Genomic DNA, 56,043 nt, shown 5'->3' with positions numbered 1-56,043 from the left:
AGAGGTCCTTGATGCGTGCTCCGACCTTCGGCACCACCGCCGTCGGGACGATGAACGCCTCGCCGTACGCGTGGTTGAAGCGGCGGGCGAGCGCACGGGCCAGTTCGACGTGCTGGAGCTGGTCCTCGCCGACCGGGACCTCCGCGGTGCCCTGCAACAGGATGTCCGCGGCCATCAGCACCGGGTAGGTGAGCAGGCTGAGGCGGACGGAGTCGCGGCCGAGCGACTTCTCCTTGAACTGGATCATCCGCGCGGCCTCGCCGTAGGTGCAGGTGCACTCCAGAACCCAGTTGAGCGCCCCCAGTTCGCGGATCAGGTCGCTCTGCACGCAGGTGCTCTCCGGGGCGATGCCGGACGCGATGAGCACCGCGAACTGCTCCCTGGTCAGGGATCGCAGACGTTGCGGATTGTGCGACGACGTCATCGCGTGCAGATCGCTGATGAAGTACACGTCCTCGTCGGTGCCCTCACGAGCCCACGTGCGCAACGCCCCGAGGTAGTTGCCCAGGTGGACTTGGCCCGACGGGGTGATGGCGGACAAGCGGATCATGATCGTTGGTCCTTTCGTGAAGGACCGCCCGGACGAAACGCACAAAAAAGCCGCCCGTCTCGGGCGGCCTGTGTTCGCGTCAGCGCACAGCTACTCCGGCCGCCTGAAAGCGGCCCACCAGTAGGCGTTCATCGTGCGCATGTTCGGCAGTATAGGACTACCGTTGAAGGATGTTCATCGTGCTGCTGAAGTACGTCGCGCCACTGGAACAGATCGACTACGCCCTGCCCGACCACCGCGCGTGGGTCGAGCAGCAGTACGAGCGAGGTTTGTTCCTCGCCTCAGGGCGTCAGGTGCCGAGGGTCGGCGGCGTGATCATCACGCGGCCCATGCCCCGCGGGAAGCTCGAAGCGCTGCTCGCCACGGATCCGTGGGCCGAGCAGAAGCTGGTGAAGTACGAGATCTGCGAGTTCGAGGCGACGCGGACGGCGCCGGAGCTCATGAAGCTGAACGAGGCCGTGCTGCAGGGCTAGTGCCTGAATTTCGCAGGCGAAGTCCTGGCTCGTTGACGGCACGCGGGGCCCTCCCGTGCGGTCAGAGCGCACGAAAGCTCCCCGCGTGCACTCCGGTGACGGCGTGTCGGCGCACGACGCGCCGTGGCAGCAGCAGTGACTTCTTCCAGCGCGGGAGACAGGTCTGTTCGGACGACTATTCGATCGCCGTGCGTGTGCGGTGTCACGGTGAGTTTGGGCACGCGCCTTGGCCAGTCGGCCCCCGAGCGCCTTGCTGAGTGCTGTCGGAGCAGGTCAAGCGCGGTGTCCAGGCAGACGCGAGGCGGGTTCTCCGCAGTCTGGGGCCATCAGCGGCAGGAGCAGGAGCGCTCGGCGGATCAAGCGGCCTTCTTCAGCGCCTTCTTGGCAGCCTTGGCAGCCTTCTTAGCTGCCTTCTTGCGGGCCTTGTCGCGCTCCTTGAGCAGGAACGGAACCGGGCAGCGCTTGCACTGGGGCTTCGACCTGCAGCACTTCTTCTTGAGCTTTTTACCCACTGGTTGCACTCCACTCCGACACGTGTCGCTAGAGTAGGTGAGGCTCACTTCACTAGGCACTCTTGTGTGGTAATGCCGACGCAGCCGGTACTATCAAAAACGGCCCTGCGCATCGAAGTGTCCGGCGCGAGCCCCTCCAACGCCTTCGAAGCTCTAGGAGTTCTGCGTGCCCACGGCCACCGCGTCTGCGCTACAGACGCGCACCGACCTGCGAAACGTCGCGATCGTCGCGCACGTCGACCACGGCAAGACCACCCTCGTCGACGCCATGCTGCGCCAGTCCGGAGCCTTCTCCGCGCGTGCCGAGCTGGTCGACCGGGTCATGGACTCCGGCGAGCTCGAGCGCGAGAAGGGCATCACCATTCTCGCGAAGAACACCGCCGTGCGTCGTCACACGCCCGACGGTGACGTGATCATCAACGTCGTCGACACCCCCGGCCACGCCGACTTCGGTGGTGAGGTCGAGCGCGCTCTGTCGATGGTGGACGGTGTCGTGCTGCTCGTCGACGCCTCCGAGGGCCCGCTGCCCCAGACCCGGTTCGTGCTGCGCAAGACGCTGGCCGCCGGTCTGCCGGTGATCCTGCTGGTCAACAAGGTCGACCGCCCCGACGCCCGGATCTCCGAGGTCGTCGAGGAGGCCCACGACCTGCTGCTCGACCTGGCCACCGAGGTCGGCGCCGACGAGTCCGTGCTGGACCTGCCGGTCGTCTACGCCTCCGCGCGCGCCGGTCGTGCGTCCCTCACGCAGCCCGAGGACGGCGGCCTGCCGGACGAGGAGAACCTGGACACGCTGTTCCAGGTGCTGCTCGACCACATCCCGGCCCCTCACGTCGACGTCGACGGCCCGCTGCAGGCGCTCGTCACCAACCTCGACGCCTCGACCTTCCTCGGTCGCATCGCGCTGTGCCGCATCCACCAGGGCACGATGCGCAAGGGCGAGACCGTGGCGTGGTGCCGTGAGGACGGCGAGCCCGTCAAGGTCCGCATCACCGAGCTCCTCATCACCGAGGCGCTGGACCGCGTCCCCGCCGAGTTCGCCCGAGCGGGTGACCTGGTCGCCATCGCCGGCATCGCGGACATCACCATCGGTGACACGCTGGCCGACGCCGAGACCCCCGAGGCACTGCCCCGGATCACGGTCGACCAGCCGGCCATCTCGATGACCGTCGGTGTGAACACCTCGCCCCTGGCCGGTCGCAACGGCGGCACCAAGCTCACCGCCCGCGTCCTCAAGGCGCGCCTCGACGCCGAGCTCGTCGGCAACGTCTCCGTCCGCGTGCTCCCGACCGAGCGCCCGGACACCTGGGAGGTGCAGGGCCGCGGCGAGCTGGCGCTGGCCATCCTGGTCGAGCAGATGCGCCGTGAAGGCTTCGAGCTGACCGTGGGCAAGCCCCAGGTCGTCACGCACACGGTCGACGGCAAGATCCACGAGCCGTTCGAGCGCCTGTCCGTCGACTGCCCGGAAGAGCACCTCGGCGCCGTCACGCAGCTCCTCGCCAACCGCAAGGGCCGCATGGAGAACATGTCGGGCCACGGCACCGGCCGCATCAAGCTCGACTACGTGGTCCCGTCGCGAGGCCTCATCGGCTTCCGCACCGAGTTCCTCACCGAGACCCGCGGCACCGGCATCGCGAACGCCGTCTCCGAGGGCTACGCCCCCTGGGCAGGCGAGATCCGCACCCGCCACAACGGCTCCCTGGTGGCCGACCGCACCGGCTCCATCACCGCCTACGCCATGATCCAGCTGGCCGACCGCGGCACGTTCTTCGTGGAGCCCGGCGCCGACGCCTACGAGGGCATGGTCGTGGGCGAGAACCCGCGCGCCGAGGACCTCGACGTCAACATCACCCGCGAGAAGAAGCTCACGAACATGCGCTCCTCCACGGCCGACGTGATGGAGACCCTGGCCCGCCCGCGGAAGCTCTCGCTGGAGGAGGCCCTGGAATTCTGCGCCTCCGACGAGTGCGTGGAGGTGGCCCCGGAGGTCATCCGCGTCCGCAAGGTGACCCTCGACGCCAACCTGCGCGGCCGCGAGCGCTCGCGCCTCAAGCAGCGCGGCTGATCCACACCGCTCTGACGCTGACGTAACGCCTGACAGGGGCGGCCGGGCCAATGGCCTGGCCGCCCCTCGTCGTGTCCGGCCACGCCAGGCCCCGCGCGGCGGGGCGCGGCCGATGGCACGTCGGTGGTTTGGCGTCCTCGCAACCAGCCACCCCCACCGACCATCCCCATTGCGCCGATCAGCCCGTTTCAACCCGCCCAAACCAGCCGACCCAAGCCCCGAACCACCCGACCAGGTGAGCCGTACTACTCACCGTGCGGGCAACCCACCGCCACCCCGGTACGTCTCACTAGTGGCGCGGGTGACAAAACCTGGGTTGCTCGAACGCCACCATCACCCTTCTGGCAATGTGAGGACCATGAGGCGACTCGGGGGAGTGCTGGCTGCCGCCATCCTGTGCGGCACCGCCGCGGCGTGCACGAACGCGCCGCCTCCGCCGCTGGTCCCCAAGTCCGAGGCGCCGGTCATCACCACGACGGGTCCCAAGGTCACCGAGATCGTGGTCGGTGTGGACGACGTGGCTGGTGGTTACAACCCGCACTCGTTGGCGGCGCAGAGTCCCATCACGACCGCGTTGAGTTCGCTGCTGCTGCCGAGCGCTTTCCGTTCGGGGCCGGACGGCGCGCCGCAGCTCGACCGGAACCTCATGGTGAGCGCGAAGGTCACCAAGGCCGAGCCGTTCACCGTCACGTACACGATTCGCAAGGACGCCAGCTGGTCGGACAGCGCGCCGATCGCCGCCGAGGACTTCTACTACCTCTGGCAGCGTATGCGCAGCGAACCCGGAGTTGTGGATCCGGCGGGTTACCGGCTCATCAACAACATCAGCGCGCGCGAGGGCGGCAAGGTCGTCGAGGTCTCGTTCGGCAAGCCGTTCCCCGGCTGGCGGAGTCTGTTCGCGAACCTGTTGCCGGCGCATCTGCTCAAGGACGCGCCCGGTACCTGGTCGAACGTGCTCAGCACCAACTTCCCGGCCACCGCTGGGCCGTTCGCCGTGCGCAGCCTGGACGAGCCGCGCGGTGAGGTGATCCTCGAGCGCAGCGATCGGTACTGGGAGGTGCCGACGACGCTGGACCGCGTGGTGATCCGCCGGGCCACGCACTCCGCCATGGCCGAGTCACTGTCCAAAGGGGACAACCAGGCGGCGCTGCTGCGGGCGGACGCCGCGGATGTCAACGTGCTCAAGGCGATTGCGAACCTGACCACGAAACCCGTGCCGCGCAACGAGGTCGCGCAGGTTCTGCTGCGGCCGACCAGTGATCAGCTCAAGGACGTCAAGGCGCGGAAGGCGATCGTGGCCGCCCTCGACCGGGACGCGCTGATCGCGTCCGGCACGCAGAACGGGCCGAGTGCGCAGTTCCGGGCCGACTCGTACGTCGTGCCGCCGAGCCGTGCCGGGTACCAGGCGACGATCACGGGCAACACGCTCAACGCGGCGGCCAGCGACCAGCTCCTCACCGAGGTCGGGTACGCCAAGAACGCGCAGGGGGCCTGGGAGAAGAGCGGCAAGGCGCTCAAGCTCAGGATCGCCGCGCCGGAGAAGGTCGAGCCGTACGTCACCATCGCGAACCGGATGAAGGCGCAGCTGGCCGAGCGGGGCATCCAGTCCGAGGTCGTCACGCCGAACGCCGAGGACCTCTTCAGCAAGCAGCTCCCCGAGAAGGACATCGACATCGCGGTCGTGCCGCGGGTCGACGCCGGTGACTCGGCGGCGGGGCTCGCGAGTGTCTACGGGTGTGTCGGTGACGCTCCGGACGGGGCGACGCCCAGCCCGCAGAACCCGGCCGGGTTCTGCGATCAGGCGATCCAGGCGGACATCGACGCCGCGCTGAACGGCAAGGTTCTGCTGAGCGACGCGCTGGCCCGCATCGAGCCGCAGATCCAGGCTCAGGCGGTGGCGTTGCCGTTGTTCCAGGTAGTGGATCTTCTTGGTGTGCTGCCCACCAAGGTCTCCGGGATTGACACCGGCGCGCCGCTGGCCGGCGTGCTCAGCGGTGCTCCCGAGTGGCGTCGTCTCGACAAGTAGTCGCAAGTAATTTGCGATAACCGCAGGTCAAAAACCCGTTGCCAACGCGGTTTCGGCGTTGGTACGTTCGGCCGCCCTCGTTGACAGAATTCCAAGCGCCCGGTTAACGAACGCTTTCGCCCGGTAATCGGGCCATTGCGGCGCGCTACAAGGTGTCTCCATTGGGTCACGATCGCCCTCTCGGGTAGTGACCGCTCCCTCACCAGCTTCTTACGGTGCTGCCCACGATGTGCCGGTTCGGGGCGCGTATGGCACATCTCGGTTATGGGCGTGCAGGCCGACCAGGCCGTGGCCGCCCAGTGCTAGGAGGGCACGTGTCGATGAGGAGAACCAAAGCACTTCCGGCGATCGCGCTGGTCGCCAGCGCGTCTCTCGTGCTGGGTGCCTGCGGTGGCGGCGGTGGCGGCAACAGCACCGATGGTGGAGACGCCGGCAACGCCGAGATGGCGGTTGCACGTGGCGAGACCGCGGACGGCTACACCGCGCCGGAGACGAAGCAGAGCGGCCAGGTCGTCGTGACGACCGACAAGCCGTTCACCTCGTACAACAACGCGACCGAGGACGCGAACCAGTCCTACAACACGTTCGCGCTGGTTCTCGTGCAGCCGGGTGCGCACATCACGGACGGCAACAACAAGGTCGTCCTGAACAAGGACGTCATGGAGAGCATCGAGGTCACCTCGAAGTCTCCGCAGGTCGTGACCTGGAAGATCAAGAAGGGCGTCACCTGGTCCGACGGCGAGGCCTGGGACTGCGACGACTTCTACATGGCGTGGTTCACGCAGTCGAACGCCGCGAAGAAGGCCGACGGCAGCAAGTACTTCAAGCCGGCCGGCACCACGGGCTACGACCTCGCGACCGGGGAGTGCAAGGACGACCAGACCTTCGTCGGTACGTTCTCCGCGCCGTACCCCGACTACGAGGACATGTTCAACAACGACATCCTCCCCGCTCACATCCTCGAGAAGAACGCGGGCGTCGCGGACGTCACCAAGCTCACCAAGGACAGTGCTCCCGCTGACCTGCAGAAGACCGCCGACTTCTGGAACGAGAAGTGGAACGGCTTCACCAAGGACCTCATGCCGGGTGCGGGCCCCTACGTCCTGACCGGCTTCGAGCCGAACCAGTCGGTGACGCTGGAGCGCAACCCCAAGTGGATCGGCAAGCCCGGTGGCCCGGAGAAGATCGTCCTGAAGGCGGTCGCGGACCCGGTCGCGCAGGCGCAGGCGCTGGAGAACGGTGAGGTCGCCGTCAACTCCTTCGCGCAGCCCGACGCGAACGCGGCCACGAAGCTGAAGGGCCTGAACGCCCAGGGCGTCACGTTCGGCTCGGGCCCCGGCCTGTCGTTCGAGCACCTGGACATCCAGATGAAGAACCCGGTGCTGTCGAAGGAAGAGGTCCGCAAGGCCTTCTTCATGTGCGTCAAGCGCCAGGACATCATCGACAAGCTCCTCAGCGAGGTCCAGCCCGACGCCAAGCCCATGGGCAGCCTCATCTTCTTCCCGAAGGACGAGGGTTACAAGGACGTCTACGCGGAGAAGGCCAAGGGCGACCCGGCCGCGGCCAAGAAGATCCTCGGCGACGCCGGCTGGACGCAGGGTGCCGACGGCGTGTTCGCGAAGGACGGCGTGCGTGCCTCCTTCCGGATCAGCCACACCGACATCCCGCGGCGCAAGCAGACCGTCGAGCTGATCCAGGGCCAGTGCAAGGAAGCCGGTATCGAGGTCAAGGACGACACGGACCCGAACTTCCTCGACGAGCGCGTGTCCGCCGGTGACTACGACGTGGCGCTGTTCGCCTGGTCGAGCTCGGCGTTCAAGAGCGGCAAGAAGTCGATCTACGAGACCGGCGGTGGCCAGAACTGGCAGAACCTGTCGGTGCCGAAGGCCGACGAGGCCCTGAAGCAGGCCGTCTCGCAGACGTCGATCGCGGACTCCCTGAAGTACTTCCAGGAGGCAGACGACGCGATCGCCGGTGCGTACGCGTCCTTCCCGCTGTTCCAGATGCCGAACATGTGGGCCTTCAAGGGGCTCGACCGCGTGTACTTCCAGAGCTACTACGGCGCGCTGTGGAACGCCAACGAGTGGCAGACCAAGTAATTCGCCATAGCTGAAGTGCGCAACGCCTGACCGGGCGGGGCCGGACCACGAGTCCGGCCCCGCCCGAGCCGGGTTGCCCCCTAGGAGCCCGCCCGTGATCCGCTACATCATCCGGCGCCTGCTGATCTCCATACCCATCCTGCTGATCGGCAGCTTCGCCTGTTACGTCCTCGTCGCGACCGCCGGAAACCCCTTGGCGGAGATGCGATTCCGGCCCGGCGTCACCGAAGCCGACATCAAGGCCGCCGAGATCTCGCTCGGTCTGGACAAGCCCGTCATCGTTCGCTACTGGAACTGGCTCACCGACTTCCTGTCCGGTGACTGGGGCCAGAGCATCGCGCTCGGCCAGGCCAAGACCGCTGTTTTCCCCGCCGTCACCGACGCGCTGTGGACCACCGGACGGCTCGTCATCGGTGCCGAACTTCTCGCTCTCACACTGGGTGTCTCGGTCGGCGTGCTCGCCGCCGTGCGCCAGTACTCGATCTTCGACTACCTCGCCACCAGCACCGCGTTCCTCATGTTCTCGATGCCGATCTTCTGCGTCGCGGTCATCGTGAAGAACTACGGCATCCAGTTCAACAACGTCCTGGAGTCGATGGGGCTGGACCGCTGGCTCACCACCGCGGGTCCGCGGCCGGGTGGCTTCAGCGGCAGTATCGGCGAGGTCATCTTCAAGTACACCGGCACGTTCCTGTTGCCCACCATCGCGTTGATGCTCATCAGCTTCGCCGCGTACAGCCGGTTCGAGCGCGCCTCCATGCTGGAGATCCTGCACTCGGACTTCGTGCGCACCGCACGGGCGAAGGGCATCTCGCAGGGCCGCGTGATCTTCAAGCACGCCTTCCGCAACGCGCTCATCCCGGTGTCCACGCTGTTCTCGCTGAACTTCGGTGCCGTGCTGTCCGGCGCGATCATCACCGAGACGGTCTTCGGCTGGGCCGGCATGGGCACGTTGCTGGTGAACTCCGTGCGGCAGTTCGACCCGCCGATGCTGATGGGCTGGCTTGCCGTCACCGCGACCCTGATCGTGCTGTTCAACCTGATCGCCGACGTCGTGTACGGCATCCTCGACCCTAGGATTCGCCTTGGCTAACATCAACTTGGCGTCCGAGGGCGGCGTGGTGAGCAGCGCTCCCGAGTCCGGTGCCCACGAGTTCGACGCCACCAAGACCCGCACGCAGGGCCAGCTCGTCCTCCGGCGTTTCCTGCGCCACCGGCTCGCGATGGTGAGCTTCGGCGTTTTCGTCTTCCTCGTGCTGTTCGCGTTCCTCGGTCCGTTCATTTGGACCTACGACTACGAGGACGTGACCAGCAAGTCCTACCAACCGATGAGCGGTGTGCACCCGCTCGGCACCACCCAGGTCGGCAAGGACATGCTGGCGCTGCTCATGCGCGGCACCGGCTACTCGCTGCAGATCGCGTTGATCGTGGCCGCGCTCGCGACCGCGATCGGCGTGACTTTCGGTGCCCTCGCGGGATATCTGCGCGGCTTCGTGGACACGGCGCTGATGCGTCTGGTCGACCTGTTGCTGATCATCCCGCAGATCGCGGTCGCCGCGATCGTGGTGAAGGGGTTCTCCGGCAGCTGGTACGTCGTCGCGCTGGTGCTCGCCGCGTTCGCCTGGATGCAGATCGCCCGCATCACCCGCGGTGAGACGCTTTCCTTGGCACAGCGGGAGTTCATCGAGGCGGCGCGGGCCTGTGGCGCCTCCACCTCGCGGATCATCTTCAAGCACCTCGTGCCGAACATGATCGGCAGCATCACCGTGAACGCGACGCTGGCGATCGCGAGCGCGGTGCTGACCGAGGCCGCGCTGTCGTTCCTGGGTCTGGGAGTTCAGCCTCCCGACACCTCGCTGGGCGTGATCGTGCTGGAGAACTACGGGCAGTTCCTGAACCGGCCGTGGCTGTTCTGGGGTCCGTTCATCGTGCTCGTGTCGCTCTCCCTGGCCGTCAACTTCATCGGTGACGGCCTGCGCGACGCGTTCGACCCGAGGCAGACGAAGGTGCGTGCCTGATGACCACTTTTCCCCAACTGTCGGAGGACTTCCTGCCCTCCAGCACCACCGCGCCGCTGCTCTCGGTCAAGGACCTGTCGGTCACCTTCCCGACCGACGACGGTGACGTCCGGGCGGTGCGCAACGTCTCGTTCGACCTCAACCCCGGCGACGTGCTGGGCATCGTCGGCGAGTCGGGCTCCGGCAAGTCCGTGTCGTCCATGGCGATCATGGGCCTGCTGCCCAAGAACGCGATCATCGAGGGCTCGATCCGCTACCGCGGCGAGGAGCTGAACGGCCGCACCTACAAGCAGATGCAGCCGTTCCGCAGCAACCACATCTCGATGATCTTCCAGGACCCGATGACGTCGCTGAACCCCGTCTACACCGTGGGGTGGCAGCTCGCCGAGACCTACCGCGCGCACCACAACGTCTCCAAGAAGGCGGCGTGGGCCAAGGCGGTCGAGGCGCTCGAACTGGTCGGCATCCCGCAGCCGGACAAGCGCGCGGCGCAGTACCCGCACGAGTTCTCCGGCGGCATGCGGCAGCGCGTCGTCATCGCGATGGCGATCATCAACGATCCCAGCGTGATCATCGCCGACGAGCCGACCACCGCGCTCGACGTGACGGTGCAGGCGCAGATCCTCGACACCATGCTGCGCATCCAGACCGAGACAGACGCGGCGATCGTCATGATCACGCACGACCTCGGCGTGGTCGCGGGCATGGTCAACCGCGTGCAGGTGATGTACGGCGGCACGGTGGTCGAGTCCGGCCCCGTCGACGACGTCTTCGAACGGCCGCGGATGCCTTACACCGTCGGGCTGCTGGGCTCGGTCCCGAACCCGGCCACGCTCGGCAAGCGGCTCACCCCGATCAAGGGTGCGCCGCCGTCGCTGGTGAACCTGCCGACCGGCTGCTCGTTCTCGCCGCGCTGCCCGCTCGTCGCCGACGTGTGCCACGAGTGGGAGCCGCTGCTGGAGGAGGCCGGCGCCGCGAACCACACGACGCGGTGCCACCGCTGGGAGCACCTGGCGACCATCGAGCACCCGCAGCGGCTGTTCCTGCACGACGAGATCGGCACGGTCGAGAACCCCGCGGTGTTCGCGGCGGCCAACCCCGACGAGTCGCTCGAGGTGACCGCCGTGCACGGGACCTTGCTCACGGACCTGAAGGATGAGGAGGCGAAGTGACCGCGCCACTGCTGGAGGTCACTGACCTCGTCAAGGAATTCCCCGTGCGGGGCAAGGGAATCATCCCGCGCAGCATCGGCACGGTGCAGGCCGTGTCCGGGGTGTCGTTCACGCTGCACCCCGGCGAGACGCTCGGCCTGGTCGGCGAGTCCGGCTGCGGCAAGTCCACGACCGGGCGCGCGATCCTGCAGCTGCACAAGCCGACCTCGGGCTCGGTGAAGTTCGACGGCCGCGAGCTCACCTCCATGAGCACCAAGCAGTTGCGGCCGCTGCGCAAGGACATCCAGATCGTCTTCCAGGACCCGTACGCGTCGCTGAACCCCAAGTGGCAGGTCAACGACATCATCGCGGAACCCCTGGTGATCCACGGTGTCGAAGGTGGCGTGCAGAGGCGGGTCAACGAGCTCATGGAGCTCGTCGGTCTCAACCCCGAGCACCGCGCCCGGTACGCGCACGAGTTCTCCGGCGGTCAGCGGCAGCGCATCGGCATCGCCCGCGCGCTGGCGTTGAACCCGCGGTTCCTGGTGCTGGACGAGCCGGTGTCCGCTTTGGACGTCTCGGTGCAGGCCGGTGTCGTGAACCTGTTGGAAGAGCTGCAGGAACGGCTCGGGCTGGCGTACCTGTTCGTCGCGCACGACCTCTCGGTGGTGCGGCACATCTCGGATCGCGTCGCGGTGATGTACCTCGGCAAGATCATCGAGATGGGCGAGCGGGAAGCCATCTACACCAAGCCGATGCACCCGTACACGCAGGCGTTGCTGTCCGCGGTGCCGATGCCGGATCCGAAGCAGGAACGGCAGCGGCAGCGGATCGTGCTGACGGGTGACGTGCCGTCGCCGGTCAATCCGCCGTCGGGCTGCCGGTTCCGCACGCGGTGCTGGAAGGCGCAGGACATCTGCGCCACCGAAGAACCGAAGCTGGAAAGGCGTGGTGGGCCGGAAGGAACGTTGTCCGCGTGCCACTTCGCGGAGGAACGCTCGGTCGTCTAGGAGCTTCACCGACCAAATGAGATCCTTAGCAAAGGCCGCCTTTATCAACTGATGAGGGCGGCCTTTACTCTGATTCAGTGACGCTGACTGCCCCACCACGGTTGCTGTTCGTGCATGCCCATCCCGACGACGAGAGTCTGTGGACAGGCGGCACGATCGCTCGCTACGCCTCAGCAGGCGCGCACGTCACTGTCGTCACCTGCACGCTGGGCGAAGAGGGCGAGATCATCCCGCCCGCGCTGGCGCACCTGGCCGCCGACGCCGCCGACCAGCTGGGCGGGTACCGAGTGGGTGAGCTGAGATCAGCCTGCGCCGCACTCGGCGTGACGGACCACAGATTCCTCGGCGGCATCGGCCGCTGGCGCGACTCCGGCATGGTCGACGTGCCCTCCAACGCGCACCCGCGCGCGTTCGTCCAGGGCTCCCTGGAAGACCAGACCGCCCAGCTGGTCGAGATCCTGCGCGAGGTCAAGCCCCAGGTCGTCGTGAGCTACGACGCGTTCGGCGGCTACGGCCACCCGGATCACATCCGCGCGCACGAGATCACCGTGGCCGCGTGTGCCCAGGTGTCCGAGGTCGAGCGGGTCTTCTACGCGGTGACCTCCCGCGACGCCACGAACGCCGGCGTGCGGGCGCTGGAGAACGTGCCGGACGCGTTCCGGCTGCCGGAACCCGGTGAGCTGCCGGTGACGCCGGATGAAGAGATCACAACGGTTGTCGACGTTTCCGAGCACCTGACGGCCAAGCGCCGCGCGTTGCGGGCACACTCGACGCAGGTCAGTGTGTGGGACGACGGGTACGCGCTGTCGAACAACATCGCGCAGCCGCTGGTCGGCGGTGAGTTCTACGTGCTGGCCAAGGGGTCGGCGGACGGCGCGGCCACAGATCTGTTCGGAGGACTGGGTGACCGGTAGCACGCGAGTCGGTCTGCTGCTGCTTCTGTGCGTCGAGGCAGCAGCGCTCGCCGTGCTGGAAACGATGTTCCTGCCCCTGCGCTTCGACGGCACGCTGCTGCCGAAGCTGGGCGACTTCCCGTTCCCGATCATGATCGTGGTGGCCGCCGTCACGACCCCGGTGCTGGTGTCGTGGGCGGCCGAGCTGTCCGAACGGGTGCTGACCGCCGCGCTGCCGCTGCTCGTGTGGTTCCTGGCGCTGATGGTCTTCGGCTACCTGGAGCCGGGCGGCATCACCGGGCAGGCGGTGCTGCTGCAGGACTGGCGCGGGCTGCTGATGTTCGGCGGTGGCGCGATGACGGGCGCGGTGGCCGTGGGCGCCGTGATGGCGCGCAACGCGGCCAACCGGCCCGGCCTCTACGAGACCGCCGGCACCCAGTAGCGGTAGCGGTGGTGCTCGGTGCAGCCGAGCTCCTCGTACAACCGGATCGCCGGGTCGTTGTGCTCCGCGACCTGCAGCACGCACGTCGTGGCACCCTGCTCCAGGCCCCAGCCCGCCACCTCGCCCATGAGCCGCCTTGCGAGGCCCTGACGGCGATGTGACGGCCGCACGGCGAGCCGGGCGACGTGCAACACGTCCTCGACCACCGCGCCCCGCACAGCGGCCACCACGGTGCCGTTCTCGGCGGTGCTCGCGAAGCACACGTTGCCGCCGCTGCCGAGCACGTGCCGTTGGGCGGCGGAGACCTCGGATCCGGCCGCGAGTTCCCACCATCCGGGAAGATCACGGCTCTCGGCTACGCCGTCGGCGAACTTCTCCAGCGGACCGGTCATCACCAGCGACTCCGCGCCGCCGGGGTGATCGAGATCGACGTGCCAGCCCGCGGCCTCGATCGCCTGTTCGTGAGCTGAGGCGATGACCACGTGCGCGGTGGGTTTGATGCCGTGCTCACGCGCGAACCCTTCGACCGCACCCAATGCGCGTGGAATCGGCACGCCGGGATCGCCGCAGGTCAGCGTGCTGTTGGCGCGGCCGGTGAAGCCGTTGGCCGCGCGCATCAACCAGTCCCCGAGCGGAACTTCGGTCAGGACGGGCCATGCTCGCGCGCAGAGCGATTCCAGGTGATCCACGGTGTGCACACGTTCATCCTCACTGCATCGGCCAGCGATTTTCCCAGTAGGTCATGTGACGTGGCACACCGTGCAGCTAAGGCAGGCCTGACCGGGTGATACTCGAACGTGCCGCGTACTCTCCGGCTTGCGCGGTGTGACCAGATGAAGTTGGAGAGCGCAGTGACCTATGTGATCGCCCAGCCGTGCGTGGACGTGCTCGACAAGGCGTGCATCGAAGAGTGCCCCGTCGACTGCATCTACGAAGGCGACCGGATGCTCTACATCCACCCCGACGAGTGCGTGGACTGTGGCGCGTGCGAGCCGGTGTGCCCGGTGGAAGCCATCTACTACGAGGACGACGTCCCCGACGAGTGGAAGGACTACACCAAGGCGAACGTGGACTTCTTCAACGAGCTCGGTTCGCCCGGCGGCGCGTCGAAGGTCGGCAAGGTCAGCGCCGACCCCGAGTTCATCAAGGTGCTCGAACCGCAGGCTGAGGGGCATTGATCATCCAACGCAGGGGTCCGGCACTGCCGGACTTCCCGTGGGACTCGTTGGCCGATCACGCCGCCAAGGCGCGCAAGCACCCCGGTGGCGTGGTCGACCTGTCCGTCGGCACGCCCGTCGACCCGGTTCCCGCGGTGATCCAGTCCGCGCTGTCGTCGGTCGCTGACATCCCCGGCTACCCGACCACCCACGGCACGCCCGAGCTGCGCGCGGCCTTCGTCGCCGCCGTCGAGCGGCGCTACGGGATCGTCGGGCTGCCGGCGAGCGCGGTGCTGCCCACGATCGGCTCCAAGGAGCTCGTGGCGTGGCTGCCGACCCTGCTCGGCGTCGGGCCCGGCGACATCGTGGCCGTCCCCTCCGTGGCGTACCCGACCTACGAGGTGGGCGCGCTGCTGGCGGGGGCCACCGTCGTGCGCCTGGCCGACGGCGAACTGCCACCCGCCGGCACGAAGCTGGTGTGGCTGAACTCGCCGTCGAACCCGACCGGGCGGGTGCTGTCGGCAGCGCAGCTTCGCGACGCCGTTGCCGCTGCTCGTGCGGTCGGTGCGGTGGTGGCGTCGGACGAGTGCTACCTGGCTCTGCCGTGGGACGCCTCGCCGGTGTCGGTGCTGCATCCGTCCGTTGTGGACTCCTTCGACGGCGTGCTCGCCGTGCACTCGCTGTCGAAGTCGTCGTCGCTGGCGGGCTACCGGGCCGGGTTCATCACCGGTGACCCGGAGCTGATCTCAGGTTTGCTGGAGCTTCGCAAGCACGCCGGGATGATCGTGCCCCGGCCCGTGCAGGAAGCCATGCGGGCGGCCCTCGAAGACGACACGCATGTCGTCGAACAACGGGCCCGCTACCTGGCTCGCCGCGAGGTGCTGAAGCCCGCGCTGGAGGCGGCCGGGTTCACCGTGTCGCACTCCGAGGCAGGGCTCTACCTGTGGTCGTCGCGCGGTGAGGACGCCTGGGAGACGATCTCCTGGCTGGCCGACCGCGGGATTCTCGCGGCTCCCGGCACGTTCTACGGACCGGCCGGCGCCCAGCACGTGCGGATCGCTCTGACCGCTACGGACGAGCGGATCGCCGCCGCGGTGGAGCGCCTCAAGGCTTGAGGGCCGACCAGACCCTGCGGGTGAACTGGTTGGGTGGCACGGCATCGGTGGTGAGCCGTACTGACGTGCTGATCTCCTCGCCGCTCAGGCCGAGGCCCAGCACCAGGTGCCAGTGCAGATCCCAGAGGTCCTGGAACGCGTCGAGTTCCACGTCGGCGTCCGCGCTGACGTGGAGCACGGCCGGTTCGGCGACTCTCACTACTCTCTCGACCGCCCGTACGTCCCGTGTGTTCGTGCGGAAGCTGAAGGCCAGGTCGACTGTTTCGCTGTCCAGGCCGTACGTCGCGTACGAGTGGCAACGGTGGTGCGGCAACGACAGCGGCTGGTTCGTTTCCAGGTAGAGGTCGCCCTCGAACCGCAGCGTCGGGGAGTGCTGGCTGAGGGTGGCTCTGGCGCTGACGAACTCCCAGCCCGGCATGTCCAGCTTGGGGACCAGAAGTTCCAGGACCTCGCCTCTACGTGCTGAGCGCGTGCGTTCGCCGGAGCGCCACGGGATTTCCCTGCTGTAGGGCTCCTTCTTCGTGACGAAGACGTACGGCGCGTTGTCGGTCTGCAGGCTCAGGACGACGACGGTTCTTCTTGGCGCCCAGTCGAACGCCACCGTGGTGAGCCCCGGCGCCACGCCGTCGAAATGGCTTTCCACCCTGGGCCACCAGCTCGACAGTTCCTCGGCCGGCGCGCCCTTGACGTAGCGGCCCTTCTCGTCGACGCCGACGATCCACATGGCCTCGGAGCCCCTGGCCGCGTTGCAGAGCGCGGCGATCTGACGTGCGGCCTTGCCGTGGTCGATCGGCCACTGGGTCTTGAACTCCACGAACGAGTCCTCGGACTGCGCCCCCTCCAAGGCACGCTCGATCGCGGCGCGAGCGTTCAACTCGAGTCGCTGTTTCAGCACGTGCACCTCCTTGGGCCGGCGCGGAAGACGGCACGGGCCCAGCCTGCCTCAGCAGACCGGGCCCGAGACACCGTCTATCTCCCTAAAAGCGTTCTCAGTCGTTCGCGTGCAGAGCGGCGTTCAGCACGACGCCGGTGCCCTTGCGCGGCTTCACCCGGACCGTGCCGGTCACAGAGTCCCTGATGAACAGCAGGTTCGATTGTCCGCTCAAAGTGATGGCTTTGACGACCTCGCCGTCGGGGAGCGTGACCTTCGTGCCGGCGGTGAGGTAGAGGCCGGCCTCGACCACGCAGTCGTCGCCCAGCGAGATGCCGAGACCGGCGTTGGCGCCCAGCAGGCAACGCTCGCCCACGGAGATCACCTGCTTGCCACCTCCGCTGAGGGTGCCCATGATCGAGGCGCCGCCGCCCACGTCCGAGCCGTCGCCCACGACCACGCCGCCGGAGATCCGGCCTTCGACCATGCTGTTGCCGAGGGTGCCGGCGTTGAAGTTGACGAAGCCCTCGTGCATGACCGTGGTGCCGGCGGCCAGGTGGGCGCCCAGACGGACTCGGTCGGCGTCGGCGATCCGCACGCCGGACGGGACCACGTAGTCGACCATGCGGGGGAACTTGTCGACTCCGTAGACCGTGACCGGGCCGCGGGTGCGCAGGCGGACGCGGGTCTGTTCGAAGCCGTCCACCGCGCAGGGGCCGTGGTTCGTCCAGACCACGTTGGTGAGCAGGCCGAAGAGGCCGTCCAGGTTTGCGCCGTGAGGCTGGATCAGGCGGTGGCTCAGGAGGTGCAGGCGCAGCCAGACGTCGTAGGTGTCGCGAGGGGCCGCTTCCAGATCGATGGCCACCCGCACACCGACGACCTCGACATCGCGCTCCGGGTCCTCGCCGAGGAGCTTGGCCGCGGACTCGCCGAGGGCTTCCGCGATCTCGGTGGACGACAGGCGGACGGTGCCCGCGTCCGTCGTCTCGCCCAGGACGGGGGACGGGTACCAGGTGTCGAGGACGGTGCCGTCCGGGGTCACAGTGGCCAAGCCGATGCCGTATGCGGTGCTCACGGCCACACAGCTTAGTCCGGTGCTCGGACCACGCCCGCGACTCGTGCCGAAGCGCACGCGGGGTTGGTCAGTCCGGGACGTCCGCTGAGAAGTAGAGGGAGCCCAGGTCTCCGCGCGTGGCGATCAGGGCTTCGTTGCACTTCGACTGGCGGGCGTCGGCGCTGGAGACGTTGTCCGCGCGCACTTCGCCGCACTCGTGTGCCTCGAAGTCGCCCACTGCGGTCATCAGGCGGGGGAGGACTTCGCTCACGGCGGGCTTGATCTGTTTGCCTTGCAGCGCCTTGTCCAGTTTGCGGGTCATGGTGCTCACGTTGGTCACCCAGGCCGCGCAGTCGGCCGGCGTGCCGCTGTGCTGGGAGCCGCAGGGGGCGGTGAAGAGGGTTCGGATCTCGCCGCACTGGCGGTCGCAGGCGGCAGGGGGCTCGCCGCAGCCGGTGGGCAGGAGGAACAGGGAGATGACCAGGAGTGTGCGCTTGATCACGCTGCGCACCGTATCGGCCGAATGGGGTAGTGCCCAAGTCGGGTCAGTAGGGTGGCGGGGTGTCCGACACCCTTGATCTGCTGGCCGATCCCGTTGAGTTGACTGCCGCGTTGGTGGATGTGCGCAGCGTGTCCGGGGAGGAGGCGGAGATCGCGGATCTCGTCGAGCGGTCGTTGCGGGCGCATGCGCCGCAGTTGGAGATCACTCGTTCGGGGAACGCGGTGCTCGCCAGGACGAATCTGGGCAGGGCGCGGCGGGTCGTGCTTGCCGGGCACCTGGACACGGTGCCGATCAACCAGAACTTTCCCAGCCGGCGCGAGGGCGATGTGTTGCACGGGTGCGGGACCGTGGACATGAAGGGTGGCGACGCGGTCATGCTCGCCATCGCGGCGTTGAGTGAAGGTGCGCGGCACGATCTGACGTTCGTGTTCTACGACTGCGAGGAGATCGAGGCCGAGCGCAACGGGCTCACGCGGATTCAGCGGGAGCTCGAGGAGTGGTTGCGGGGAGACCTGGCGATCGTGTGCGAGCCGTCCAACGGGACGGTCGAGGCCGGGTGTCAGGGGACCATGCGGATCGAGATCCGGACGGCGGGGAAGCGGGCGCACACGGCTCGGGCGTGGATGGGGCAGAACGCCATTCACGGCATGGGCGAGGCGTTGCGGCGGCTGGAGGCGTATGTGCCTCGGCAGCCTGAGATCGACGGGTGCCGGTACCACGAGGGGCTGCAGGCCGTGAAGATCAGCGGTGGGGTGGCCGGGAACGTGGTGCCGGACGAGTGCGTGCTCACGGTCAACCACCGGTTCGCGCCGGATCGGACTGTGGAGCAGGCCGAGCAGCACCTGCGTGAGGTGTTCGAGGGGTTCGAGGTCGTGGTCACGGACTTCGCCGCTGGGGCACTGCCCGGGTTGCACGCGCCCGCCGCGCAGGAGTTGGTCGTGGCTGCCGGAGGGACGCCGGTGGCGAAGCTCGGGTGGACTGACGTGGCTCGGTTCGCGGCGTTGGGGATGCCCGCGGTGAATTTCGGGCCTGGGGATCCGACGTTGGCGCACACGCAGGAAGAGAACGTGCCGGTACAGCAGATCACCGGGTGTTTCGACGTGCTTAAGCGATTTTTGCTTGCCTGATCACTAATATCTCAGTGTTGACTTCCTCCCCTTCAGGAATGAAGGGGATTCCTACGGCTCGCGCCGGAGGGTTTTCTGCTTCGTCACCGACCGCCCGCCCGGAGTGTTCCGTTGAGGTCTTACACCGGCTCCACAGACTGTCACCGCCAGCCCGGCGGCCAGAATGTTGCGCGCCGCGTTCACGTCCCGGTCATGGGTCGCGCCGCAGCCACAGGTCCACGTGCGCACGTGCAACGGCATTTCCACCGCGAGCGCGCCGCAGACCGAACACAGCTTGGACGACGGGAACCAGCGATCCACGGTGATCACGTCCCGCCCGTACCACTTTGCTTTGTACTCCAGCAATTGACGGAACTGCCGCCAGCCCGCATCACCGATCGCCCGGGCCAAGCGCCGGTTGACGACCATGTTCGACACGGCCAGATCCTCGACCACGAGCGTTTGGGTTTCACGCACGAGCCGAGCGGTGATCTTGTGCAGGAAGTCGGTACGCCGATCGGCAATGCGGGCATGCGTACGGGCGACCCTGACGCGGGCCTTCTCTCGGTTGCGGCTGCCCCTTTGCTTGCGGCACAACGCCCGCTGCGCCCTCGCCAGTGCCTTCCGACCCGGCTGCTCGTGCCGGGGATTGCCGATCTTCTCCCCGGTCGACATGACCAGCAGGTGATCGAGACCGACATCGATTCCCACCACCGAATCGGTGTTGGGCAACGGTGTCACACTGGAGTCCTCGCACAGAAGGGACACGAACCAACGTCCGGCCGCGTCCCGCGACACGGTCGCGGTCGAGGGCACTGCGTCCTCCGGCAGCGGCCGCGACCAACGAATGTCCAGCGGCTCGGACATCTTCGCCAGTGTCAGCGTCCCGTCACGCCATCGGAACGCCGAACGCGTGTACTCGGCCGAGGCGCGCGACTTCTTCCGCGACTTGAACCGTGGATACCGCGCACGCTTGGCGAAGAAGTTCGTGAATCCGGTCTGCAGGTGCCGCAACGCCTGCTGCAGCGGCACTGCCGACACCTCGGCCAGAAACGCGAGTTCCTCGGTACGTTTCCATGCGGTCAGCAGCGCCGACGTGGCCCCGTAACCGACGCGTTCTCCACGCTGCGTCCATGCCTCAGTGCGGGCCTGCAGCGCCAGGTTGTACACCTTGCGGACACACCTGAACGTGCGCGACAACTCCGCCGCCTGCGCATCGCTCGGATAGAAGCGGTACCGAAACGCCCGCTTCACCTGCCCATTCATCTTTCACAAGCTACCCAGCTGCAATGTGCCCCATGCGGACGGGTCGCAGACGCTGTATCGCTGTGACGGCGGCATGGCCGTCCCGCTCCTGCTCCGCAGGGGCCCGATTCCTCCCCGCCCTGACGGACGGGGTCTCCTCGGAGGAGTTCATATGACGGAAAACGAGAACGGCGTGGTGGACGAGCGTCCCAGGGAGAAGATGCGGGGGCCTGTCGTGTTGCGGCGGGACCGCAGGGACGAGCTGACCACCACGGACCAGCGGTTGCTGGATTCGCGAGGGCCTTCGGACTGGGTGCACACGGATCCGTGGCGGGTGCTGCGGATTCAGGCCGAGTTCGTCGAGGGTTTCGGGGCACTGGCCGAGGTGCCCAGTGCGGTGACGGTGTTCGGGTCGGCCCGGACCGGGCGGGATCATCCCGAGTACCAGCTCGGGCGGGATCTCGGCGCGGCGTTGGCGCAGGCCGGGTTCGCGGCCATCACCGGGGGTGGGCCCGGCGCGATGGAGGCCGTCAACCGCGGGTGTTCGGAGGCCGGTGGGTTCTCGATCGGGCTCGGCATCGAGCTGCCGTTCGAGCAGGGGTTGAACCCGTGGGTCGACCTCGGGGTGAACTTCCGGTACTTCTTCGTGCGCAAGACGATGTTCATCAAGTACTCGCAGGCGTTCATCTGCCTGCCGGGTGGTTTCGGCACGCTGGACGAACTGTTCGAGGCGTTGACGCTCGTGCAGACGAAGAAGGTCACCAAGTTCCCGGTCGTGCTGTTCGGAACGCAGTACTGGCAGGGGCTTTACGACTGGATCAAGAGCTCGGTGCTGGAAGGTGGCAAGGTCGGGGAGAAGGACCTCGCGCTGCTGCACCTCACCGACGACATCGAGGACGCGGTGCGCGTGGTCAAGGAAGCGCACCAGGCATGGGCGGACACGCACTGATGTATGTCGCTGTTTATTGCGGGAGTCTCGCGACCGTTCCGCAGAGTTATGTCGACCTCGCGGCCGAGGTGGGGCGTCAGATCGCGGCTCGTGGCTGGCACCTCGTCTGGGGTGGCGGGCAGACGTCGATGATGGGCGCGGTGGCTCGGGAGGCGCGGGCCGGTGGGGCGCACACGTACGGTGTGATTCCCAAGGGCCTGGCCACCAGGGAGATCGCCGACCGCGAGTCGACCGAGCTGCACGTCGTCGACACCATGCGCGAGCGCAAGAAGATGATGGACGACAAGGCGGACGCGTTCCTCACGCTGCCCGGCGGCATCGGTACCGCCGAGGAGTTCTTCGAGGTGTGGACGGCGGGGGTGCTGGGCATGCACACCAAGCCGGTCGTGCTGCTCGATGTCGACAACCACTACAAAGGACTTGTCGAGTGGCTGACCGAGTTGCGGGACAAGGGTTTTGTCTCGCACGCCGCGTTGGAATCGCTGGTCGTGACGGACGACGTGTCAGTTGCTCTTGACGCCTGCGTCGTCTAGTCCCTTGGCCTGAGCCAGGATCTGGGCCTCCGGCAGGAGGTCCGGCAGCGGGCGGTACGGCGTGGCCGTGACCTCGAAACGCTTGCCGGACACCACCCTGCCCTGCCAGGAGCCCGCGATCTCGCCGTCCACCAGGATCGCGCCGCGCCGGCCGAGGATGCGGAAGATGTCCTTCTGCGCGGCCTTGTCCGGCAGCAGCAGGTCCCGGTCGCGGGCCTGCAGGTACGGGTCGGTCGGCGGGAGCAGGCGGACGTCCGGTGGTTCGGCGTCGGCGATCTCCAGGTCCTCCGGCAGCCAGGCCTGGTGGCCCTCGACGGTGACCTCGACCAGACCGGTTTTGGGCCACTGCTTCTTGACCTCGCGCGTGGTCGTGCCGAAGTAACTGGCCACTTCGGACGGTCCGGCGGGGCCGTGCAACGTCAGGTAGCGGTGGATCAGCTCGTCGAAGCCCGCGGTCTTGCGCGGCACGCCCGGCCAGCCGTGGACGCGCTCGAACGTGACGGTCTTCTCCTCCGGGAGGATCCGCAGGCCCGCGGGGAGCGCGCCGAGCCGGAAGATCGAGTCGCTCACGTGGTCGGTCTGGCAGCCGCGGCACGGTTCGATCGTCTGCTTGGGCGCCAACGGGGTCAGGGCCTTGCTCACCTCGCCCTTGGTCATCGGCTTGGTGACGATCGACCTCATCGCGGTGGCGATGTGCCGCAGCGCGTCCACCATGTCGTCCACCTTCGGGCGGGACGCGCGGGCACGGGCGTCGGCGTCGCTCCACGGCCACAGTGCGCGGGAGAACGCCTTCAGCTCACCGGCTCGGTGCAGGTGCGGAGCGCCGCGCACGGACCAGGTCAGGACGAAGTCGTCCACCGCCGGCTCAGCGAGTCTGGCGGCGAGACTCAGCACGGCCGAACCGGAGGTGTTGTCCTGGATGCCCAGGGCGAACACCGCCAGTTCGGCCGCGTCGGAGACCCGCCGGTCCAGTTCGTGCTGATGGATCCGGTGGAAGAGCACCTGCTGCCGGGTGAAGTCCACCCGGACATTCTTACGCCTTCGGAACCGTGAGGCTCGACGGTCCGAAGGTGACGGTTGAGCCACGCGTCGATTCGGTGAGGTAGCGCGGGTCGGCCGTGTCGATCACCAGCGCCAGCCGGTTGCCGGCACCGACGTTCCACGTCGTCGGCTCGAGTTCCACGTCGAGCGTCTGCGTGCGGCCCGCGCCGGTCACCTTGACCGGCTTGTGCGTGATCAACGCGCCGAGGCCCAGCGGCCCGACCTCGTACAGGTACGCGAACAGCGTGGTGGTTTCCGCGCTGGGCGTGACCTGCAGCTTGAGCTTCGGTGTGCCGGCGAGCGTCGCGCCCCTCGGGTACTGGGGTCCGCTCCACACGCCCGCGACGTTGCGGTCGATGAACGGCAGCGCCACCCCGGTCGGGATGTTCAGGAACCCTTGCAGGGCACCGGAGAGCAGGACCGTGCCGCTGTCGGCGACCGTGTTCCAGCCCGCGTAGATCTTCCTGCCGTCGAGCTGCACGGTGTCGGCGTTGCCCGCCGGCCACGCGCCGAACTTCTGCCACGAGCCGCCGTTGTTGGGCTTGAGCTGCACCGGCTGTTCGGCGTCGATGCCGTTGGCCGAGCCCTTGACGTAACGGTCGAACCAGCGGCCGACCGACTCCCAGATCTCGTTGGGCAACCCTGCCGCGCCGAAGAGTTCGGCGGTGGCGTGGTCACCCGGCGAGAGCATGAGCCGCTTGGGACCGGTGAGCCTGCCGTAGAAGTCCGCGACCTGACCCGGTGCGAAGAGGCCGTCGTTCCAGGCGTTGCCGATCATCACCGCGGTGCCGTTGGCGTTGATCTGGTCGATCTTCGAGGACGCCGACCGTCCCGCGGAGATCGGCACGACCTCCCAGAACCTGCCGTCGCGGTAGGCGTCCTCGGCTTCCTGGAGAACGGGTCCAGGACGTCCGGTGGCGTGTCCCGCGGCCAGCAGCAGCTCGACGGCCTGCTTGCTGACGGTGTTGTTCGGGTAGAGCGAGCGGGCCAGGTCGGTCCACGTGCTCAGCGCGGCCGCGGCCTTGATGCGCCGGTCGTTCGCCGCCGCCAGCAGGGACTGCCCGGCGCCGTAGGAGATCCCGGCCGCGCCGACCTTGGTGCCGTCGGCGTGGGCGTTCGCGATCGCCCAGTCGATGACCTTGCTGACGTCACCGACCGTCTCCGGACCGGCGATGTCGATCTCGCCGCCGGAGTCCCAGAAGCCGCGGCTGGTGTAGCTCACCACGACGTAGCCGGACTCCTTGGCGAGCTTGGCCGCCGCGCCGACGTACTCGATGTCCGGCACCGCCCAGCTGGACGGCATGACGAGCAGCGGGAAGGGGCCGCTGCCCTGACCGGTGGGTTCGACGACGAAGGCTTTCAGTGACGTGCCGCCGACGCCGGGGATCGTTTCGTAGGAGATCTGGTGTCCGGGGGCCGCGACGGCAGCCGGAGCACCGAGCAGGGTTGAGAGGAGTACCAGGACTGGAACAAGTGATCGTCGCACGCTGGTCCTCCTTGACCATGACGTAGATCACACAGGGTTGTTACTGGGGAGTAAACCAGATTGCTACTCGCGGGTAGCAAGAAGCTGTGAGCCAGCTCACTGTTTACGCTGGGTGGCGTGAACCGATTCCGCGTCACTGAGCTGCCGAAAGACCGCGTGCTGGTCGTTGCGCATCTGACCAGCGCGGATTCCTTGAAACAGGCCATTGATGACGGCGCGGACATCGTCGAATTCGACGGTGATCTGGAATTGCCGAAGCTGTCCGAAACGTTGGATGTGGTGACGATCCCGCCAGGGGATGAGGATTTCACTCTCGCGGCTGCGACAGTGGCTGCGATGTCCGGAGCACGCGCCGTTCGTGCATCCGACGTGCGGCAGGCGAGGAAGGTCGTGGAGATGGTCGCGAGCGTGACGGGAACCCGTCCGCCGGCCCGAGCGGTGCGGGCGCTCGCCTGATGCTGCCCTCCGTCGAAGCCTGGTTCGCCACGCACACCTGGCAGCAGCCGTCCTGGACCGTCGACGAGCTGGTGGCCCTGAAGCGCGGCCGGACCGTGTCCGTCGTCCTGCCCGCGTTGAACGAGGAGGACACCGTCGGCGACGTGGTCGCCGTGGTCCGGCCGTTGCTCGGCACCCTCGTCGACGAGCTGGTGGTGATGGACTCCGGATCGACCGACCGGACTGTCGCCGTCGCGGCCGAGGCCGGGGCGCGAGTGGTGTTGCGTTCCGACGTGGTGCCGTGGCTGGAACCGTTGCCCGGTAAGGGCGAGGTGTTGTGGCGGTCGTTGGCCGCGACCACCGGGGACCTGATCGTGTTTCTCGACTCCGATCTGGTGGATCCGGAGACGGCGTTCGTGACCGCGTTGCTGGGGCCGTTATTGCTGGACGCCGATGTGCATCTGGTGAAGGGGTTCTACCGGCGGCCGTTGCGGCTGGAGAGTTCCGGCGGTGGCCGGGTCACCGAGTTGGTGGCGCGGCCGTTGCTGAACACGTTGCGGCCGGAGCTTTCCGGTGTGGTGCAACCGCTCGGCGGTGAGTACGCGGCCACCCGGTCCTTTTTGGAGTCCGTGCCGTTCGCGGCCGGGTACGGGGTGGAGATCGGACTGCTGCTCGACGTGCACCGGATTTACGGACTGCCGGCGTTGGCACAGGTCAACCTGGGTGTGCGCAAGCACCGGAACCGGTCGTTGCTGCAGCTCGGGGTGATGTCCTCGCAGATCATGGGGACGGCGCTGGCCCGCTGCGGGGTTGGTGCGGAAGCCGGGCCGCTGACGCAGTTCGTGCAGGTCGGCGGCGAGTGGCTACCCGACTCGACCGACGTGCTCGTGGCTGACCGGCCCCCGATGATGCACGTGGTCGAAGAGTCCTAGCTGTTCTTCGCGGTGGGTCACGACCAGAGCCGTGCCCTGGCAGTTGTCGAGGACCTTCGCGAGCACGCGGTCGGCCTGGACGGGGTCTAGGCCTTCCGTCGGCTCGTCCATGAGCAGGACCTCCGGGTTCGCCAGCACTGATCTGGTGAGGATCAGACGCTGGCGCTGGCCGCCGGAGATCTCCTCGCCGCGTTCGCCGACGACCTGGTCCCAGTCGAGGTCGAGTTCGGTCGTCGCGGCCGCTCGCTCCAGTTCTTCCTGCGTGGCATCGGGTTTCGCGAGCAGGACGTTCGTGCGGACCGTGGTGTGGAAGACGTGTGCGTCGGCCAGCGCGCCTTTGCTCGGTTCCAGCTGGTGCGCGATGGCGTTGAGCAGCGTGGTCTTGCCCGCGCCGCTCGGGCCGACGATCGCGGTTTTGCCGTGCAGCGGCGGGGCTTCCGAGTGGTGGGGCGGTTCGGGTTCGTCGGTCGGTTCCGGCCTTGGCTTGCTGAGGGCGGCGAGCGGGATAGTGATCTCGAACGTCGCGACGGCGGCCATGATGAGCCACGCGGGTTCGTGCTGGGCGAGCATGAGGAGTGCCGCGCCGAACTGGACGGCGATCGCGAGCGGGGTCAGATCGCGGGTGCGTTCCTTGCGGGACAGCTCCTTCGCGGTTCTGGTCGCTGCGTGGAGTTTTTCGTCGAACAGGCCGTAGGCGATCAGTTCTTCTTTGCTGTGGACCAGTTCGGTGGTTTGTTCGGTCAGCTTGGCGCGCAACGGAGTGAGGTCTTGCGGGTTGCGGATCGCGAGCCACGGAAGCAGTACGACGTTGATCAGCAGGCCGATCGCGAGAGGGAGCGAAAAGACCGCTGCCACCGCGCTCACCAGCGCCGCGGTGATCCACGGCAGGGTGGTGCGGAGCTTGGTGTCCAGGTGTTGGTCGACGTTCGTGACGATGCGGGTGAGCGCCGTGCCGGACGGGACGTGCCGGCGGTGCACGAGGTCGTCGTAGACCCGGCCGCGCAGTTCGACGGCCTCGCTGAGCACGGCCTGGTGGCTGGTCAGGCGTTCGAGGTAGCGCAGGGCGCCCTTGGCGAGCGCGAGCGTGCGGACCGCGACGATCGCCACGGTCAGTGCCTGCATCGGCGGGTGCTCGGCGGCGCGCATGATCAGCCAGGTCGCCGTCGCGGTGAGGCCGACGCCCGCCAGTTCGGCGAGCGTGCCGACGAAGATCGCGAGCTTCACACCGTCACCACCCTGTCGACTTCGTTGAGCAGCGTTGGCCGGTGCGCCACGATCACGGCGGTGCGGCCTCTGGTGAACTCCCGGGTCGCTTGCAGCACCAGGGATTCCGTCTCCGCGTCGAGGTGCGCGGTCGGTTCGTCCAGCAGGAACAACTCGGCGTGCCGGCGGTCCAGCGCCTTGGCGAGCGCGACCCGTTGCTGCTCGCCGGACGAGAGGTTCGCGGGGACGAGCGTGGGCCGTTGCGGGACCCACGACAGCGCTTCCAGCCACCGAGCCCTGTCGATCTTGCGGAGGTCGACGCCGCCGACGAGCACGCGGCCGTCGTCAGGCTGCACGAACCCCAGCAGCAGCCCGAGAACCGTGCTCTTGCCCGCACCGCTCGGACCGACCAGCGCGATCCGTTCGCCGGGCTTGATGGTGAGCGAGAAGTTCTTGAGGCTGCGGACGCTCACGTCGTCGAACACGATCTCGGCCTGGGACAGGTCCGGCGGGGTCAGGCCGGAGTGGTCGGTCGTCGCGGGCAGTTTGGCGAGCACTTCCCGGCCCTGCGCGCTCGCGTGGTACTGCGCTCCGGCGGCCCTGAGCGGCAGGAACGCCTCCGGGGCGAGGAAAAGTACGAGGAGCGCGGTGTGCAGCGGCACCCCGCCGCCGAGCAGCCTGAGCCCGACCGGCACCGCGACCATGGCCACCGACATCGTCGCGACCAGTTCCAGCACGAACGCCGACAGGAACGCGACTTTGAGCGCGGACATCGTCTCGGTCCGGTGTTGCGCGGCCAGCTGCCGGACGGTCGTGGACTGCGCCTCGGCCCGTCCGAACGCCTTCAGCGTGCCGATGCCCTTGACCACGTCGAGGAAGTGCCCGCCGAGCGTGGCCAGTGCGGCCCATTGGCGGGCGGTTCGCTCACGGGTGTGCGCGCCCACCAGCGCGCCGAAGATCGGGATCAACGGCAGCGTCAGCAGGATCGTCAGGGCTGCCATCAGATCTGCGAAGGCCAGTCTGGTGACGACCGCCAGCGGTACCGCGACCGCCAGAACCTGTTGCGGCAGATAGCCGACGACGTACGGCGTCACGTCGTGCACGCCACGGGTCACCAGCGTGGCGACCTCGCCGGCTTTCGTGCCCGGCTCGCGCAGGAACGCCTGTCTCAGCCGCGCGCGGGTGCGTTCGGCAGCCCGGTGCGCCCACTCGCGGTGGACCCACCACACGACCACCCGCGCGCCGATGACCAGACACAGCAACAGAAGTCCGCCGCCGCCACTGATCACCGACGCCAGGAGTTCGGCCTGGGCCAGCACCAGGAACGGGATCGGGATCAGCGCGAGGAGATGGCGACGATCGACCATTGCAGCACCACCACCAGCGGGATGATCGGGATCGCGACCCACGCGAGCAGGCCCAGCGTGTCGGTGTGCGCCATCAGCCCGGCCGTGTCGATCGAGCTGAACGCGACCGGGATCGGCAAAGCGCAGAGCAGCGCGGTGATCGGGAACAGCGACCACTTCCCAGTCTGGAACACCCAGCCGTGCAGCGCGAACAGCACGGGCATGACGAGCGCGACCGGCCAGGGCGCTCCGAGCAGGTGCGCCAGGAACAGCCCCCAGCCGACCGAGACCATCAGCGCACCGGAGAACACCAGCCACCACCACAACCGCAGCTGCACCGCGGCCATGAACAGCACCAATCCGGCCAGGACCAGCGTGAACGTGCTGTGTGCGCCGGACAGGAGCTCGCCTTCGAGCCGCGGGAACGCCGCGAACAGCACGCCGATCGCGGCGACCAGCCACACCTCGTTGCCCAGGAAGAACGGCGTCATGCGGTGCAACGCTTCTTCGCGGCGGAACGGCAGCAGCAACCCGGTGCCGTAGTCGAAGCCGGCCAACGCGAAATAGCCGACGGTCAGCGTGCCGAGCACGACGAGCCAGAGGGTTTCCATCAGAGCGTCACCACCAACGGCGAAACGGGAGCGGGCGCGACGTCCGGACCACGACGGACCGCGCGTGCGATCAACGCCCAGTCAACGCAGGCCAGCAGCACGAACAGGGACGTGAAGACGATGAGCGACAACAGGATCTGCTGCGGTTCCACATGGGACACCGCGTCCTCGGTCCTGAGCAGCCCGTAGATCAGCCACGGCTGCCGCCCGACCTCGCGAAACACCCAGCCGAAGATGGCCGCCAGGAACGGCAGCGGAATACCGATCACCATGAGGTACAACGGGAATCTCATCCGGATCACCGCGTCCTTGATGAGCAGGGGCAGGGTGATCCAGCTGACCATCGTCAGCGTCATCCCGATCAGGATCATGAACCCGAGCGGCGCCCCGACCCACGGCGTGGCCTCGGTCTTGCCCGGCTGGAACTTCGCGATGATCGGGAACTGCGCGAACCCGGCCCCGATCAGCGACGGCGTGGCGAGCGCGGTCGTGATCACACCCATCCGCAGCGACCGCCGGAAGAAGTCGACCTCGGGCGTCCGCTTGATGAAGTGGTACGCCGACACCCCGGTCATGAACACGCCGCCGACCGTGATCGACGCGAAGATCACGTGCATCAGCGCGGAGTTGAACGTCGGATTGCTGAGCAACGCCGAGAAGTCGTCGAGCCGCAGGACGTTCCCCTCCACCCGGTAGCCGACGGGGTGCTGCAGGAACCCGTTCGCCGCCATGATCCAGAACGCCGACGCGTACGCGGTGAGCGCAGTCAGGTACAGCAGCGACAGGTGCACCCAGCGGTTGAGCCTGCCCCAGCCGAAGATCCACAGCCCCAGGAACGTCGACTCCAGGAAGAACGCGATCAGCGTCTCCATCGCGAGCGGCGCCCCGAACACGTCGCCGGCGTAGGTCGCGAGCCCCGACCAGTTCAGTCCGAACTGGAACTCCATGACGATGCCGGTGACGATCCCCAGCGCGTAGTTGATCACGTAGATCCGGCCCCAGAACCGCGTCATCCGCTCGTGCACGGGCGCGCCGGTGATCGTGAAGCGCGTCTGCATGATCACGAGCAGGGTGACCAGGCCGAGCGTGAGCAGCACGAACAGGAAGTGGAACGACGTCGTCAACGCGAACTGGAGTCTGGCGAGGTCTACTGCGCTCATGGGTAGGGAGGCTATATGTAGGTCAGCTACACATCACGCCTTTTGGTGGGAAGTCAGGGAGATCTCAGGGACGTCTCAGGGGTCCCTGCGGGTGGTCACATGAGTAGAGTCGCTACTCATGAAGCCCGACGCACTGCGTGGTCATCTGGACGCGTTGTTGCTGGCCACGCTCGACGGCCGCGAGTTGCACGGCTACGCGATCATCGAGGCGTTGCAGCAGGGCAGCGGCGGCGCGCTCGACCTGCCGACGGGCACGGTCTACCCCGCGCTGCGCCGACTGGAGCGCGCTGGGCACGTGGTCAGCGACTGGAGCACGGTCGGTGGCCGCAAGCGCCGCACGTACAAGCTCACCTCGGCGGGGCAACGGGCCCTCAACGCCGAACGCAGCGCCTGGCGCGAGTTCACGACGGTCATCGACGGGGTGCTGGGAGGTGGGGGCAAGTGGGCACAGACCTGATCGAGCGGTACGTGACCGACCTCGGGTCGCGGTTGCAGGGTTCCCGCAAGCAGGTGCGGGAACTGCTCACCGAGACCCGCGACAGCCTGGAGGACGCCACCGGGGCGCACCTCGACCGAGGACTGTCCGAAGACGAGGCCCGGCAACGTGCCGTCGCGGAGTTCGGGCCGGTCAAGGAGATCGCGAACGAGTACCAGGCCGAGCTGGCCGTCGCGTACGGCACGAGGACGCTCATCTGGCTGGCGATCGTCCTGCCGTTGACGCACATGGCGTGGGAGTACGGCCGGATGTTGCTCATCGGGCCGTGGCAGGACTTCGGTGCGATGCCGCCGTCCTGGTACCTGTTCATCGCCAAGGCCAACGACCTGGCCAGCGGTGTCGCGTCCGGGATCGCCCTCGTGGCGTTGGTGCTCGGCCGGATCCTGGCCCGGACGTACGACACGAAACTGCTGGCCAAGCTCGCCGCGTCGATCGCGATCCTGGCCGTCGGCGTGGTGCTGCTCGGCAACATCGCGATCATCGCGGCCACCGCGCACGTCGACGCTTCGCGCCTGATGCAGTCGTTGCCGATGAGCATCGCGAGCCTGATCACGTGGACCGTGATCGTTCGGCTCGGTCTGCTCGCTCGCCGCTGCTTGAGCTGTGCCACGATCGTCGTGTGACCAACGCCCTGATCTACCTGATCGTGATGGTGGCCGTCGCGGCAGTGGTGTTCCTGCTCGCGGCGTTGGTGTTCGGGCGCGGCGAGGAGCTCGCGCCGCTGCCGCCCGGTGCCTCGCCGACGCGGCTGCCGTCTGACGACATCACCGCGCAGGACGTGCGCGAGCTGAAGTTCCAGCAGGTGTTCCGCGGTTACAAGATGAGCGAGGTCGACTGGGTCCTGCAACGGCTCGCGACCGAGGTCGGGGAGCTGCGGGCGCGCGTCGAGGAGCTGGAGAGCAGTGACCGAACTTGAGCTGTCCGTGCAGGTGGCCGCGCCGCCCGCGACGATCTTCAAAGCGATGACCGACTGGGAACGCCAGGGCGAGTGGGTCTTCGGCACTCGCGTCAGGGTCGTCGCCGGTGACGGCGAGTCGGTCGGCAGCGAGATCGACGCGGTCACGTTCGGCGTCAGCGACCGCATGCGGATCACGCGCTGGGACCCGCCGCACGCCGTCGAGGTCGAGCACCTCGGTCGCGTTGTGCGGGGGACAGGCGTGTTCGCCGTGCGCGGCAGCCGTTTCGTGTGGACGGAACGTCTCGACGTGCCGTTCTTCTACCCGCTGGTGAAACCGCTCTTCGTGCTGATGCTGCGCCGGTCGCTGCAGCGGTTCGCCCGTTTCGCCGAGGAGTACCGGTGACCTCCCCCGAGCTCTCACGCTGTCCGTGGGGTGCGTCGACCCCGGATTACGTCGACTACCACGACACCGAGTGGGGCGTGGAGCTGCACGGCACGAACGCCCTGTACGAGCGGATGTCGTTGGAGGCGTTCCAATCCGGGCTGTCGTGGATCACGATCCTGCGCAAGCGGCCCGCGTTCCGCGCGGCGTTCCTCGACTTCGACCCGAAGCTGGTGGCGGAGTTCGGGCCGGCGGACGTGGAACGGCTGATGGCCGACGCCGGCATCGTCCGGAACCGGATGAAGATCGACGCGACCATCCACAACGCCAGGACGATCGTGGAGACCGACGTCGACCTGGACGCGCTGCTGTGGTCGTTCGCGCCGGCCAAGCGGAAGAGGCCGGCCACGATCGCCGACGTCCCGGCGATCACCGACGAGTCCAAGGCGATGGCCAAGGAACTGAAGCGCCGCGGCTTCAAGTTCCTCGGCCCCACCACGTGCTATGCGTTGATGCAGGCCACCGGGATGGTCGACGACCACATCGCCACCTGCTTCCGCGCTAAGCCGCAGGCCTGACCTCCCAGTTGCCCATCTCGCCGACCATGTGCCCCATCGGCACCAGGTCGGCGAGCGAAGCGACCTTGCTGTCGATCTCGGACACGATCGTGCGGAACTCCTGCATTCGCTTGATCCCGTCGCCGATCAGCTTGCCCGCCTGCTCGATGAACGCGCCGAGCAGGCCGCCGATCACGTTGCCCAGCCCGAAGACGTTCGGGATCGAGCCGAGGATCCCGCCGGCCGCGCGGACGATCTGCGAGGCGATGGTGGTGACCAGGTCGATCGCCATCCGGTAGACCTCGGTGATCGTCTTGCTGCAGTCGAACAACCCCTTGCGCATGCCGTCCATCAGGCCCTTGAAGTCGGTCAGCGAGTTGTTGTACTTCGTCGCCCAGGCCTTGAACTCGTCGGCCGCGGCGCCGGTCCACACGTCGTTGATGTTCGACACGCACAGGGCGAAGTCCTCCTGGGCGGTCGCCAGGAGCTCCATCGTGTTCGGAGCCCAGACGTCCGCGTAGTGCTCCACCTGGGGAGCGTCGCCGAGGATGTCGTGCAGCTTGTCGAGCATCGCGATCGCCATGCTGTCGCCCATGTAGTTGGCGACGTCGCGGATCTGCTGGTCCTGTTCGTCCGGCCAGACCGGTGCGCCCATGGTCACTCCCCGTCGTCCAGGCGGCCGAACTTCTTGTAGTACTCGTCGTCCATCACCGCGTAGTGGGCCGCGACCTCGTTGAGCACCTCGCCGGCCGCCGCCAGCGTCTTCGCGAGCGTGCCGAAGTGGTCGACGCACTTCTGCAGCGCGCTGTTGTAACCGGTGGGCGTGTCCTCCTGCTTGCCGAGGAAACCCAGGTCGTCCGGCCCGAGGTGGGTGGCTTCGAGCTCCCTGGTGACCCGGCCGGTGAACATGCTCGCGGTGGACTTGAGCTCGTCGCCCGCGATCGCGAGCTGGCGCGGCACGACGTGGTAGCCCGCGAGTTCCTTGCCGCGCTTGGCGAGCGGGTGGTCGGGACCGATGATCCCGCCAGGTGGTGAAGTCATGGTGTTTCCCCCAGCAGTACGTCGCGCACCGTCGCGGCCTTCGCCTCCGCGGCCCTGATCGCGTCGACGAGCAGGCGGCCGAGGAGGCGTTCGTCCAGCGACCGCAGCCTTTCCTGATCGAACTCGATGCCGACCAGCCGGCCGGTGGTGTCCACCTGGACCAGTCCGGCACCCGCGACCGGCTCGCCGATCACCTTGTGCTCCGCGGCTTTCTGTTTGAGCGCCCGGAACTCGCGCGTTCGTTCGGCGACGAGGTTTTCGAGTTCGTTCAGGGAAGCCACGGCTGCTCCTCGAGAAAGCCGCCGGAATCCTTGTCGTCGAAGTACTCTTCGGTGCTCTTGTCGCTCGGCCGGCTGCTTCGGCTGCGCGGCAACGGTTCCGCGCTGCCGGCGAGCCAGTTCGCAGCCTGTTCGCCGATCACCTCGGCCAGTGCCTCGCGCCCGGCCGTCGCTGCCAGCCTGCGCGCGTTCGTGACCGTTCTGGTGATCCGCTCACCGAGCAGGTGCGGCCGGCGACCTGTGTCCAGGCAGCCGGCCGCGAGCTCGATGTGGAGGACTTCGCCCGTGCCGTTGACGGTCACGCGGACGACGTCCGGGATCTCGTCGGTGAAGCGCCGCGAGGCCAGTTCGGCCTGCGCCTGCGCCAGTCGAAGTTGTCGGGCCGTGTGTTGCCGGACGGCCGCGTCGATCTCATCGAGAACATGCATCAGCCACACCCCAGTCAGCCGCCCCCAGAGCAGCTTGTGTGACCCACGCTACATTCGGGTCGGCCGGGATGTGGCTGAAACGCCCAAGAGCTGGCCATGAACGGCGCTTTTGTGGACCTCAGGTCCACAAAAGCGCCGTTCATGGCCAACGGCTAGCGGCCGATGAACTTCGGCGCCCTCTTGTTCACGAACGCGTCGACGGCCTCGCGGTGGTCCTCGGTCGCCCCGCAGTCGGCCTGGGTGCGGCGCTCCGCCTCCAGCGCGTCCTCCAGCGTCCCGTCCGCCGCCGCGGCCAGCGCTTCCTTGATCTTCGCGTACGCGGTCGTCGGGCCGGCGGCGAGCTTCGCGGCCAGCAGGTGCGCGGTGGACAGCAGTTCCTCGTCCGGCACGACCTGGTTGACCATGCCGACCCGCAACGCCTCCTCGGCGCCGACCGGCTGGGCGAGCAGCATCATCTCCATCGCGCGGCCGTGCCCGATCAGCCGCGGCAGCGTGTACGACGCGCCGGAGTCGGCGGTCAGGCCGACGTTCGCGAACGCCATCAGGAACTTCGCCGACCTGCCCGCGATGCGCAGGTCCGAGGCGTAGGCGAACGACGCACCGGCGCCGGCCGCACTGCCGTTGACCGCGGCGATCACCGGCTTCGGCATGCCGATCAGCTCTCGCACGATCGGGTTGTAGTGCTTCTCCACGGTGTGCAGCGGCGCGGGATCACCGGCCTGCAGCAAGCCGATGTGCTCCTTGAGGTCCTGACCCGCGCAGAACGCCTTGCCCGCACCCGTGATCACCACCGCGCGCACCGCGGTGTCGGCAGAAGCCTCCCGCAGCGCTTCGAGGAACGACTCCTTCAGCGCGATGGTGAAGGCGTTGAACGACTCGGGGCGGTTGAACGTGAACGTGCGCACACCATCGGCGTCGTCGACGAGGAGCTCGGACACTGGACCTCCATCAAGCAGTGGAAACGTTGCGAACCGGCCGCAGGCACTCGTCCACGAAACGACTCGTGCCTGGCGCCAGCCGCAGTGTCTGTTCGTCGAAGAACGACGCTGCGGCGTGGCCGGGCCAGTCCGGTGGCAACAGTTCAGCAGGAAGGCCGGGATCGCGGAACAGGAACTTCCGCCACGCGTGCAGCAGCTGCTGCGAGGACGCGAACGCTGCCGAGTCGTCGGTTTCGTCCACAACGGACACGGCCGCCCGCCACTGCGCGACGAACGCGGCGTAGTCGCGGCCGAGTTCGGCCAGGTCCCAGGCCTTCGCGGCGAGCTCGGCGTCCGCACCGTCGTGTGAACCGTGAAAAGTTCGTGCGGGAACTCCCTCCGCGGCCAGCACGTCGGTGAGCTCCGGCGACGGGCGGGGGGCGATCCACGTCACAGGTCCGAGCGCGCCGTAGCCGAGCAGTTGCAGCTCCGACGCCAGGTGGTCGCGCGAATCACGGCCAGGCATCTCCTCCAGCACCACCACGTGCCAGCGACCGTCCCACGTGGACGGCCCGGTGCGGTAGATGCGGGCGGCGGCCTCGTCGAGCCTGCGTTCCCCGCGAGGTGTCATCGCGTAGCCCGGTCCGTCGGGCAGTCGCACGGGGTGCAGCCAGCCCTGCCGGACCGTGCGGGAAACAGCCGTGCGCACGGCCGGCGCGGCGAACCCCAGGGGTTCGAGCAGCCGGACGAGGGCGGCGATGGTGGCGGCACCACCGCGTTCGCGCAGGTGGCCGCCGTAGACGTCGAAGAGCGCGGAACGGGCTCGCACCCTGTTGAGTCTGTCACGCCGCGCCCGAGACCGTGTCCCGCCCGTCCGTCCGTGCCGAAAGTGTTGCCTTGTCGTGAAAACGGGTACTGATCAGGGACAAGTCAAGATCCACAACTGTCACCCGGACTCGCCAAAAGATCGGTTCGGTTTCGCGCTCAAGTCGCGATAGGGGAGAATGGAGCAGATCCGGCCTGGCCGGACGGGGAAGATGTTGACGGAGGGAGCACGCGATGGCGGCCATGAAGCCCCGGACCGGCGACGGTCCCCTCGAGGTCACCAAGGAGGGACGCGGCATCGTCATGCGCGTGCCGCTCGAGGGTGGTGGGCGCCTCGTCGTCGAGATGTCGGCGGACGAGGCCAGCGCCTTGGGCGACGCGCTGAAGGCCGCCGCCGGCTGAGAGGCATCCCGGCGAGAAGCACGTGAGCCCCGGTTTCCACAGTGGAGACCGGGGCATCGCTTCGTTCTAGCAGTGCTGTGGCCGCCGACATCCACCGCGTCTTTCGGCGCTCAGCAGGGCGCCTCACGGCACCGCCCCCGCGCCCCCACATGCCCGATGTGAGGACGCGGGGGCGGCACCGTGATCCACCCGTCTGAACGTCGAAACACGGGGCGGACGCCGGCGGCCACAGCACTGAGCCAGAATGAGCGGTCGTTAATACATGGGGAGGTCCAGTCGTGGCGTCGACGGTTCCGTCAGTGCCGACCAAGCTCGTCGACGTGGAGGTGTCCACCACCTCGCGTCGCAACACTCCGGCGGTCGTGCTCGTGGCCACCGGACCGGCGCTGGGACCGGGCGGCGACGGCATCGACGTCTCCGACCTGACCGGCAAGGCCGGCGAGACGGTGCGCCACGACGAGACCTGGACGCTCGGTGTCGGCACCGGGTCGTTGGGTGACTACCGCGTGGCGGGTGCGTCGCTGGCGCGGGCGCTGAGCGGGGACGACGCGCCCAAGAGCGCCGACGTTTTGCTGACCCCGGACTTCGACGCCGACAAGGTGCGCGCGTTCGTGCTGGGCGTGGCGCTCGGCGGGTACCGCTTCAAGGTCACCGGTGAGGACAGCCCGAAGCGCGTCGGAACCCTCCGGCTCGTCACCGGAGACACCGGCTTCGAAGAGGTGCTGACCTCGGCCGCGCTGAAGGCCCACGCGCTGGCCTCCGCCACCTCGCTGGCCCGTGATCTCGCGAACACGCCGTCCAACGTCAAGGACCCGCGCTGGCTCGCCACCACGGCCGCCAGGCTCGCGGAGAAGCAGGACGGGCTGTCCGCCGTCGTGCGCGACGAGAAGTGGCTGGCGCAGCAGGGCTTCGGCGGCGTGCTGGCGGTCGGGGGCGGATCGACGCGTCCGCCGCGGTTCCTGGAGCTGACGTACGGCACCACCGGCCCGCACCTGGTCTTCGTCGGCAAGGGCATCACGTTCGACACCGGCGGCATCTCGATCAAGCCCGCGGACGGCATGCACCTCATGCGCACCGACATGGCGGGCGGTGGCGCGGTGATCTCCGCGCTGCTGGCCGTGGCCAGGCGGGGCCTGCCGGTCCGCGTGACCGGGCTCGTGCCGTGCGCGGAGAACCACGTGAGCGGCTCGTCGTACCGGCCGGGCGACGTCGTGCGGCACTACGGCGGCGCGACCACCGAGGTGCAGAACACCGACGCCGAGGGCCGCATGGTCCTGGCCGACGCGCTGGCGTACGCGGTGAAGAACCTCAAGCCCGACCTGATCGTGGACGTCGCCACGCTGACCGGTGCGATGAAGGTGTCGCTCGGGCTGCGCACCGGCGCCGTGTTCACCGCGTCCGACGAGATCTCGGCCAACGTGATCGACGCGGGTGCGAAGGTCGGCGAGAAGTGGTGGCGGATGCCGTTGCTCGAGGAGCACGTCGCGGCCGTGACCAGCGAGATCGCGGACTACAAGCAGTGCCCGCCCGGCCCGGGCGGCATCACGGCGGCGCTGTTCCTGCAGAAGTTCGCCGGCGACGTGCCGTGGGCGCACCTCGACATCGCGGGCCCCGCGCGGTCGGAGAAGGTCTACGACGAGGTCGTCGCGGGGGCCACGGGCTTCGGCGCGCGCACGCTGGTCGAGCTTGCTGAAAAATATTCGCGTTAATCCCTACGATCTACCCATACGAGACGGCGACGTTCCACGGCATGATGTGAGCTCCTTCACAACGTCGTAGAGGAGCGCTCGTGTTACTCCGCCTGGCACTCGCCGTCTCGCTGGTTCTAGCGGCGCTGACGCCCGCATCGGCCGCCACGCCCTGGTGGGAGCCTGTGGCGCGGCCGGCGCCGGACTCGCAGATCAACGTGACGGGTGAGCCGTTCAAGGGCACGGACGGCCTGGGCAGGGTGCGCGGGTTCGTCGACGCGCACAACCACCTCATGACCAACGAGGGCTTCGGCGGCAGGCTGATCTGCGGCAAGCCGTTCTCCGAGCAGGGCATCGCGGACGCGTTGAAGGACTGCCCCGAGCACTACCCGGCGGGCCTGGGCGCGATCTTCGAGGCGATCGTGACGGGCGACTTCGACGGCCACGACCCGGTGGGCTGGCCGACGTTCAAGAACTGGCCGAACTACACCACGGTCTCGCACCAGCAGAACTACTACGCCTGGCTGGAACGGGCGTGGCGCGGCGGTCAGCGCGTGCTGGTCACCGACCTGACGAGCAATGCCGAGCTGTGCATCATCCACCCGTTCAAGGACCGGCCGTGCGACGAGATGGCGTCGGTCCGGCTGCAGGCCCAGCGCACCTACGAGCTGCAGGCGTTCATCGACAGGATGTTCGGCGGGCCCGGCAAGGGCTGGTTCCGCATCGTCACGTCGTCCGAGCAGGCCAGGGACGTGATCACGCAGGGCAAGCTCGCGGTGGTGCTCGGCATCGAGACCTCTGAGCTGTTCGGCTGCCGGACCTTCCTCGACATCCCGTTGTGCAACAAGGGTGACATCGACCGCGGCCTCGACGAGATGTACGCGCTCGGGGTGCGCAGCGCGTTCCTGTGCCACAAGTTCGACAACGCGCTGTGCGGTGTCCGGTTCGACTCGGGCACGCAGGGCGGCGTGATCAACGCGGGCCAGTTCCTGCGCACCGGCCAGTGGTGGAAGACCGAGGAGTGCAAGGGCCCGCAGCAGGACAACCCGATCGGCACCGTCGGACCGAACGCGCTGATCCCGGCTTCGGCCGTCGCGCCCGCCTACGACCCGGCGAAGCGGTGCAACGTGCGCGGCCTGACGTCGCTCGGCGAGTACGCGGTGCAGGGCATGATGCAGCGCCACATGATGATCGAGGTCGACCACATGAGCGTGAAGGCCGCCGGCCGCACGCTGGAGCTGGCCGGGCAGAAGAACTACCCCGGCATCATCTCCAGCCACAGCTGGATGGACGCGCAGTGGACCGAGCAGGTCTACCAGCTCGGCGGGTTCGTGGCCGGGTACGAGAACGATCCCGGCGGGTACGTGGCGCAGGCGGCCGCCGCGGAGCCGTTGCGGCGCAAGTACGACGTGGGCATCGGGTTCGGCTCCGACTACAACGGCGTGGGCTCGCACCCGGCACCGCAGACCGGCGTGACCTACCCGTTCCGCAGCTACCCGGACGGCCCGCTGGTCGACCGGCAGCGCACCGGTGAGCGCGTCTGGGACATCAACGTCGACGGCGGCGCGCACATCGGTCTCCTGCCGGACTGGGTCGAGAAGGTCCGTCAGCTCGGTGGGGACCAGCTCGTCCAGGACATGCTGGGCGGCGCCGAGTCGTACCTGCGGACGTGGTCGAGCACTCAGCGCTGGCGTTCGTGAGTGCGCAGGGCGTGATCGCGGAAGGCGCGGACGGCGGGCGGCAACGGGCGGTCCGCCAACCACGCCAGCCCGAAGGCACGGGCTGAGCGCGGGGTCAGCGGGAGTTCGCGCACGCCCGCTGGAGGAGTGAACTCGGGATGCGGGAGCAGGGAGACGCCGAGCCCTGCCGCGACCAGGCCGCGCACGGTCTCGGTCTCCTGGCTCTCGAATGCGATCTTCGGGTTGAACCCGGCTGCGGCGCACAGGTCGTCGATGATCTGACGCAGGCCGTAGCCGTGCTCGAGGACGATGAACTCCTCGTCCGCGAGGTCCTTGAGCCGCACGGCTTTGCGCGACGCCAGGCGGTGTGTCGACGGCACGACGACGATCAGTTCCTGTTCGAACAGGACCTGTGACTCGAACTCCGGCCCCTCGGGCGGAGGTGCGACCAGCGCGAGATCGATCTCGCCGCTCGCAAGCTTGTCGACCACTGCCTGGCGGGCGTTCTGGACCAGCCCGAACCGGACGTGCGGGTGTTCGGCGCGGAACCCGCGGACCAGCTCCGGCACGACGGACCGGCCGAGCATGTGCAGGAACCCCAGCACGACCCGGCCCTTCTCCGGGTCGAGCTCCTCCTCGACCTCGCGCAGGCCCGGTTCGAGCGCGGCCAGCGACCGGGTCGCGGCCTCGGCGAGCAGCCGGCCGGCGCGGGTGAGCCGGACCCTCCTGCCGCTCTTCGCGATGATCGGCGCGCCGAGCTGTTCCCCGAGTTCGGCGAGCCAGCGGCTGACCGTCGGCTGGGGGAGACCGACGCGTTCTGCGACACGAGTCACGTGTTCGTCGGTGGCAAGCGCTTTCAACATCGCCAGCTTCGGGGCCAGCTCCAATTCATCCACGAATTGATTCTGACCCATTTCCGTATTGGACGTATGGCTTAGCGTCAATTGCGTGAACAGGTTGACCGCGTCCATCGCCGCCTCGGGCTTCGCGTGCTTCGCGCTGCTCTACACGCCGCAGCCGGTCATGCCGCAGATCGCCCAGGAGTACGGGCTGGGTCCCAGCGGTGCGTCGCTCGCGCTCTCCGCGGCGACGCTCGCGCTGGCGGTGGCGGTCGTGCCGATCGCGATGCTGTCCGAACGGGCCGGGCGCCGGCCGGTGATCGTGGTCAGCGTGCTGGTGGCGGCGTTGCTGGGACTCGTGCTGCCGTTCGCGCCGAACTACGAGCTGTTCTTGCTGCTGCGCGTGCTGCAGGGGATCGCGGCGGCCGGGGTGCCCGCCGCGTCGATGGCCTACCTCGCGGACGAGCTGGACAGCAGGAGGCTCGGCGCCGCGGTGGGCGCGATGATCGCCGGGAACAGCCTCGGCGGCATGTCCGGCCGATTGGTCACCGGCATGACCGCGGACTGGCTGGGGTGGCGTGGCTCTGTGCTGCTCGCCGGTGTGTTCGGGCTGGCCGCGGCGCTGGTGGTGGTGTTCTTCCTGCCCAGGTCGCACGGCCGGCCGAAGCGGGCGCCGCGCGGCATGAAGGCGGCCCTGCGGGACCCGGTCCTGCTCTCGTTGTACGCGGTGGCCGTGCTGCTCGTGGGGTCGTTCATCTCGTTCTACAACGTCGCCGGCTTCCAGCTCACCGGTCCGGTGTGGCTGGAGACGCTGGTGTACCTCTTCTACGGGTTCGGCAGCACGTCGGCGGCGTTCGCGGGCAGGCTGGCCGACCGGCACGGCCGTGGTCGCGTGCTGCTGCTGTGCATCGGTGTGCTGGCTCTCGGTGCGGTGGCGAGCCTGCTGTGGGTGCCGCTCGGGCTGGCGATCGTCACCGCCGGGTTCTTCGCGTCGCACGCCACGGCGAGTGGCTGGGTCGCCGCGCGGGCGCCCGAACACGCCCGTGGCCACGCCTCTGGGCTGTATCTCTGCGGGTTCTACGTGGGCAGCAGCATCGGTGGCACGTCCGGCAGCACCGCGTACGAGGAGTGGGGCTGGGGCGGCCTGGTCCTGGTGATCCTCGGCTGGCTGGCCCTCGCCGCGATGCTCGCTCAGAACTCCAGCGCGAGGGTGATGCGCGAGTCGACGGGCGAGATCGCCGTCTTGCCCAGGCGCGGCAGTTCCGGGGTGCCGGCCTCCATGCCGACCGTGACCGACTGGGTGTCCGCGGGGACCTCGACCACGATCGCGAACGGCAGCGGGCCGCCGTCGTAGCGGGCGCCGACCTGTGGCGCGGTCGAGCCGTCGGGAAGCTTGACGGTGATCAGGTCCTTGGTGAGGTTGCCGCCGATGGTGTCCGGAAGGCTGCCGACGGCCTCGACCCGCACCTCCAGCAGTGCCTTGTCCGGCGCGGAGATCGTGGCGACGTCGTACTGGCTCTGACCGAGTTTGATCGGGCGCTGACGGCCGAGCCGGACGCCGGTGATCTTCATCCCGAGCTCGCGGTCGCCGAAGCGGATCTTCTGGGTCGGCTCGGCGAACTGGGCGGGGGCGGCGGCCCGCTGCAGCACGTGCGGCGGGGTGTCGCCGCGCTTGCCGGAGGGGATCTCGACGCGCTGCTCCATCGACTTCGCGCCGAGGGTGCCGAGGGCGAGGGTCTCGGTACCGGCCTCCGGGTCGGGCACGGTGTAGACGACGAACACCGAACCGCTGGCCGGCAGGCGGTCGGCGGGCAGCAGGTGGCGCTTGCCCGGCACCTCCAGCGCGAGCTCGGACGGCTGCGGGGCGAAACCCTGCCAGTTGGTGCGGTGGAAACCGCTGTCCGTCTCGTAGAACTTCTCGACCTTCATCCGCAACACGCGCAGGCGCGAGCCGGGCTCGGCGCGCACGGTGCCCTCCGCGGTGAACCAGATGTCCGGGTTCGCCCAGCCGGTGACGGCGGTGGCGAGCAGGTCGTCGCGCGTCTTGATGTCAACGTTGCCAAGACCGAGGTCGGCGTTGGTGCCCTTGCCGTCGTCGGGCAGCACGGCGAGGAAGTCGCGGCCGGCGGTGAGGTCCTGCTGCTTCGACGGGTCGAACTCCTTGCCGTCGGTGCGCACGAGCTTGCCGATCGGGGTGCTGCGCTTGCCGCTCTCGGGTACCTGCGGCGACTGCACCTCGTAGCGGATCTCATCTTCCTTCTTGGTGACTTCCTTCAGCGGCACGGGCACCCAGTCGGTGCCGGCACCGGTGCCGGGCACCTGGACGGGTCCGCACCACAGCCGCTTGTCGACCTCGGCGTCCTGACCGGTCTTGGCGAACCAGCAGCTGACCGCCGCGGCGCCCGCCCGTGCCACGTAGCCGTAGTCGAGCGTGTAGGCGAGCTGCGCCTCGGCCTGCGCCTGCAACTCGGCGGCGTCGGCGAGCTTCTTGCCGTCGACGGTGAGCTGGACCGCCGTCGGCTGTGGCGCGGGAGCTGTGGCACATCCGGTCACCGCGAGGAGGACCGTCAGACCCAGCAGCGCACAACGCACAGTTCTCGCGCCCCTCACCAGTTGAAGTCAAAGCGTCACTACTGGTTAAAGGCGGCGTTCACACTTTGGGGTTGCCCCGAGCGTGTGTGTCTCAGATCACCGCGCGGTAGACCTCGACCGTCTGCTCGGCCATCGCGGACCAGGAGAACTCCTGCTCAGCCCGCTTGCGTCCGGCGGCGCCGAAGCGCCGGGCGCGGTCCGGGTCGGCGATCAGTTCGTTGATCGTCTGGGCAAGATCGAGTCGATATGTCGACAAATCGTGCTCGTCGTAGTGAACGAGCAGACCCGTCTCGCCGTGCACGACGACCTCCGGGATGCCACCGACGTCGCTCGCGACGACCGCCGTGCCGCACGCCATCGCCTCCAGGTTCACGATGCCGAGCGGCTCGTAGACCGACGGGCAGACGAACACCGTCGCGTGGCTGAGGATCTGCCGCACCTCGGCGGGCTGCAACATCTTCTGGATCCAGAAGACGCCCTTGCGGCCCGACGCCAGTTCGCTGACCGCCTGTTTGGTCTCCTCGGCGATCTCCGGCGTGTCCGGGGCGCCCGCGCAGAGGACGATCTGGGCGTTGGGGTCGATGTGGTGCGCGGCGGCGACCAGGTGGCCGACACCTTTCTGGCGAGTGATCCGTCCCACGAACGCCACGATCGGCTTCTCGGGATCGATGCCGCGCGACGTGAGCGCGTCCGTCTCCGTGACGGGGTGGTACGCGGTGGAGTCGATCCCGTTGCGCACCACGTGCACCCTCGCCGGGTCGAGCGCGGGGTAGGCGTCGAGCACGTCGGCCCGCATCCCCTCGCTCACGGCGATGATCGCGTCGGCGTGTTCGTACGCGGTCCGCTCGGCCCACGACGAGATCCGGTACCCGCCGCCGAGCTGCTCGGCCTTCCAGGGCCGGCGCGGCTCCAGCGAGTGCGCGGTGACGACGTGCGGGATCCCGTGCAGGAGTTTGGCCAGGTGACCGCCCATGTTGGCGTACCAGGTGTGCGAGTGCGCGAGGTTGGCGGTGGAGATGGCGGCGGCCATTTCGAGGTCGACCGCGAGGGTGCTCAGGGCCGCGTTCGCCTGCTCCAGGCTGTGCGGCGGGTTGTGCGCCGTCGCGTCCGATCTGGGCGCACCGAAGCAGTGCACGTCGACGTCCACGAGCTCGCGGAGATGGGGCACGAGGAATCCCACGTGCACACCAGCACCGCCGTAGACCTCCGGTGGATACTCCCGCGTCATCAGCGCAACTCGCACGCACCCACCGTAGATCACAGCGGTACCGGTTGGGACAAAGCTGTTTGCGTCTGGTTGAAGCGCGATCGCACAGATAGGGTCACATACCGTGAAGGGGCAGCCGCACGTTCTCGGAATTGTGCTTGCCGGTGGTGAAGGCAAGCGCCTGTGGCCACTGACGGCAGACCGCGCGAAACCGGCTGTGCCCTTCGGGGGCAACTACCGGCTGGTCGACTTCGTGCTGTCGAACCTGGTCAACGCGGGGCTCGCGAAGCTCTGCGTGCTGACGCAGTACAAGTCGCACTCGCTGGACCGCCACATCTCGACGACGTGGCGCCTGTCCAATGTGCTCGGTCAGTACGTGACCCCGGTCCCGGCCCAGCAACGCCTGGGCCCGCGCTGGTACACGGGGTCGGCCGACGCGATCTTCCAGTCGCTGAACCTCGTCCACGACGAGAAGCCCGACCACGTGGTCATCTTCGGTGCCGACCACGTGTACCGGATGGACCCAGGTCAGATGATCTCGCAGCACGTCGAGTCGGGCGCGGCCGTGACCGTGGCCGGGATCCGGGTGCCGCGCAACGAGGCCAAGGCCTTCGGGTGCATCGACAGCGATGTCTCGGGGAAGATCACGCGGTTCCTGGAGAAGCCTTCGGAGCCGCCGCACGTGCCGGACGACCCCGAGGTGACGTTCGCGTCCATGGGCAACTACGTGTTCACGACCGAGGCGCTGCTGGACGCGCTGCGCGGGGACGCGTTGAACCCCGACTCGGACCACGACATGGGTGGGGACATCATCCCCATGCTGGTGGACCGGGGTAAGGCGCACGTTTACGACTTCCAGGACAACGAGGTTCCCGGGGCCACTGATCGGGATCGCGGGTACTGGCGGGATGTCGGGACGATCGACGCCTACTACGACGCTCATATGGACCTGGTGTCCGTTAATCCGATCTTCAACCTCTACAACCAGTTGTGGCCTATTCGGACTGCCACTCCGCCGTTGCCGCCGGCCAAGTTCATCGCTGGTGGGTCCGCTGAGGACTCGATGGTGGGGCCTGGGTCGATCATCTCCGGGAAGATTCACGGCTCGGTGATCTCTTCGGACGTGACTGTTGAGGTCGGGTCTGTGGTGCAGGGGTCTGTCTTGTTGCCTGGGGTTCGGATCGGCAAGGGCGCCGTGGTCCGGCGCGCCATTTTGGACAAGAACGTCGTGGTGCCGGACGGCGCGTTGATCGGTGTGGACGCGCCGATGGACCGTGAGCGCTACACGGTGTCCGCGAGCGGTGTCACGGTCCTCGGCAAGGGCGTCCGGGCCTACTGACCGGGGATTGTGGCTAGCAACCCGTCAGCTTGATGTCGTCCTGACCCTCGAACCGGCGGCCGTCGACCGTGCGGCCCATGAGGGTCGCTGTCGTCATGCCACAGGTCAGGCCGGTCTTCGTGGTGTCGAACTGGCAGACCAGGTCGGCCCTGCCGTCGTCGTTGACGTCCTCACCCGGCGATCCACAGCGGATCAGGCTCTGCTCCAGACCGGTGGCTCCGAACGTGAGGCTGCTCCGGTCGACCAGGGCGACGGCGTCGAACTCCGCGGTGGACAGGACCGCCACCGGGATCACACCCTCCTTCTTGAGGTTGATCGAACTGGGGAAGCTGCGCGGCTTCACGTCCGGCGGCACCCAGGAGATCGAGCGGACGTCGTTCGCGCGGTTCGTGTCCTCCGGGTGCGGCTCGTCGGCGATGATCACCGCGCTCGTGGAGAACAGGTGCCTGCGCTTCTCGGTGCAGGACACCGTCCAGTCCTTGGCGAACGTCGCCGTGGTGCCGGCGCCGAGGACGTGCGTCTGCTGCTGGCCGGTGTTCGGGGTGATCGTGCAGTCCGCGGGAGCGCCGAAGGTGACGGTGGTCAGCGTGTGCACGGCGTCGGCCGGTCCGGCGTTCGTGACGGTCGTCGTGGTCGTGCAGGCGAAGTCCTGGGTGCGGTACTGGCGTTCGGTGCAGGTCAGGCGGATGTCGCTGACCGAGAGGTCGACCCGTTCGAACACCTCGACCCGGTCGGTCGCCGAACCCGTGTTGTTGCCGGGGTCGGGGTCGATGACGTGCAGGTGGTCGAGCACGGCCTTGGAGGACGCGGCGAAGTCGTGGTAGCTGCGGTTCGCGCAGGTCACGTTCCACTTCGACGAGACGGTCGCCGGGCCGCTGATCGACACCTCGTGGGTCGTGGCGGTGGTGGGGGTCAGCGTGCAGTCCGCCGGGCCGGTGAGCCCAAGAGTGACGTCGGTGTTCGCCGGGCCGTAGTCACCGCGGTTGACCGCGACGGCCGTGACGGTGCACTCGAACTGGTCACGGACGTAGGTGCGGCTCGCACAGTCCAGCTGAGTGCTGTCGATGCCGACGTTCGCTTCGTCGATCACGGCGATGGTGGCGCCTGTGGTCCGGTGGTTGCTCGACGGGTCGGGATCGGTGACGCCGGGGGTGGTGATCGTCAGCGCGTTCTCGAACGACAACGGGTGGAAGCTCGGATCGAGGCAGGTGACGGCCACCTCGAAGATCACCTCGACCGGGCGGCCGAGCACGAGCTGCCGGGTCGCCGGCGGCGGGGTGGTGAAGGAACAGTCCGGCGGGCCGGAGGCCGAGATCGCGTCCTGGACGTCGATGATCGGGGCCGGGCCGCGGTTCTCCAGCAGCGCGCGGACGCGCAGGGTGTGTTCGGTGTCAGCGGTCATCTCGGTGGGCGGGTCGACGACGTCGAAGGCGACCTTCACGGCATCGGCCTTCGTCTCCACGTTGCCGAAGTCGTGGCCGGAGAAGTTGGTGTCCGCGGCCCCGATCGGGATGTGCACGCCGTGGCGTTCGGTCCCAGAGGTCCGGGTCCAGTCGGTGCGGTTCTCCTCTGTGACGGCGTAGTCGCCGGGCAGACGGTTCTTCAGCGGGAACTGGTAGTACCCGTTGCCGTCGGTTGTCGTGGTCGTGACCGGGCCGATGGGCTCGCCTGCGTCAGAACGGTCGCGATGCAGCGTCACCGTCCAGCCCGCGAGACCCGGCTCTCCGGCGTCGCGCACACCGTTGCGGTTCGCGTCGTGATACTTGTAGCCGCTGATCACGGGCACCGGCTCGGCGGACGTGTCCTTGGAGAAGTTACCGCAGGCCCGGCCGATGAAGCTGCTGCCGTACTTGAGCGACGGGACTGTGACAGGTCGCGCGGTGAAGGCGTTGAACACGGGCTTGAAATGCAGCTTGCCGGGTGTGCAAGGTACGTCGACAACCTCATTGTTGTCATCGCAGCCCGACCATTCCACATCGCCGGAACTGACCTGCTTGTCCTCGATGCGTGCGTACCAGATGAAATTCGGGCTGAAACCTTGATCCTCGTAATACGCGCGGTGTCGGATGATGTCGTCGTGGGACAGCAACTGGCCGGGTCCCGGATCGAGTACGAACGAGTCGCGGCAGGCCCCACTGGGTGTGGAGGGCATGTCTGAGCCATCGCCCCAGCACGGGGTGACGACGGCATGGGCTGCCGGAGTCGTGATTCCGATGATCGGTATGAAGGCAGCCGCCAGTGCGGCGATAACCCTTGTTGGTTTCACCTGAGCCCCTTTCGGGGAATGGACGATCCCCGACCCTGCGGAGGGCATGTCGAATTGCCGTGATGCGCTGTTACCGCATCACTCAGGTGGTCCAACTCGAGTTCTTATCGACCCACTCAGGGTTTGCGTGCGGCCACCAACAGCCCATCGCCCAGCGGCAGGATCACCGGAACGAGCCGGTCGTCCTCCTTCACCAGGCGGGCGATTTCCCGCATTGCCTGGGTCGACTCGTCCCGCTTGGTGGGATCTACCACCGCGCCGTGCCACAGGACGTTGTCGAACGCGATGACTCCGCCTGGGCGCAGCATTCGGACGCCGTGCTGGAGGTACTGCGGGTACTCGGGTTTGTAGGCGTCCACGAAGACCAGGTCGTAGGCCGCGTCGGTCAGGCGGGGTAGGACGTCCAGCGCCTTGCCCATGATCAGGCGGGTGCGCGAGGGCGAGATACCGGCGGCCGCGTAGGCCTCGCGGGCCGCCCGTTGGTGGTCTGGGGCCACGTCGATCGACGTCAGGATGCCGGACTGGGGCATGCCCGCCAGGAGGTAGAGGCCGCTGGTGCCTGCTCCGGTGCCGATCTCGACGACGGCTTTCGCCTGGAGGGCGGTCGTCAGGAACCGCAGGGCGGCTCCGCCACCTGCGCCGATGGGCACGCAGCCCAGTTCCTGGCCGCGTGCTCGTGCTGCCAGGTGCACGTCGTCCTCGGGGAGGTACTGCTCGACGTACTCCCGCAGGGCCGATTCCGCTGTCACGGGGTAGCAGGTTAGTGCCACTTGTGCCCAAAACGGGTGAACGCGGCCCGAACCGAGATTCTCAGGGTGCTCTCAGCCTGCTCTCACGATCGTTTAAAGGGAGCAGGAGAAGGTACAGAGGCAAGAAGCCAGGCTCTGATCGGGAACAAGCCGGACCCGACGCTCGTTGAGCCGCATAAGGGTCGCCGGGCGGCCCACATGGAGGTGCCGAAACACCTGATGCGCACGCAGTCGAGTTCGCCGGAGGCCGTCGCGCCCATCGAGACGGCCGACTGGACGCCGCCCTCGTGGGACGCCATCGTTCGCGAGCACGCGGACAGGGTCTACCGGCTCGCGTACCGCTTGACCGGCAATCAGCACGACGCCGAGGACCTGACCCAGGAGACGTTCATCAGGGTTTTCAGGTCGCTCGCGTCGTACAAGCCGGGCACCTTCGAGGGGTGGCTGCACCGCATCACCACCAACCTCTTCCTCGACATGGCACGCAGGCGTTCTCGCGTGCGCATGGAGGCGCTGCCCGAGGACAACGACCGACTCGAGGGTGACGACCTGTCCCCCGAGGAGATCTACGACGAGAACCACCTCGACCCCGATCTGCAGGCCGCGTTGGACGAGCTCCCGCCGGAGTTCCGTGCCGCCGTGGTCCTGTGTGACGTGGAGGGCCTCTCCTACGAGGAGATCGGTGCCACGCTCGGGGTGAAGATGGGTACCGTGAGGAGCAGGATCCATCGGGGCCGCCAGGCGCTGAAGGTCGCGCTCGAACGCCGTCGTCGGGAATCGTTGCTGGAGGACTCTGCATGACCGACCTCCGTGGTTGGGGCCTGCCTGAGCAGCATCTCTTGCCGGATGCCGTGGTTGCTTTCGTGGACGGAGAACTGTCCTCGGTCGCACACGAGCGAGCTTCAGCGCACATCCAGCGCTGTGGCTTCTGCGCCTTCGAGACCTACACCCAGCAGCAGGCGCGCACCGCGGTGCGCGCGGCGGGGGCGCCCACGGCGTCGGCGTCGCTGCTCGACAGGCTCGGGGCCATCCCGCAGGAGGTCGACCTGCCGTCCGCACCGGACGGGCTCGCGATCACCGAGGACGGACAGTTCGTCGCCGTGCAGCGCACCGACAAGCCCGCGTTCGGGTCTGGGCCGGTGCTGGGGTCGTCGAGACCGCTGGGCAGCAACGGCTGGTTCAGCGGCCGCCGCGCGCGTCAGGGTGCCGGGGTCGTCGTGAGCGGGATGCTGCTCGGCGCGCTCGCGTTCACCACGCCGGACAGCGACGCGCCTGCCTCGCCGTCCGCGCCGCAGAACGCCCGCGCGGTCTTCGCGACCACCCCCTGACAGTCATTTCACCGCTCTTCAGGCAGGCTGTAGCTCTAAGGGCCTGCTTCATGGGTCCTGTTCGCGATAGCCGGGGCTGAGGCGGCCCCTGGAGGCGCGGGCGGCCGACCCGAATACAACACCGGTGTGCGGGTCAGCCGCCCGCACCGCCAGGAACCACCTCAGCCGCGACTCTCATCGAACAACACCCATGAAGCAGGCCCTAACTCCTAGCGGAAAATTCGGGGAGAGATGAGCCAGCAGTCGCCCAACGGCCAGACGCCCACGCCTGTTTCCGGAGTGGACGACGGAGCGCATCGCAGGCTCCGGCCACGGCCCTTGGTGCAGCCGCCGGTCGACCCCGCGTACGCGTCAGCCTTCGGCCGCCCGGACGGTGTCTCCAGCGCGTTCGCCGCGCGCGACGTGCCCGTGACCGCCGTCCAGTCGGCGCCGCCGCCTCCCGAGTCGCTCGTCAGCGCGTTCGGCCGGCGGGGTTCCGAGGAGTTGCTGCAGCGGCCTCCACAGCCCGTGTCCGACCCCGATCCGGACATCGATCCGGTGTTCTGGGGCGACAAGCCCGCCGGTGACCCGTGGCGCGACCCCGCTTCCGGTGCCGTGATCGGCCCGCCCGCCGTGGGCGAGGACCCGCCGGGCGAACCTGAGAAGAAGGTCGAGCCCGGTCCGCAGCTGAGCGTTCCCGAACTGATCTTCGGCCGGCGCGTGAAGCCGACCGCACTCGCGTTGCTGATGGTCGCGGCGCTGCTCGTCGGATCGGTCGGCGGCCTGATCGGCTGGCTGATCGGCCGCGCGGGCAACCCGCTGACCGACTCGACGGTCACGCTGGCCGAGATCGAGGAGGGCAAGGAGCGCCCGGCCGGTTCGATCTCGGACATCGCCAAGCGCGTCACGCCCAGCGTGGTGTCGATCGAGTTCAAGGGCGCCAACGTCGCGGGCGTCGGCTCCGGCGTCGTCATCGAGGGCGGCGGCTACATCCTGACCAACGACCACGTGGTGGCCCCGGCCGCCCAGGACTCGTCGGCCAAGCTCAGCGCCGTCTTCACCGACGGCACCCGCGCCCAGGCCCGCGTCGTCGGCCGCGACCCGAAGACCGACCTCGCCGTCATCAAGGTCGAGGTCACCAACCCCACGGTCCTGCAGTTCGGCAACTCCGACGAGCTCCAGGTCGGTGACAGCGTGATCGCCATCGGCTCGCCGCTCCAGCTGTCCAACACGGTCACCGAGGGCATCGTCTCCGCGCTGCACCGCCCCGTGACGGCGGCCGGCGAGAACGGCGGCCCCCAGGTCACCTACGACGCGATCCAGACCGACGCGGCCATCAACCCCGGCAACTCGGGCGGCGCGCTGGTCGACTCGCGTGGCGCCCTGGTCGGCATCAACTCCTCGATCCGCACCGAGACCGGCGGTTCGGTCGGCCTCGGCTTCGCGATCTCCGGCAACCAGGCCCGCAAGATCAGCCAGGAGCTGATCCGCAGCGGCTCGGTGAAGCACGCCGACATGAACGTCAACGTGAAGTCGGTGTCCGCCGAGACCTCCGAAGGCGCCCAGGTGCAGAACGTCCCCGCGGGCGGTGCCGCTGCGGCCGCCGGCATCCAGGAGGGCGACGTGATCACGAAGGTCGGCAACCGCGTCGTTCGCAACGCCGCCGAGCTCGTGGTGGCCGTTCGCGAGCACGAAATCGGCCAAACGGTCCAGGTGGTGCTGGCCCGGCAAGGCCGCGAGCTCAAACTTGACGTAACCCTCAAGAGCGACTGACCAGTAGGCTGGGACTCGTGTTCGACAGCATCGGATGGGTAGAGATCCTCATCATCGTCGTCGCGGGTCTCTTCATCCTGGGGCCCGAACGCCTGCCGTCCGCGGCAGCATGGTTGGGGAAAACGGTGCGTCAGGTCCGCGAGTACGCGACCGGCGCGCGCGAGCAGCTCAAGCAGGAGATGGGCCCGGAGTTCGAGTCGCTCCGCAAGCCCCTCGAAGACCTCCGCGAGCTCCGCAACTTCGACCCGAAGCGCGCGGTCACCAAGCACCTGTTCGACGACCCCGAGCCCAGCAAGGCGAACGGCTACCCGACGCCGTCCACGCCTCCCGCACCCGAACAGCGGCCGCTCGCCCCTGGCGAGCGCCCGCCGTACGACCCGGACGCGACCTGAGTAAGTGCACGCGGGGAGCTTTCGTTCACCAGGAGTGCACGAAAGGGCCCCGCGTGCGCATGAGAAACAGGGGTCAGCGGCCGGCGGGGGAGACGTTCAGGAGGCGGCCCGCCAGGCCGCGGGAACGGACGGAAAGCTTCGTCGCCACCTCGGTCAGCACCTGAGCCGCCGGGGAGTCCGGCACGGCCTGCACGATCGGCGTGCCGGTGTCGCCGTTCTCCCGCAGGCGCGGGTCCAGCGGCACCTGACCGAGCAGCGGCACCTCGGACCCGATCGTCTTGGACAGCGACTCCGCGACGGCCGCGCCGCCGCCGGAACCGAAGACCTCCATGCGCGAGCCGTCGGGCATCTCCATCCACGACATGTTCTCGATCACGCCCGCGACCCGCTGCCGGGTCTGCAAAGCGATCGACCCGGCGCGCTCGGCCACCTCGGCGGCGGCCTGCTGCGGCGTGGTGACGACCAGGATCTCGGCGTTCGGCACCAGCTGGGCCACCGAGATCGCCACGTCACCGGTGCCGGGCGGCAGGTCGAGCAGCAGCACGTCCAGGTCGCCCCAGAACACGTCCGCGAGGAACTGCTGCAGCGCGCGGTGCAGCATCGGGCCACGCCACACGACCGGCGTGTTGCCCGGCGTGAACATGCCGATCGAGATCACCTTCACGCCGTGCGCGGACGGCGGCATGATCATCTTTTCGACCTGGGTGGGGCGGCCGTCGGCGCCCAGCATGCGCGGGATCGAGTGGCCGTAGATGTCGGCGTCGACGATGCCCACGGACAGGCCGCGCGCGGCCATCGCCACGGCGAGGTTCACCGTCACCGACGACTTGCCCACGCCGCCCTTGCCGGACGCGACGCAGTACACGCGCGTCAGCGAGCCCGGCTGGGCGAAGGGGATGACCGGTTCCTCGGCGCCGCCGCGCAGGGTCTTGCGCAGCTCGGTGCGCTGGGCGTCGCTCATCACGTCCAGGTCCACCCGGACGGACGAGACGCCGTCGAGGGCCTGGACCGCTTCGGTGACGTCCTTGGTGATCTTGTCGCGCATCGGGCAGCCGGCGACCGTCAGGAACACCCCGACGACCACGGCGCCGTCGGAGCCCACCTCGACGTCCTTGACCATGCCGATCTCGGTGATCGGGCGCCGGATCTCGGGGTCCTGCACACCGGCGAGCGCCTTGCGGACGTCCTCGACGGTGGGGAGGGGCTGCGTGGTGGTCACCCGGCCATGCTACGTCCGGTTCGCCCCTGTCCTACCGGCCGGTCACTTTTGACGACAGGCCCAGGTCGTAGCCGGGCCGGAGCTGTCCGTAACATCGACGTCCGTGCCGGAATCGGGTAGTTCCCGGTTGCCCACCCGTGTCGAGCTAGGGGTGTGGCGATCGTTCCTCCGCGCGCATGCACGGATCACGAGGGTCCTCGAGGCCGAACTGATTGCTGAGCAGCGCCTATCGCTCGCGGCGTACGACGTGCTGGTCCAACTGGCCGAGACGCCTTCCATGCGCATGCGCATGACCGAACTCGCCGATGCCGTCCTGCTGTCCCGCTCTGGCGTGACCCGCCTGGTGGACCGCCTGGAACGCGCCGGCCTGGTCGGGCGGGAACGCGCCGACGGTGATGGACGCGGCATCGTGGCCGTGCTCACACCGCTCGGGGCAGAACGTCTCCGCAGCGCGTCGGCGACACACCTCGCGGGTGTCGCGGAGCACTTCGGGGAGAGCTTCGGGCCGGGTGAGCTCGAAGCCTTCGGCCGCACGTGTGATCGCTTGGCAGCGGACGACATCTTTCCGTGATCACCGTGGTGGGACTGGTGCACGTCGAGGCTGGCCGCCTCCTCGTTGTGCGCTCACGCAACAAGAAGGCCTTCTACCTGCCCGGCGGCAAGATCGAGCCTGGTGAGTCCCCTGTGGACGCCCTGCGCCGGGAGGTCCGGGAGGAGCTCGGGATCGAGCTCACGAGCCCGGAGGTCCTCAAGCGCTACGTCGCCCCTGCCTATGGCGAGGGTGAGGGCGCGATGGTCGACATGACCTGCTTCACCGCCGAGCTCCAGGGCACTCCGCAACCCACGAGCGAGATCGCCGAGCTCACCTACGTGACGCGCGAGGAGTACCGCGAACACGCCGAGACGGCGCCCGCGATCCACGAGGTCCTGTCGGACCTGGTCGCGAGTGGACGGATCAGGACGTGATCCGGCGCGCTTCCTCCAGGACCTCGGCGTCCAGCTCCTCATCGCTGTCCAAGGCGTAGGTGTCGTAGGCGTCGTCCAGTTCAGACAGTCGCCAGCCCTCGTCCTCGTGCCCGAAGACCCGGTGCGACCACTTCGTGAGCTCGCGCGGTGTCAGCTCACCGGCCAGCACCCGCACGGCCATCGCACGCAGCCCTGCCTCCCGGGCCTCGACCGTTCCCCTGTCGTGGTGCGGGAGATCGAGCTCCCGCATCACCTCCGGAAGCAGGATCGGCACCTCGATGTCGGCCTCCAGGCGGGTCACCGCGGCCAGCCGCGCCACCGCCTCGCCGCCGGCACCGGCCACGAGCAGGTCGCAGGCAGCGAGCACGACCTCGGTCGCACGTTTCTCGCGCACCAGCCACAGCGCGACGACGTCCCGAAAGATCACGGTCGCACCTTGCGCGTGTTGTTCTGTTCCTTCACCAGCTTCTCCAGCTCGCCCCGGATGAAGTCACGCGTCGCCACCTCGCCCACCGCCAACCGCAGCGCGGCCAGCTCGCGGGCCAGGAACTCGGTGTCCGCCTTGGTCTGCGCGGCCCGCGCCCGGTCCTCCTCCAGCGACACCCGGTCCCGGTCGTCCTGCCGGTTCTGCGCGAGCAGGATCAGCGGCGCGGCGTAGGCGGCCTGCGTCGAGAACGCCAGGTTCAGCAGGATGAACGGGTACGGGTCCCACCGCAGCGACACCGCGACCAGGTTCACCGTGATCCACGCGACGACGATCATCGTCTGCCAGAACAGGAACTTGCCGGTGCCGAGGAACCGCGCGAGGCGTTCGGAGAACTGACCGAACGCGTCGGGGTCGATCGAGAAACGCAAACCGCGCGGCTCGCGCGGCTGGTCGAGTCTGCGCCTGGGCAGCAGTTCAGGCATGGCTCAGTCCCGTCTCGCGCCAGTTGTCCGGCAGCAGGTGGTCCAGCACGTCGTCCACGGTGACGGCGCCGAGCAGGTGCTCGGTCTCGTCGAGCACCGGGGCACACACCAGGTTGTAGGTGGCGAAGTAGCGCGTCACGTCGCTCAACGAGGCGTTCGGTGACAGGTACGCCATGTTCGTGTCGAGCACGCCGGCCACCAGGTCGAACGGCGGTTCGCGCAGCAGTCGCTGGATGTGCACGCAGCCGAGGTAGCGGCCGGTCGGGGTCGCGGAGGGGGAGCGGCACACGAAGACCATCGACGCCAGCGCCGGTGTGAGGTCGGGATTTCGCACTCGTGCCAACGCTTCCGCGATCGTCGCGTCCGGGGTGAGGATGATCGGCTCCGGGGTCATGAGACCGCCGGCCGTGTCGAACGAGTACTCCAGCAGGCGCCGGACCGGTTCGGACTCCTCTGGCTCCATCAGTTCCAGCAGCCGCTCCTTGGTGTTCTCGGCCAGCTCCGCCAGCAGGTCCGCCGCGTCGTCCGGGTTCATCGCCTCCAGGATGTCCGCGGCGCGTTCCTCGTCCAGGTGCGACAGGACGTCCTTCTGGTCCTCTTCGGACAGTTCCTCGATGACGTCCGCGAGCCGTTCGTCGTCGAGCGCGTCCGCGACCTCGTGCCGGCGCTTGGCCGGCAGCTCGTGCAGCGCGTGCGCCACGTCGGCCGCGCGCATGCCCTCGAACACCGCGACCAGTTGCTGCGCGCCCTGCGGCTGGCCGGCGAGCTCGTTCACGCTCAGGCCGCCGACGTCCTCCCACCGCCACACCTGCACCGGGCCGGTTCAGCCTCAAGGGCCCGGTGCAGGTGGGGCGGCGGGAGGACGTCGGCGGCCTGAGCGTGAACGATCGCGCCGGCCAGCCGCAGGGCGCG

59 protein-coding genes and 1 pseudogene (1 of these 60 only partly in view) are annotated in these 56,043 nt (G+C 68.2%); 33 read left to right on the top strand and 27 right to left on the bottom strand.

The window, feature by feature from the left end:
* On the bottom strand, positions 1-550 hold the 5' portion of the coding sequence (gene trpS, locus B0F77_RS11240; protein ID WP_086662782.1) for a tryptophan--tRNA ligase. It extends 374 nt beyond the left edge of the window; the window shows 550 of its 924 coding nt (coding positions 1-550); its start codon is at positions 548-550; the stop codon falls past the left edge of the window.
* 170 nt (positions 551-720) lie between these two features.
* Between trpS and B0F77_RS11235 the strand changes: the two genes are divergently transcribed.
* Positions 721-1,023 carry a YciI family protein gene (locus B0F77_RS11235; RefSeq protein WP_086662781.1) on the top strand — a complete coding sequence of 101 codons (303 nt, stop codon included), beginning with the start codon at positions 721-723 and terminating at the stop codon, positions 1,021-1,023.
* A gap of 356 nt (positions 1,024-1,379) precedes the next feature.
* Here B0F77_RS11235 and B0F77_RS48660 read toward each other — a convergent pair whose 3' ends face one another.
* Positions 1,380-1,535 carry a hypothetical protein gene (locus tag B0F77_RS48660; protein ID WP_162185756.1) on the bottom strand — a complete coding sequence of 52 codons (156 nt, stop codon included), beginning with the start codon at positions 1,533-1,535 and terminating at the stop codon, positions 1,380-1,382.
* A gap of 166 nt (positions 1,536-1,701) precedes the next feature.
* Here B0F77_RS48660 and typA point away from each other — a divergent pair, with 166 nt between their 5' ends.
* The 9 genes from typA (at position 1,702) to B0F77_RS11185 (ending at position 13,236) form a co-directional block, all read left to right on the top strand.
* Positions 1,702-3,597, top strand: coding sequence for a translational GTPase TypA (gene typA, locus B0F77_RS11225; protein WP_086662779.1), 1,896 nt, complete (start codon positions 1,702-1,704; stop codon positions 3,595-3,597).
* A gap of 358 nt (positions 3,598-3,955) precedes the next feature.
* Positions 3,956-5,623: an ABC transporter family substrate-binding protein gene (locus tag B0F77_RS11220; RefSeq protein ID WP_086662778.1), complete on the top strand. Its 1,668-nt coding sequence runs from the start codon at positions 3,956-3,958 to the stop codon at positions 5,621-5,623.
* Positions 5,624-5,943: 320 nt separating this feature from the next.
* Positions 5,944-7,722 carry an ABC transporter family substrate-binding protein gene (locus B0F77_RS11215; RefSeq protein ID WP_086662885.1) on the top strand — a complete coding sequence of 593 codons (1,779 nt, stop codon included), beginning with the start codon at positions 5,944-5,946 and terminating at the stop codon, positions 7,720-7,722.
* Between the two features lie 94 nt (positions 7,723-7,816).
* Positions 7,817-8,815 (top strand): ABC transporter permease, encoded by a 999-nt coding sequence (locus B0F77_RS11210; RefSeq protein WP_086662777.1) that lies wholly within the window; start codon positions 7,817-7,819, stop codon positions 8,813-8,815.
* On the top strand, positions 8,808-9,740 hold the full coding sequence (locus B0F77_RS11205) for an ABC transporter permease (protein ID WP_425435649.1): 933 nt from the start codon (positions 8,808-8,810) through the stop codon (positions 9,738-9,740). Before B0F77_RS11210 ends, B0F77_RS11205 begins: the two co-directional genes overlap by 8 nt.
* A complete protein-coding gene (locus tag B0F77_RS11200) occupies positions 9,740-10,912 on the top strand; it encodes an ABC transporter ATP-binding protein (protein ID WP_086662775.1) in 1,173 nt (390 codons plus the stop codon). The genes B0F77_RS11205 and B0F77_RS11200 overlap by 1 nt, the downstream gene beginning before the upstream one ends.
* Positions 10,909-11,901: an ABC transporter ATP-binding protein gene (locus B0F77_RS11195; RefSeq protein WP_086662774.1), complete on the top strand. Its 993-nt coding sequence runs from the start codon at positions 10,909-10,911 to the stop codon at positions 11,899-11,901. Before B0F77_RS11200 ends, B0F77_RS11195 begins: the two co-directional genes overlap by 4 nt.
* A gap of 77 nt (positions 11,902-11,978) precedes the next feature.
* Complete coding sequence (gene mshB, locus B0F77_RS11190; protein ID WP_086662773.1) at positions 11,979-12,815, top strand: N-acetyl-1-D-myo-inositol-2-amino-2-deoxy-alpha-D-glucopyranoside deacetylase; 837 nt, start codon at positions 11,979-11,981, stop codon at positions 12,813-12,815.
* Positions 12,805-13,236, top strand: coding sequence for a hypothetical protein (locus B0F77_RS11185; RefSeq protein ID WP_086662772.1), 432 nt, complete (start codon positions 12,805-12,807; stop codon positions 13,234-13,236). Before mshB ends, B0F77_RS11185 begins: the two co-directional genes overlap by 11 nt.
* Here the strand turns inward: B0F77_RS11185 and B0F77_RS11180 are convergent.
* The gene (locus tag B0F77_RS11180; RefSeq protein WP_169730920.1) at positions 13,212-13,934 is read right to left on the bottom strand and encodes a GNAT family N-acetyltransferase; all 723 of its coding nucleotides are present in this window, start codon (positions 13,932-13,934) and stop codon (positions 13,212-13,214) included. The genes B0F77_RS11185 and B0F77_RS11180 overlap by 25 nt on opposite strands.
* Positions 13,935-14,087: 153 nt before the next feature.
* On the opposite strand from B0F77_RS11180, the gene fdxA reads away from it, so the two are divergent.
* Positions 14,088-14,414, top strand: coding sequence for a ferredoxin (gene fdxA / locus B0F77_RS11175; RefSeq protein WP_086662771.1), 327 nt, complete (start codon positions 14,088-14,090; stop codon positions 14,412-14,414).
* 2 nt (positions 14,415-14,416) lie between these two features.
* On the top strand, positions 14,417-15,508 hold the full coding sequence (dapC, locus tag B0F77_RS11170; protein ID WP_086662883.1) for a succinyldiaminopimelate transaminase: 1,092 nt from the start codon (positions 14,417-14,419) through the stop codon (positions 15,506-15,508).
* On the opposite strand, the gene B0F77_RS11165 is transcribed toward dapC, so the two are convergent.
* From B0F77_RS11165 to B0F77_RS11155, 3 genes are all read right to left on the bottom strand, one after another.
* Positions 15,498-16,403, bottom strand: a complete 906-nt coding sequence (locus B0F77_RS11165) for a hypothetical protein (RefSeq protein WP_143466674.1) — start codon at positions 16,401-16,403, stop codon at positions 15,498-15,500. The two genes, dapC and B0F77_RS11165, sit on opposite strands and share 11 nt — an antisense overlap.
* 94 nt (positions 16,404-16,497) lie before the next feature.
* On the bottom strand, positions 16,498-17,454 hold the full coding sequence (gene dapD / locus B0F77_RS11160; protein WP_245847953.1) for a 2,3,4,5-tetrahydropyridine-2,6-dicarboxylate N-succinyltransferase: 957 nt from the start codon (positions 17,452-17,454) through the stop codon (positions 16,498-16,500).
* Positions 17,455-17,521: 67 nt separating this feature from the next.
* Positions 17,522-17,935, bottom strand: a complete 414-nt coding sequence (locus B0F77_RS11155) for a hypothetical protein (protein WP_143466673.1) — start codon at positions 17,933-17,935, stop codon at positions 17,522-17,524.
* 59 nt (positions 17,936-17,994) lie between these two features.
* Here B0F77_RS11155 and dapE point away from each other — a divergent pair, with 59 nt between their 5' ends.
* Positions 17,995-19,062, top strand: coding sequence for a succinyl-diaminopimelate desuccinylase (dapE, locus tag B0F77_RS11150; protein ID WP_086662767.1), 1,068 nt, complete (start codon positions 17,995-17,997; stop codon positions 19,060-19,062).
* Between the two features lie 51 nt (positions 19,063-19,113).
* Here the strand turns inward: dapE and B0F77_RS49685 are convergent, their stop codons facing one another.
* On the bottom strand, positions 19,114-20,307 hold the full coding sequence (locus B0F77_RS49685) for an RNA-guided endonuclease InsQ/TnpB family protein (RefSeq protein WP_086662766.1): 1,194 nt from the start codon (positions 20,305-20,307) through the stop codon (positions 19,114-19,116).
* Positions 20,308-20,458: 151 nt separating this feature from the next.
* Between B0F77_RS49685 and B0F77_RS11140 the strand changes: the two genes are divergently transcribed.
* Both B0F77_RS11140 and B0F77_RS11135 read left to right on the top strand, forming a co-directional pair.
* On the top strand, positions 20,459-21,235 hold the full coding sequence (locus B0F77_RS11140; protein ID WP_086662765.1) for an LOG family protein: 777 nt from the start codon (positions 20,459-20,461) through the stop codon (positions 21,233-21,235).
* Positions 21,217-21,768 (top strand): LOG family protein, encoded by a 552-nt coding sequence (locus B0F77_RS11135; RefSeq protein ID WP_211293747.1) that lies wholly within the window; start codon positions 21,217-21,219, stop codon positions 21,766-21,768. The genes B0F77_RS11140 and B0F77_RS11135 overlap by 19 nt, the downstream gene beginning before the upstream one ends.
* Here the strand turns inward: B0F77_RS11135 and B0F77_RS11130 are convergent.
* Complete coding sequence (locus B0F77_RS11130) at positions 21,739-22,791, bottom strand: winged helix DNA-binding domain-containing protein (RefSeq protein ID WP_158102665.1); 1,053 nt, start codon at positions 22,789-22,791, stop codon at positions 21,739-21,741. The two genes, B0F77_RS11135 and B0F77_RS11130, sit on opposite strands and share 30 nt — an antisense overlap.
* A 10-nt stretch (positions 22,792-22,801) precedes the next feature.
* Positions 22,802-24,295 (bottom strand): CocE/NonD family hydrolase, encoded by a 1,494-nt coding sequence (locus tag B0F77_RS11125; protein WP_086662763.1) that lies wholly within the window; start codon positions 24,293-24,295, stop codon positions 22,802-22,804.
* A gap of 117 nt (positions 24,296-24,412) precedes the next feature.
* Here B0F77_RS11125 and B0F77_RS11120 point away from each other — a divergent pair, with 117 nt between their 5' ends.
* Together B0F77_RS11120 and B0F77_RS11115 are read left to right on the top strand one after the other, a co-directional pair.
* Positions 24,413-24,751 (top strand): hypothetical protein, encoded by a 339-nt coding sequence (locus tag B0F77_RS11120; RefSeq protein WP_143466672.1) that lies wholly within the window; start codon positions 24,413-24,415, stop codon positions 24,749-24,751.
* The gene (locus tag B0F77_RS11115) at positions 24,751-25,662 is read left to right on the top strand and encodes a glucosyl-3-phosphoglycerate synthase (protein WP_086662761.1); all 912 of its coding nucleotides are present in this window, start codon (positions 24,751-24,753) and stop codon (positions 25,660-25,662) included. The genes B0F77_RS11120 and B0F77_RS11115 overlap by 1 nt, the downstream gene beginning before the upstream one ends.
* On the opposite strand, the gene B0F77_RS11110 is transcribed toward B0F77_RS11115, so the two are convergent.
* Genes B0F77_RS11110 through B0F77_RS11095 form a run of 4 tightly spaced genes read right to left on the bottom strand, consistent with a single transcriptional unit; the run spans position 25,594 to position 29,982 of the window.
* The gene (locus tag B0F77_RS11110; RefSeq protein ID WP_086662760.1) at positions 25,594-26,886 is read right to left on the bottom strand and encodes an ATP-binding cassette domain-containing protein; all 1,293 of its coding nucleotides are present in this window, start codon (positions 26,884-26,886) and stop codon (positions 25,594-25,596) included. The genes B0F77_RS11115 and B0F77_RS11110 overlap by 69 nt on opposite strands.
* Positions 26,883-28,232, bottom strand: a complete 1,350-nt coding sequence (locus B0F77_RS11105; RefSeq protein WP_086662759.1) for an ABC transporter ATP-binding protein/permease — start codon at positions 28,230-28,232, stop codon at positions 26,883-26,885. The genes B0F77_RS11110 and B0F77_RS11105 overlap by 4 nt, the downstream gene beginning before the upstream one ends.
* Complete coding sequence (locus B0F77_RS11100) at positions 28,202-28,822, bottom strand: cytochrome d ubiquinol oxidase subunit II (protein WP_086662758.1); 621 nt, start codon at positions 28,820-28,822, stop codon at positions 28,202-28,204. Before B0F77_RS11100 ends, B0F77_RS11105 begins: the two co-directional genes overlap by 31 nt.
* The gene (locus tag B0F77_RS11095; RefSeq protein WP_086662757.1) at positions 28,822-29,982 is read right to left on the bottom strand and encodes a cytochrome ubiquinol oxidase subunit I; all 1,161 of its coding nucleotides are present in this window, start codon (positions 29,980-29,982) and stop codon (positions 28,822-28,824) included. Before B0F77_RS11095 ends, B0F77_RS11100 begins: the two co-directional genes overlap by 1 nt.
* Positions 29,983-30,100: 118 nt before the next feature.
* Here B0F77_RS11095 and B0F77_RS11090 point away from each other — a divergent pair, with 118 nt between their 5' ends.
* From B0F77_RS11090 to B0F77_RS11070, 5 genes are read left to right on the top strand one after another with little or no spacing between them, the layout of a single operon-like run.
* Entirely contained in the window at positions 30,101-30,439 is a 339-nt protein-coding gene (locus B0F77_RS11090; protein WP_086662756.1) for a PadR family transcriptional regulator, read from the top strand.
* Positions 30,424-31,101, top strand: coding sequence for a permease prefix domain 1-containing protein (locus B0F77_RS11085; RefSeq protein WP_086662755.1), 678 nt, complete (start codon positions 30,424-30,426; stop codon positions 31,099-31,101). The genes B0F77_RS11090 and B0F77_RS11085 overlap by 16 nt, the downstream gene beginning before the upstream one ends.
* Positions 31,098-31,394 (top strand): DivIVA domain-containing protein, encoded by a 297-nt coding sequence (locus B0F77_RS11080; protein WP_086662754.1) that lies wholly within the window; start codon positions 31,098-31,100, stop codon positions 31,392-31,394. Before B0F77_RS11085 ends, B0F77_RS11080 begins: the two co-directional genes overlap by 4 nt.
* Positions 31,381-31,779, top strand: coding sequence for an SRPBCC family protein (locus tag B0F77_RS11075; protein WP_086662753.1), 399 nt, complete (start codon positions 31,381-31,383; stop codon positions 31,777-31,779). The genes B0F77_RS11080 and B0F77_RS11075 overlap by 14 nt, the downstream gene beginning before the upstream one ends.
* Positions 31,776-32,336 (top strand): DNA-3-methyladenine glycosylase I, encoded by a 561-nt coding sequence (locus B0F77_RS11070; RefSeq protein WP_086662752.1) that lies wholly within the window; start codon positions 31,776-31,778, stop codon positions 32,334-32,336. The genes B0F77_RS11075 and B0F77_RS11070 overlap by 4 nt, the downstream gene beginning before the upstream one ends.
* Here B0F77_RS11070 and B0F77_RS11065 read toward each other — a convergent pair.
* The 6 genes from B0F77_RS11065 to B0F77_RS11040 all read right to left on the bottom strand — a co-directional run bounded on the left by B0F77_RS11065 (position 32,320) and on the right by B0F77_RS11040 (position 35,808).
* Positions 32,320-32,970, bottom strand: coding sequence for a hypothetical protein (locus B0F77_RS11065; protein WP_086662751.1), 651 nt, complete (start codon positions 32,968-32,970; stop codon positions 32,320-32,322). The two genes, B0F77_RS11070 and B0F77_RS11065, sit on opposite strands and share 17 nt — an antisense overlap.
* 2 nt (positions 32,971-32,972) lie before the next feature.
* Positions 32,973-33,356 carry a hypothetical protein gene (locus B0F77_RS11060; protein WP_086662750.1) on the bottom strand — a complete coding sequence of 128 codons (384 nt, stop codon included), beginning with the start codon at positions 33,354-33,356 and terminating at the stop codon, positions 32,973-32,975.
* Positions 33,353-33,637 carry a YbaB/EbfC family nucleoid-associated protein gene (locus tag B0F77_RS11055; RefSeq protein WP_086662749.1) on the bottom strand — a complete coding sequence of 95 codons (285 nt, stop codon included), beginning with the start codon at positions 33,635-33,637 and terminating at the stop codon, positions 33,353-33,355. The genes B0F77_RS11060 and B0F77_RS11055 overlap by 4 nt, the downstream gene beginning before the upstream one ends.
* A complete protein-coding gene (locus B0F77_RS11050) occupies positions 33,625-34,062 on the bottom strand; it encodes a YbaB/EbfC family nucleoid-associated protein (protein ID WP_143466671.1) in 438 nt (145 codons plus the stop codon). The genes B0F77_RS11055 and B0F77_RS11050 overlap by 13 nt, the downstream gene beginning before the upstream one ends.
* A gap of 152 nt (positions 34,063-34,214) precedes the next feature.
* The gene (locus tag B0F77_RS11045; RefSeq protein ID WP_086662747.1) at positions 34,215-35,000 is read right to left on the bottom strand and encodes an enoyl-CoA hydratase-related protein; all 786 of its coding nucleotides are present in this window, start codon (positions 34,998-35,000) and stop codon (positions 34,215-34,217) included.
* A 10-nt stretch (positions 35,001-35,010) separates the two neighbouring features.
* Complete coding sequence (locus tag B0F77_RS11040; RefSeq protein WP_086662746.1) at positions 35,011-35,808, bottom strand: PaaX family transcriptional regulator; 798 nt, start codon at positions 35,806-35,808, stop codon at positions 35,011-35,013.
* A 230-nt stretch (positions 35,809-36,038) separates the two neighbouring features.
* Here B0F77_RS11040 and B0F77_RS11035 point away from each other — a divergent pair, with 230 nt between their 5' ends.
* The 3 genes from B0F77_RS11035 to B0F77_RS11025 all read left to right on the top strand — a co-directional run bounded on the left by B0F77_RS11035 (position 36,039) and on the right by B0F77_RS11025 (position 39,594).
* Positions 36,039-36,206, top strand: coding sequence for a DUF3117 domain-containing protein (locus tag B0F77_RS11035; RefSeq protein ID WP_065914675.1), 168 nt, complete (start codon positions 36,039-36,041; stop codon positions 36,204-36,206).
* 299 nt (positions 36,207-36,505) lie between these two features.
* Positions 36,506-37,915 (top strand): leucyl aminopeptidase family protein, encoded by a 1,410-nt coding sequence (locus B0F77_RS11030; RefSeq protein WP_245847950.1) that lies wholly within the window; start codon positions 36,506-36,508, stop codon positions 37,913-37,915.
* A gap of 80 nt (positions 37,916-37,995) precedes the next feature.
* Positions 37,996-39,594, top strand: a complete 1,599-nt coding sequence (locus tag B0F77_RS11025) for an amidohydrolase family protein (RefSeq protein WP_143466670.1) — start codon at positions 37,996-37,998, stop codon at positions 39,592-39,594.
* Here B0F77_RS11025 and B0F77_RS11020 read toward each other — a convergent pair.
* Complete coding sequence (locus B0F77_RS11020; RefSeq protein WP_245847966.1) at positions 39,576-40,436, bottom strand: LysR family transcriptional regulator; 861 nt, start codon at positions 40,434-40,436, stop codon at positions 39,576-39,578. The genes B0F77_RS11025 and B0F77_RS11020 overlap by 19 nt on opposite strands.
* Positions 40,437-40,521: 85 nt before the next feature.
* Here B0F77_RS11020 and B0F77_RS11015 point away from each other — a divergent pair, with 85 nt between their 5' ends.
* Positions 40,522-41,766, top strand: coding sequence for an MFS transporter (locus B0F77_RS11015; protein ID WP_086662742.1), 1,245 nt, complete (start codon positions 40,522-40,524; stop codon positions 41,764-41,766).
* 1,329 nt (positions 41,767-43,095) lie between these two features.
* Here the strand turns inward: B0F77_RS11015 and glgA are convergent.
* Positions 43,096-44,247, bottom strand: coding sequence for a glycogen synthase (gene glgA, locus B0F77_RS11010; RefSeq protein ID WP_086662881.1), 1,152 nt, complete (start codon positions 44,245-44,247; stop codon positions 43,096-43,098).
* A gap of 88 nt (positions 44,248-44,335) precedes the next feature.
* Between glgA and glgC the strand changes: the two genes are divergently transcribed.
* Entirely contained in the window at positions 44,336-45,550 is a 1,215-nt protein-coding gene (gene glgC / locus B0F77_RS11005) for a glucose-1-phosphate adenylyltransferase (RefSeq protein ID WP_086662741.1), read from the top strand.
* 13 nt (positions 45,551-45,563) lie between these two features.
* Here the strand turns inward: glgC and B0F77_RS11000 are convergent, their stop codons facing one another.
* Together B0F77_RS11000 and B0F77_RS10995 are read right to left on the bottom strand one after the other, a co-directional pair.
* Positions 45,564-47,447: an SdrD B-like domain-containing protein gene (locus B0F77_RS11000; protein ID WP_158102664.1), complete on the bottom strand. Its 1,884-nt coding sequence runs from the start codon at positions 47,445-47,447 to the stop codon at positions 45,564-45,566.
* 485 nt (positions 47,448-47,932) lie between these two features.
* Entirely contained in the window at positions 47,933-48,565 is a 633-nt protein-coding gene (locus B0F77_RS10995; RefSeq protein ID WP_086662739.1) for an O-methyltransferase, read from the bottom strand.
* A 198-nt stretch (positions 48,566-48,763) separates the two neighbouring features.
* Between B0F77_RS10995 and sigE the strand changes: the two genes are divergently transcribed.
* From sigE to tatB, 4 genes are all read left to right on the top strand, one after another.
* On the top strand, positions 48,764-49,366 hold the full coding sequence (sigE, locus tag B0F77_RS10990; protein ID WP_086662738.1) for an RNA polymerase sigma factor SigE: 603 nt from the start codon (positions 48,764-48,766) through the stop codon (positions 49,364-49,366).
* Positions 49,363-49,893 (top strand): anti-sigma factor, encoded by a 531-nt coding sequence (locus tag B0F77_RS10985; protein ID WP_245847948.1) that lies wholly within the window; start codon positions 49,363-49,365, stop codon positions 49,891-49,893. Before sigE ends, B0F77_RS10985 begins: the two co-directional genes overlap by 4 nt.
* Positions 49,894-50,124: 231 nt before the next feature.
* The gene (locus tag B0F77_RS10980) at positions 50,125-51,645 is read left to right on the top strand and encodes a S1C family serine protease (protein WP_086662737.1); all 1,521 of its coding nucleotides are present in this window, start codon (positions 50,125-50,127) and stop codon (positions 51,643-51,645) included.
* 17 nt (positions 51,646-51,662) lie between these two features.
* Entirely contained in the window at positions 51,663-52,037 is a 375-nt protein-coding gene (tatB, locus tag B0F77_RS10975) for a Sec-independent protein translocase protein TatB (protein ID WP_086662736.1), read from the top strand.
* 73 nt (positions 52,038-52,110) lie between these two features.
* Here the strand turns inward: tatB and B0F77_RS10970 are convergent, their stop codons facing one another.
* Complete coding sequence (locus B0F77_RS10970; protein ID WP_086662735.1) at positions 52,111-53,256, bottom strand: Mrp/NBP35 family ATP-binding protein; 1,146 nt, start codon at positions 53,254-53,256, stop codon at positions 52,111-52,113.
* 103 nt (positions 53,257-53,359) lie between these two features.
* Between B0F77_RS10970 and B0F77_RS10965 the strand changes: the two genes are divergently transcribed.
* Both B0F77_RS10965 and B0F77_RS10960 read left to right on the top strand, forming a co-directional pair.
* Positions 53,360-53,827 (top strand): MarR family winged helix-turn-helix transcriptional regulator, encoded by a 468-nt coding sequence (locus tag B0F77_RS10965; RefSeq protein WP_086662734.1) that lies wholly within the window; start codon positions 53,360-53,362, stop codon positions 53,825-53,827.
* Entirely contained in the window at positions 53,824-54,222 is a 399-nt protein-coding gene (locus tag B0F77_RS10960; protein ID WP_086662733.1) for an NUDIX hydrolase, read from the top strand. The genes B0F77_RS10965 and B0F77_RS10960 overlap by 4 nt, the downstream gene beginning before the upstream one ends.
* Here B0F77_RS10960 and B0F77_RS10955 read toward each other — a convergent pair.
* The 3 genes and pseudogenes from B0F77_RS10955 to B0F77_RS10945 form a co-directional block, all read right to left on the bottom strand.
* Positions 54,212-54,649 carry a hypothetical protein gene (locus B0F77_RS10955; protein WP_086662732.1) on the bottom strand — a complete coding sequence of 146 codons (438 nt, stop codon included), beginning with the start codon at positions 54,647-54,649 and terminating at the stop codon, positions 54,212-54,214. The two genes, B0F77_RS10960 and B0F77_RS10955, sit on opposite strands and share 11 nt — an antisense overlap.
* Entirely contained in the window at positions 54,646-55,131 is a 486-nt protein-coding gene (locus tag B0F77_RS10950; protein WP_086662731.1) for a DUF1003 domain-containing protein, read from the bottom strand. The genes B0F77_RS10955 and B0F77_RS10950 overlap by 4 nt, the downstream gene beginning before the upstream one ends.
* Positions 55,124-55,945, bottom strand: a pseudogene (locus B0F77_RS10945) (magnesium transporter MgtE N-terminal domain-containing protein); the annotation flags it as partial. The gene B0F77_RS10950 and the pseudogene B0F77_RS10945, both read right to left, overlap by 8 nt.
* Between the last annotated feature and the right edge of the window lie 98 nt (positions 55,946-56,043).

The sequence above is a fragment of the Lentzea kentuckyensis genome, assembly GCF_002150765.1.
GTDB lineage: Bacteria > Actinomycetota > Actinomycetes > Mycobacteriales > Pseudonocardiaceae > Lentzea > Lentzea kentuckyensis.
Note: the sequence above shows the minus strand (reverse complement) of the source record. Positions and strands in the feature narration are given on the sequence as shown.

Coding starts and splice junctions, on each gene's coding strand:
- B0F77_RS11235 (WP_086662781.1), top strand. CDS start 721: ATGTTCATCGTGCTGCTGAAGTACGTCGCGCCACTGGAACAGATCGAC.
- B0F77_RS11220 (WP_086662778.1), top strand. CDS start 3,956: ATGAGGCGACTCGGGGGAGTGCTGGCTGCCGCCATCCTGTGCGGCACC.
- B0F77_RS11215 (WP_086662885.1), top strand. CDS start 5,944: ATGAGGAGAACCAAAGCACTTCCGGCGATCGCGCTGGTCGCCAGCGCG.
- B0F77_RS11200 (WP_086662775.1), top strand. CDS start 9,740: ATGACCACTTTTCCCCAACTGTCGGAGGACTTCCTGCCCTCCAGCACC.
- B0F77_RS49685 (WP_086662766.1), bottom strand. CDS start 20,307: ATGAATGGGCAGGTGAAGCGGGCGTTTCGGTACCGCTTCTATCCGAGC.
- B0F77_RS11140 (WP_086662765.1), top strand. CDS start 20,459: ATGACGGAAAACGAGAACGGCGTGGTGGACGAGCGTCCCAGGGAGAAG.
- B0F77_RS11135 (WP_211293747.1), top strand. CDS start 21,217: ATGGGCGGACACGCACTGATGTATGTCGCTGTTTATTGCGGGAGTCTC.
- B0F77_RS11115 (WP_086662761.1), top strand. CDS start 24,751: ATGCTGCCCTCCGTCGAAGCCTGGTTCGCCACGCACACCTGGCAGCAG.
- B0F77_RS11105 (WP_086662759.1), bottom strand. CDS start 28,232: ATGGTCGATCGTCGCCATCTCCTCGCGCTGATCCCGATCCCGTTCCTG.
- B0F77_RS11100 (WP_086662758.1), bottom strand. CDS start 28,822: ATGGAAACCCTCTGGCTCGTCGTGCTCGGCACGCTGACCGTCGGCTAT.
- B0F77_RS11095 (WP_086662757.1), bottom strand. CDS start 29,982: ATGAGCGCAGTAGACCTCGCCAGACTCCAGTTCGCGTTGACGACGTCG.
- B0F77_RS11090 (WP_086662756.1), top strand. CDS start 30,101: ATGAAGCCCGACGCACTGCGTGGTCATCTGGACGCGTTGTTGCTGGCC.
- B0F77_RS11065 (WP_086662751.1), bottom strand. CDS start 32,970: ATGGGCGCACCGGTCTGGCCGGACGAACAGGACCAGCAGATCCGCGAC.
- B0F77_RS11060 (WP_086662750.1), bottom strand. CDS start 33,356: ATGACTTCACCACCTGGCGGGATCATCGGTCCCGACCACCCGCTCGCC.
- B0F77_RS11050 (WP_143466671.1), bottom strand. CDS start 34,062: ATGCATGTTCTCGATGAGATCGACGCGGCCGTCCGGCAACACACGGCC.
- B0F77_RS11035 (WP_065914675.1), top strand. CDS start 36,039: ATGGCGGCCATGAAGCCCCGGACCGGCGACGGTCCCCTCGAGGTCACC.
- B0F77_RS11020 (WP_245847966.1), bottom strand. CDS start 40,436: ATGTTGAAAGCGCTTGCCACCGACGAACACGTGACTCGTGTCGCAGAA.
- sigE (WP_086662738.1), top strand. CDS start 48,764: ATGGAGGTGCCGAAACACCTGATGCGCACGCAGTCGAGTTCGCCGGAG.
- B0F77_RS10985 (WP_245847948.1), top strand. CDS start 49,363: ATGACCGACCTCCGTGGTTGGGGCCTGCCTGAGCAGCATCTCTTGCCG.
- B0F77_RS10980 (WP_086662737.1), top strand. CDS start 50,125: ATGAGCCAGCAGTCGCCCAACGGCCAGACGCCCACGCCTGTTTCCGGA.
- B0F77_RS10950 (WP_086662731.1), bottom strand. CDS start 55,131: ATGCCTGAACTGCTGCCCAGGCGCAGACTCGACCAGCCGCGCGAGCCG.